Source organism: Pararhizobium sp. P1_E7 (assembly GCF_056405855.1).
In genome coordinates this window covers 1-55236 of sequence record NZ_JBFUBH010000018.1, presented here as the reverse complement: position 1 = coordinate 55236, position 55236 = coordinate 1, and the positions used below count along the sequence as shown (strand labels likewise).

General features: G+C 60.0%; 57 protein-coding genes, 1 tRNA gene and 1 pseudogene (1 of these 59 only partly in view). 34 read left to right on the top strand and 25 right to left on the bottom strand.

Annotated elements, in window-relative coordinates; genetic code table 11:
- A protein-coding gene (locus AC1D17_RS17385) for a zinc metalloprotease (protein ID WP_477566616.1) crosses the window boundary here: on the top strand, positions 1–692 show its 3' portion. Its footprint begins 571 nt before the window's first position; the window shows 692 of its 1263 coding nt (coding positions 572–1263); its start codon lies beyond the left edge, outside the window; its stop codon occupies positions 690–692.
- On the opposite strand, the gene lipB is transcribed toward AC1D17_RS17385, so the two are convergent.
- Positions 665–1423, bottom strand: coding sequence for a lipoyl(octanoyl) transferase LipB (gene lipB, locus AC1D17_RS17380; RefSeq protein WP_477566615.1), 759 nt, complete (start codon positions 1421–1423; stop codon positions 665–667). The two genes, AC1D17_RS17385 and lipB, sit on opposite strands and share 28 nt — an antisense overlap.
- A gap of 194 nt (positions 1424–1617) precedes the next feature.
- Between lipB and AC1D17_RS17375 the strand changes: the two genes are divergently transcribed.
- Positions 1618–1702, top strand: a tRNA-Leu gene (locus AC1D17_RS17375).
- A 64-nt stretch (positions 1703–1766) separates the two neighbouring features.
- Here AC1D17_RS17375 and AC1D17_RS17370 read toward each other — a convergent pair.
- On the bottom strand, positions 1767–2267 hold the full coding sequence (locus tag AC1D17_RS17370) for a peptide deformylase (RefSeq protein WP_477566614.1): 501 nt from the start codon (positions 2265–2267) through the stop codon (positions 1767–1769).
- Positions 2268–2523: 256 nt separating this feature from the next.
- On the opposite strand from AC1D17_RS17370, the gene mgtE reads away from it, so the two are divergent.
- Both mgtE and AC1D17_RS17360 read left to right on the top strand, forming a co-directional pair.
- The gene (mgtE, locus tag AC1D17_RS17365; RefSeq protein WP_477566613.1) at positions 2524–3945 is read left to right on the top strand and encodes a magnesium transporter; all 1422 of its coding nucleotides are present in this window, start codon (positions 2524–2526) and stop codon (positions 3943–3945) included.
- Between the two features lie 166 nt (positions 3946–4111).
- Positions 4112–4498: a MerR family transcriptional regulator gene (locus AC1D17_RS17360; protein ID WP_060638414.1), complete on the top strand. Its 387-nt coding sequence runs from the start codon at positions 4112–4114 to the stop codon at positions 4496–4498.
- A 4-nt stretch (positions 4499–4502) separates the two neighbouring features.
- Here AC1D17_RS17360 and AC1D17_RS17355 read toward each other — a convergent pair whose 3' ends face one another.
- The 3 genes from AC1D17_RS17355 to AC1D17_RS17345 form a co-directional block, all read right to left on the bottom strand.
- A complete protein-coding gene (locus AC1D17_RS17355) occupies positions 4503–4976 on the bottom strand; it encodes a methyltransferase family protein (RefSeq protein ID WP_477566612.1) in 474 nt (157 codons plus the stop codon).
- 3 nt (positions 4977–4979) lie between these two features.
- A complete protein-coding gene (locus tag AC1D17_RS17350) occupies positions 4980–5987 on the bottom strand; it encodes a heparan-alpha-glucosaminide N-acetyltransferase (protein ID WP_477566611.1) in 1008 nt (335 codons plus the stop codon).
- Between the two features lie 83 nt (positions 5988–6070).
- On the bottom strand, positions 6071–6763 hold the full coding sequence (locus tag AC1D17_RS17345; protein ID WP_477566610.1) for a DUF599 domain-containing protein: 693 nt from the start codon (positions 6761–6763) through the stop codon (positions 6071–6073).
- A 257-nt stretch (positions 6764–7020) separates the two neighbouring features.
- Between AC1D17_RS17345 and AC1D17_RS17340 the strand changes: the two genes are divergently transcribed.
- Both AC1D17_RS17340 and AC1D17_RS17335 read left to right on the top strand, forming a co-directional pair.
- The gene (locus AC1D17_RS17340) at positions 7021–8421 is read left to right on the top strand and encodes an L-serine ammonia-lyase (RefSeq protein ID WP_477566609.1); all 1401 of its coding nucleotides are present in this window, start codon (positions 7021–7023) and stop codon (positions 8419–8421) included.
- Positions 8422–8492: 71 nt separating this feature from the next.
- Positions 8493–8930, top strand: a complete 438-nt coding sequence (locus AC1D17_RS17335; protein ID WP_477566608.1) for a DUF1489 family protein — start codon at positions 8493–8495, stop codon at positions 8928–8930.
- A gap of 69 nt (positions 8931–8999) precedes the next feature.
- On the opposite strand, the gene AC1D17_RS17330 is transcribed toward AC1D17_RS17335, so the two are convergent.
- From AC1D17_RS17330 to AC1D17_RS17305, 6 genes are all read right to left on the bottom strand, one after another.
- Positions 9000–9266 (bottom strand): hypothetical protein, encoded by a 267-nt coding sequence (locus tag AC1D17_RS17330; RefSeq protein ID WP_209846037.1) that lies wholly within the window; start codon positions 9264–9266, stop codon positions 9000–9002.
- 78 nt (positions 9267–9344) lie between these two features.
- Positions 9345–10835 (bottom strand): SPOR domain-containing protein, encoded by a 1491-nt coding sequence (locus AC1D17_RS17325; RefSeq protein WP_477566607.1) that lies wholly within the window; start codon positions 10833–10835, stop codon positions 9345–9347.
- Between the two features lie 176 nt (positions 10836–11011).
- A complete protein-coding gene (locus AC1D17_RS17320) occupies positions 11012–11764 on the bottom strand; it encodes a hypothetical protein (RefSeq protein WP_477566606.1) in 753 nt (250 codons plus the stop codon).
- Positions 11765–12168: 404 nt separating this feature from the next.
- On the bottom strand, positions 12169–12777 hold the full coding sequence (locus tag AC1D17_RS17315) for a transglutaminase-like cysteine peptidase (RefSeq protein ID WP_477566605.1): 609 nt from the start codon (positions 12775–12777) through the stop codon (positions 12169–12171).
- Positions 12778–13396: 619 nt separating this feature from the next.
- On the bottom strand, positions 13397–14005 hold the full coding sequence (locus tag AC1D17_RS17310) for a PilZ domain-containing protein (RefSeq protein ID WP_477566604.1): 609 nt from the start codon (positions 14003–14005) through the stop codon (positions 13397–13399).
- Between the two features lie 87 nt (positions 14006–14092).
- On the bottom strand, positions 14093–14731 hold the full coding sequence (locus tag AC1D17_RS17305; protein WP_477566603.1) for a PAS domain-containing protein: 639 nt from the start codon (positions 14729–14731) through the stop codon (positions 14093–14095).
- A 423-nt stretch (positions 14732–15154) separates the two neighbouring features.
- On the opposite strand from AC1D17_RS17305, the gene AC1D17_RS17300 reads away from it, so the two are divergent.
- Together AC1D17_RS17300 and AC1D17_RS17295 are read left to right on the top strand one after the other, a co-directional pair.
- A complete protein-coding gene (locus tag AC1D17_RS17300; RefSeq protein WP_477566602.1) occupies positions 15155–15889 on the top strand; it encodes a rhomboid family intramembrane serine protease in 735 nt (244 codons plus the stop codon).
- 262 nt (positions 15890–16151) lie between these two features.
- Complete coding sequence (locus AC1D17_RS17295) at positions 16152–16580, top strand: CBS domain-containing protein (RefSeq protein ID WP_477566601.1); 429 nt, start codon at positions 16152–16154, stop codon at positions 16578–16580.
- 77 nt (positions 16581–16657) lie between these two features.
- Here AC1D17_RS17295 and AC1D17_RS17290 read toward each other — a convergent pair whose 3' ends face one another.
- The 3 genes from AC1D17_RS17290 to folE all read right to left on the bottom strand — a co-directional run bounded on the left by AC1D17_RS17290 (position 16658) and on the right by folE (position 18935).
- Positions 16658–17629 (bottom strand): patatin-like phospholipase family protein, encoded by a 972-nt coding sequence (locus tag AC1D17_RS17290; protein ID WP_477566600.1) that lies wholly within the window; start codon positions 17627–17629, stop codon positions 16658–16660.
- A gap of 212 nt (positions 17630–17841) precedes the next feature.
- The gene (gene hisI, locus AC1D17_RS17285) at positions 17842–18294 is read right to left on the bottom strand and encodes a phosphoribosyl-AMP cyclohydrolase (RefSeq protein ID WP_477566599.1); all 453 of its coding nucleotides are present in this window, start codon (positions 18292–18294) and stop codon (positions 17842–17844) included.
- Positions 18295–18317: 23 nt separating this feature from the next.
- Entirely contained in the window at positions 18318–18935 is a 618-nt protein-coding gene (gene folE, locus AC1D17_RS17280) for a GTP cyclohydrolase I FolE (protein WP_264219005.1), read from the bottom strand.
- Positions 18936–19275: 340 nt separating this feature from the next.
- Here folE and AC1D17_RS17275 point away from each other — a divergent pair, with 340 nt between their 5' ends.
- The 5 genes from AC1D17_RS17275 (at position 19276) to AC1D17_RS17255 (ending at position 23807) form a co-directional block, all read left to right on the top strand.
- Positions 19276–19725, top strand: coding sequence for an iron-sulfur cluster assembly scaffold protein (locus AC1D17_RS17275; protein WP_477566598.1), 450 nt, complete (start codon positions 19276–19278; stop codon positions 19723–19725).
- Position 19726: 1 nt separating this feature from the next.
- Positions 19727–20101: a membrane protein insertion efficiency factor YidD gene (gene yidD / locus AC1D17_RS17270; protein ID WP_477566597.1), complete on the top strand. Its 375-nt coding sequence runs from the start codon at positions 19727–19729 to the stop codon at positions 20099–20101.
- Entirely contained in the window at positions 20098–20637 is a 540-nt protein-coding gene (locus tag AC1D17_RS17265; protein WP_477566596.1) for a DUF1697 domain-containing protein, read from the top strand. The genes yidD and AC1D17_RS17265 overlap by 4 nt, the downstream gene beginning before the upstream one ends.
- Before the next feature lie 118 nt (positions 20638–20755).
- On the top strand, positions 20756–22744 hold the full coding sequence (gene thrS / locus AC1D17_RS17260) for a threonine--tRNA ligase (RefSeq protein ID WP_477566595.1): 1989 nt from the start codon (positions 20756–20758) through the stop codon (positions 22742–22744).
- 220 nt (positions 22745–22964) lie between these two features.
- Complete coding sequence (locus AC1D17_RS17255; RefSeq protein ID WP_477566594.1) at positions 22965–23807, top strand: lysophospholipid acyltransferase family protein; 843 nt, start codon at positions 22965–22967, stop codon at positions 23805–23807.
- A gap of 7 nt (positions 23808–23814) precedes the next feature.
- Here AC1D17_RS17255 and AC1D17_RS17250 read toward each other — a convergent pair whose 3' ends face one another.
- On the bottom strand, positions 23815–24822 hold the full coding sequence (locus tag AC1D17_RS17250) for a hypothetical protein (RefSeq protein WP_477566593.1): 1008 nt from the start codon (positions 24820–24822) through the stop codon (positions 23815–23817).
- A gap of 228 nt (positions 24823–25050) precedes the next feature.
- Here AC1D17_RS17250 and AC1D17_RS17245 point away from each other — a divergent pair, with 228 nt between their 5' ends.
- The gene (locus tag AC1D17_RS17245; protein WP_477566592.1) at positions 25051–25635 is read left to right on the top strand and encodes a nitroreductase family protein; all 585 of its coding nucleotides are present in this window, start codon (positions 25051–25053) and stop codon (positions 25633–25635) included.
- Positions 25635–26237, top strand: coding sequence for a flavin reductase family protein (locus tag AC1D17_RS17240; RefSeq protein ID WP_477566591.1), 603 nt, complete (start codon positions 25635–25637; stop codon positions 26235–26237). The genes AC1D17_RS17245 and AC1D17_RS17240 overlap by 1 nt, the downstream gene beginning before the upstream one ends.
- Before the next feature lie 10 nt (positions 26238–26247).
- Here AC1D17_RS17240 and AC1D17_RS17235 read toward each other — a convergent pair whose 3' ends face one another.
- On the bottom strand, positions 26248–26958 hold the full coding sequence (locus AC1D17_RS17235) for a hypothetical protein (protein WP_477566590.1): 711 nt from the start codon (positions 26956–26958) through the stop codon (positions 26248–26250).
- A 78-nt stretch (positions 26959–27036) separates the two neighbouring features.
- On the opposite strand from AC1D17_RS17235, the gene AC1D17_RS17230 reads away from it, so the two are divergent.
- Positions 27037–28176 (top strand): DUF2336 domain-containing protein, encoded by a 1140-nt coding sequence (locus tag AC1D17_RS17230; RefSeq protein ID WP_477566589.1) that lies wholly within the window; start codon positions 27037–27039, stop codon positions 28174–28176.
- A 5-nt stretch (positions 28177–28181) separates the two neighbouring features.
- Here AC1D17_RS17230 and AC1D17_RS17225 read toward each other — a convergent pair whose 3' ends face one another.
- Positions 28182–28874: a TetR/AcrR family transcriptional regulator gene (locus tag AC1D17_RS17225; RefSeq protein ID WP_477566588.1), complete on the bottom strand. Its 693-nt coding sequence runs from the start codon at positions 28872–28874 to the stop codon at positions 28182–28184.
- Here AC1D17_RS17225 and AC1D17_RS17220 point away from each other — a divergent pair.
- Positions 28840–29862: an SDR family oxidoreductase gene (locus tag AC1D17_RS17220; RefSeq protein ID WP_477566587.1), complete on the top strand. Its 1023-nt coding sequence runs from the start codon at positions 28840–28842 to the stop codon at positions 29860–29862. The two genes, AC1D17_RS17225 and AC1D17_RS17220, sit on opposite strands and share 35 nt — an antisense overlap.
- A 3-nt stretch (positions 29863–29865) precedes the next feature.
- Here the strand turns inward: AC1D17_RS17220 and AC1D17_RS17215 are convergent, their stop codons facing one another.
- The gene (locus AC1D17_RS17215) at positions 29866–30312 is read right to left on the bottom strand and encodes a hypothetical protein (protein WP_477566586.1); all 447 of its coding nucleotides are present in this window, start codon (positions 30310–30312) and stop codon (positions 29866–29868) included.
- A gap of 220 nt (positions 30313–30532) precedes the next feature.
- On the opposite strand from AC1D17_RS17215, the gene AC1D17_RS17210 reads away from it, so the two are divergent.
- Positions 30533–31021 carry a GNAT family N-acetyltransferase gene (locus AC1D17_RS17210; protein WP_477566585.1) on the top strand — a complete coding sequence of 163 codons (489 nt, stop codon included), beginning with the start codon at positions 30533–30535 and terminating at the stop codon, positions 31019–31021.
- A gap of 99 nt (positions 31022–31120) precedes the next feature.
- On the opposite strand, the gene parE is transcribed toward AC1D17_RS17210, so the two are convergent.
- The gene (parE, locus tag AC1D17_RS17205; RefSeq protein ID WP_477566584.1) at positions 31121–33199 is read right to left on the bottom strand and encodes a DNA topoisomerase IV subunit B; all 2079 of its coding nucleotides are present in this window, start codon (positions 33197–33199) and stop codon (positions 31121–31123) included.
- A 242-nt stretch (positions 33200–33441) separates the two neighbouring features.
- Here parE and AC1D17_RS17200 point away from each other — a divergent pair, with 242 nt between their 5' ends.
- The 6 genes from AC1D17_RS17200 (at position 33442) to AC1D17_RS17175 (ending at position 40255) form a co-directional block, all read left to right on the top strand.
- Complete coding sequence (locus AC1D17_RS17200; RefSeq protein ID WP_477566583.1) at positions 33442–34326, top strand: alpha/beta hydrolase; 885 nt, start codon at positions 33442–33444, stop codon at positions 34324–34326.
- Positions 34327–34452: 126 nt separating this feature from the next.
- Positions 34453–35895, top strand: a complete 1443-nt coding sequence (locus AC1D17_RS17195; protein WP_477566582.1) for a UbiA family prenyltransferase — start codon at positions 34453–34455, stop codon at positions 35893–35895.
- The gene (locus AC1D17_RS17190; RefSeq protein ID WP_477566581.1) at positions 35892–37214 is read left to right on the top strand and encodes an FAD-binding oxidoreductase; all 1323 of its coding nucleotides are present in this window, start codon (positions 35892–35894) and stop codon (positions 37212–37214) included. The genes AC1D17_RS17195 and AC1D17_RS17190 overlap by 4 nt, the downstream gene beginning before the upstream one ends.
- Before the next feature lie 94 nt (positions 37215–37308).
- A complete protein-coding gene (locus AC1D17_RS17185) occupies positions 37309–37764 on the top strand; it encodes an EamA family transporter (RefSeq protein ID WP_477566580.1) in 456 nt (151 codons plus the stop codon).
- Complete coding sequence (locus AC1D17_RS17180) at positions 37761–38771, top strand: NAD-dependent epimerase/dehydratase family protein (protein ID WP_477566579.1); 1011 nt, start codon at positions 37761–37763, stop codon at positions 38769–38771. The genes AC1D17_RS17185 and AC1D17_RS17180 overlap by 4 nt, the downstream gene beginning before the upstream one ends.
- A gap of 17 nt (positions 38772–38788) precedes the next feature.
- On the top strand, positions 38789–40255 hold the full coding sequence (locus tag AC1D17_RS17175; RefSeq protein WP_477566578.1) for an aspartate aminotransferase family protein: 1467 nt from the start codon (positions 38789–38791) through the stop codon (positions 40253–40255).
- A gap of 64 nt (positions 40256–40319) precedes the next feature.
- Here AC1D17_RS17175 and AC1D17_RS17170 read toward each other — a convergent pair whose 3' ends face one another.
- From AC1D17_RS17170 to AC1D17_RS17160, 3 genes are all read right to left on the bottom strand, one after another.
- Complete coding sequence (locus AC1D17_RS17170; RefSeq protein ID WP_477566577.1) at positions 40320–40796, bottom strand: OmpA family protein; 477 nt, start codon at positions 40794–40796, stop codon at positions 40320–40322.
- A gap of 295 nt (positions 40797–41091) precedes the next feature.
- Positions 41092–41688, bottom strand: coding sequence for a YceI family protein (locus tag AC1D17_RS17165; protein ID WP_477566576.1), 597 nt, complete (start codon positions 41686–41688; stop codon positions 41092–41094).
- Positions 41689–41749: 61 nt separating this feature from the next.
- Complete coding sequence (locus tag AC1D17_RS17160; RefSeq protein ID WP_477566575.1) at positions 41750–42313, bottom strand: cytochrome b; 564 nt, start codon at positions 42311–42313, stop codon at positions 41750–41752.
- 180 nt (positions 42314–42493) lie between these two features.
- On the opposite strand from AC1D17_RS17160, the gene tpiA reads away from it, so the two are divergent.
- The 3 genes from tpiA (at position 42494) to AC1D17_RS17145 (ending at position 45754) form a co-directional block, all read left to right on the top strand.
- Complete coding sequence (gene tpiA, locus AC1D17_RS17155) at positions 42494–43264, top strand: triose-phosphate isomerase (protein ID WP_477566574.1); 771 nt, start codon at positions 42494–42496, stop codon at positions 43262–43264.
- 279 nt (positions 43265–43543) lie between these two features.
- Positions 43544–43972 (top strand): preprotein translocase subunit SecG, encoded by a 429-nt coding sequence (gene secG / locus AC1D17_RS17150; RefSeq protein WP_477566573.1) that lies wholly within the window; start codon positions 43544–43546, stop codon positions 43970–43972.
- Positions 43973–44125: 153 nt separating this feature from the next.
- Entirely contained in the window at positions 44126–45754 is a 1629-nt protein-coding gene (locus tag AC1D17_RS17145; RefSeq protein WP_477566572.1) for a CTP synthase, read from the top strand.
- Between the two features lie 103 nt (positions 45755–45857).
- On the opposite strand, the gene AC1D17_RS17140 is transcribed toward AC1D17_RS17145, so the two are convergent.
- A complete protein-coding gene (locus AC1D17_RS17140) occupies positions 45858–47021 on the bottom strand; it encodes a M20 aminoacylase family protein (protein ID WP_477566571.1) in 1164 nt (387 codons plus the stop codon).
- On the bottom strand, positions 47022–48242 hold the full coding sequence (locus AC1D17_RS17135; protein WP_477566570.1) for a diaminopropionate ammonia-lyase: 1221 nt from the start codon (positions 48240–48242) through the stop codon (positions 47022–47024).
- 105 nt (positions 48243–48347) lie between these two features.
- Between AC1D17_RS17135 and AC1D17_RS17130 the strand changes: the two genes are divergently transcribed.
- From AC1D17_RS17130 to AC1D17_RS17120, 3 genes are all read left to right on the top strand, one after another.
- Positions 48348–48833 (top strand): Lrp/AsnC family transcriptional regulator, encoded by a 486-nt coding sequence (locus tag AC1D17_RS17130; RefSeq protein WP_477566569.1) that lies wholly within the window; start codon positions 48348–48350, stop codon positions 48831–48833.
- 207 nt (positions 48834–49040) lie between these two features.
- Positions 49041–50780, top strand: coding sequence for a glycoside hydrolase family protein (locus AC1D17_RS17125; RefSeq protein WP_477566568.1), 1740 nt, complete (start codon positions 49041–49043; stop codon positions 50778–50780).
- 81 nt (positions 50781–50861) lie between these two features.
- Positions 50862–51434, top strand: coding sequence for a transglycosylase SLT domain-containing protein (locus AC1D17_RS17120; RefSeq protein WP_477566567.1), 573 nt, complete (start codon positions 50862–50864; stop codon positions 51432–51434).
- 8 nt (positions 51435–51442) lie between these two features.
- Here AC1D17_RS17120 and AC1D17_RS17115 read toward each other — a convergent pair whose 3' ends face one another.
- Positions 51443–52354 carry a LysR family transcriptional regulator gene (locus AC1D17_RS17115; protein ID WP_477566566.1) on the bottom strand — a complete coding sequence of 304 codons (912 nt, stop codon included), beginning with the start codon at positions 52352–52354 and terminating at the stop codon, positions 51443–51445.
- Between the two features lie 137 nt (positions 52355–52491).
- Here AC1D17_RS17115 and AC1D17_RS17110 point away from each other — a divergent pair, with 137 nt between their 5' ends.
- The 4 genes and pseudogenes from AC1D17_RS17110 to AC1D17_RS17095 form a co-directional block, all read left to right on the top strand.
- On the top strand, positions 52492–53256 hold the full coding sequence (locus AC1D17_RS17110; RefSeq protein WP_477566565.1) for an SDR family oxidoreductase: 765 nt from the start codon (positions 52492–52494) through the stop codon (positions 53254–53256).
- A gap of 33 nt (positions 53257–53289) precedes the next feature.
- Entirely contained in the window at positions 53290–54030 is a 741-nt protein-coding gene (locus AC1D17_RS17105) for an SDR family oxidoreductase (RefSeq protein WP_477566564.1), read from the top strand.
- A 140-nt stretch (positions 54031–54170) separates the two neighbouring features.
- A complete protein-coding gene (locus AC1D17_RS17100; RefSeq protein WP_477566563.1) occupies positions 54171–55064 on the top strand; it encodes a VOC family protein in 894 nt (297 codons plus the stop codon).
- Positions 55064–55236, top strand: a pseudogene (locus tag AC1D17_RS17095) (3-deoxy-8-phosphooctulonate synthase); the annotation flags it as partial. The gene AC1D17_RS17100 and the pseudogene AC1D17_RS17095, both read left to right, overlap by 1 nt.

The window sequence follows — 55236 nt, the reverse complement described above, 5'->3', positions numbered from 1 at the left end:
TCTTGTCGACGCTGCTTCTGTGGCCATTCTTTGGTCTCACCCGCAACGGCCTGCTGCTGTCGTCGCTTTTGACGGTGGTCATCGTGCTGCACGAATTGGGACATATGGCCGCCTACCGCGCCTTCGGTCACAAGACGGTGCGGATGATTTTCGTGCCGCTGCTGGGCGGTGTCGCCATCGGCGGCAGGCCCTACAATTCGCTCTTCGAGGTTGCCACCTGCGCCCTGATGGGTGCTGGCATGTCGGCCTTCCTCATCCCGATCGCCATTGTTCTGCATGAGGTCGCCGGCGATGACGTTTTCGCCTCGGTGTCGGGGACGGCGGTTCTGATTTTCCTGTTGATCCTCGGCGCCTTCAACCTGCTCAACCTCCTGCCGATGAACCGGTTCGATGGCGGCCAGGTCCTGCGCCAGGTTTTCCACTCGCGTGTCAGCCGCATGGCCGGAAGCTTCCTCATTACCCTGATCATTGCCGGCATCGGCTGGCGTATCGGCCTGCCGGCGCCGGCATTGCTGGCGGGGCTCGCCGTGTTTGCCTTGTTGAGCATGATGGGACATGGCGGCGTCAAGCCGCGCCATCGCCTCGATGAGATGACGGGCAGTGAGCGGCTCCTCAGCGGCCTGGGTCTCTACTCCGCTGTCGCGCTGCACGGCTATGCGATCGTCTACGCGACCGACCGGCTGTTTTCCTGACCGGACGGCGGACAGTTGGCCTCATTGACGGTTGGGCCGAAGATATCCTCGAATGCCTGTCGAAGCCTGATATCGACATCGGCCATCATCACCGGCAGGCCGAGATCGACCAGGCTGGTGACGCCATAGCCGCGAATGCCGCAGGGCACGATACCGCCGAAATGATCGAGATCGGGATCGACGTTCAGCGACATGCCGTGAAAGCTCACCCATCTGCGCAGCCGAATGCCGATCGCGGCGATCTTGTCCTCCGCCATCGAACCGTCGGGCAGGGGCGGCCGTTCCGGACGGCGCACCCAGACGCCGACGCGGTCCTCGCGCCGTTCGCCCCTGACATTCATGCTGGCAAGCGTTTCGATCACCAGGCTCTCGAGCGCCGCGACAAAGGCGCGAACATCCTGCTTGCGGCGTTTGAGGTCGAGCATCACATAGACGACCCGCTGGCCTGGGCCATGATAGGTATATTCGCCGCCGCGGCCGGTCTGAAACACCGGAAAGCGGTCGGGCATGACCAGGTCAGCGGCGTCGGCACTGGTTCCGGCGGTATAGAGCGGCGGATGCTCGACGAGCCAGACAAGCTCGTCCGCTTCGCCGGCAGCGATTGCCGCTGCCTCGCGCTCCATTGTCTCGATGGCCTCGGCATATTCGACCGGTGCAGGGGCGATTCTCCATCGCGCCGGTGCAAAACCATCGGCGGCGAAGAAAGTTTTCTCAAGGTTTTCGCGTTGCATGACCCAGGCAATCCCGTTGATTTGTTTTCTAAATGGTATGCAAAGCGCCAAGAGTCCAGCATTCTCAGGGGCGCGCGAACCAGCCTGTTGAAATAGTTGATGCAGCCGTCAATTTTCTGTCATCCTGCCCTTGTGCACCCCAAATGCTTTTGCTACATGCAGCCCCGCCGGAGCAGTTCGGCACCTACCACGATGCGGTCGTGGCGGAATTGGTAGACGCGCAGCGTTGAGGTCGCTGTGGGGCAACCCGTGGAAGTTCGAGTCTTCTCGACCGCACCATTTGGCATCTTGCCAAACAAGAAACCCGCTTACAGCGGGTTTTTTTCTGCCTTCTTTTCAAAGGTTAGCCGTTTTTCCCTTGCTTCGAAAAGCGCTTGATTGCGCGGTCGCGCTTCAGTCGCGATAACCGTTGCAGCCAGAAGATACCGTCGAGCTGATCGATCTCGTGCTGCAGGCAGATGGACAAAAGGCCGTCTGCTTCCTCTTCCGTCACCTTGCCCTCCATCGTCTGGTAGCGGACGCGGATCGACCGGGGCCGGACCACGTCGTCCGTTATCCCCGGCATCGAGACGCTGCCTTCCGCATGCGAGATCGTTTCAGCCGAGGCCCATTCAACCTGGGGATTGACGTAGATTCTTGGGCCCGAAGCCGGGTCGAGTTCGATGACCGTCAGGCGCTGTAAGATGCCGATATGCGGCGCGGTGATGCCGATCCCGGGCGCTGCCCGCATCGTGTCGAGCAAGTCCGCCGCAAGGGCTGCAAGACCGGAGTCGAAGCGCTCGACGGGGAGTGCCGGATTGCTCAATCGCGGATCCGGAAACCGCAGGATTGGTTGTATGGGCAAGGTTCATCTCCGTGTTTTCCTGTTGCCCCAGAGCTAAACAAATCACATGATTTTGCAACAGCTTGGGCAAAAATGCGGCGGGATCTCGCTGTTGGCGCGCCGGGTGGTGGACCTTGCGGGTTTGTTGGGTTAGCAGAGACGGGCGGTTTGCTTTTTCAAGGTCGCCGCGACCACCGGTCTATGGCATTGCCTTCCTGCTTCCGCCCGGTTTCACGCCGGCGTCCTGGATGGCTGCAATTTGATTGAGGGCGGGCACATGAACAGTACCGGCGAGCAGGAAAAAGACCGCCCGGAAGCCGATGTCTATGATGGCTCGGATATCTACGGCGAAGACGGGTCGGTGCGCTCCGACTACCTGATGCATGTCGGCGCAGCCATTGCCGACCGCGATCTCCTCTATCTGCGCCAGCACGTCGCGCGGCTGCACGCATCCGAAATGGGCGACCTTCTGGAGGCGATCCAGCCCGATCAGCGGCGGGCGCTGGTTTCGCTTCTGGGGGACGATTTCGATCTTTCGGCCCTGACCGAGGTGGATGAGGCGATCCGCCTCGATATCGTCGAGCATCTACCGAACGAGCAGATCGCCGCAGCACTCGGCGAAATGGATTCCGATGACGCGGTCTACATTCTGGAGGACCTCGACCAGGAGGATCAGGAAGAGATCCTGTCGAAGCTGCCGTTTACCGAACGGGTGCGGCTGAGGCGCTCGCTGGATTATCCCGAAAGCACGGCCGGGCGCCGTATGCAGACCGAATTCGTGGCGGTGCCGCCATTCTGGACGGTCGGCCAGACCATCGACTACATGCGCGAGGACGAAAACCTTCCCGAGAGCTTTACCCAGATCTTTGTCATCGATCCGACCTTCAAGCTGCTCGGCGCGCTCGATCTCGACCGCGTGCTGCGCACCAAGCGATCGGTCAAGATCGAGACGATCATGCGCGAAACCAACCATCCGGTGCCGGCCGAGATGGACCAGGAAGAAGCAGCCCAGCTGTTCGAGCAGTACGACCTTCTGTCCGCAGCCGTGGTCGATGAGAACAACCGGCTGGTCGGCGTGCTGACCATCGACGATGTCGTCGATGTCATTCAGGAGGAAGCCGAGGAGGACCTGATGCGCCTCGGCGGCGTCGGCGACGAAGAACTGTCCGATTCGATCGGCAGCACGTCGCGGTCGCGCGTGCCGTGGCTGATGGTCAATCTCTTGACGGCATTTCTGGCCGCATCGGTCATCGGGCTGTTTGAGGCGACAATCCAGCAGATCGTCGCCCTTGCCGTGTTGATGCCGATCGTTGCCGGCATGGGTGGCAATGCCGGTTCGCAGACGATGACCGTGACGGTGCGCGCGCTTGCCACGCGCGATCTCGATATTCACAACGCCTGGCGCATCGTTCGCCGCGAGGCCGGTGTCGGCCTCTTCAACGGGATGCTGTTCGGCTTGCTGATCGGCATCGTCGCCGGAGCCTGGTTTCAGGACTACAATATCGGCGGCATCATCGCGGCTGCGATGCTGATCAACATGATTGCCGCCGCCCTTGCCGGTATCATGATCCCGCTGTTGCTTGACCGTTTCGGTGCGGATCCGGCCGTCTCCTCGGCGGTTTTCGTCACGACGGTCACCGATGTCACCGGTTTTTTCGCTTTTCTGGGGCTTGCCACGTGGTGGTTTCGCGTCAGTTGATACCCGTGTGAAAATTTGACTTTTACGTCAAAGTCAATCAAACTGTCTTTTGACATCGTAGCGGCCGCACATCAGGCATGCTGCCCGGTGCAACACTTCAACCGCAGCTGCATTGTCGGGCGCATTTCGCCCGATTCTCCTGGCCGCGGCGTCAGGCGAGGCAGGCGTGAACAAGTACTATACCATTACGGAGCTGACACGGGAATTCGGGGTTTCGACCCGGACGTTGCGGTTCTATGAGGACGAGGGACTGATTCACCCCGAGCGGCGCGGCCGGACCCGTCTGTTCCGTTCTGCCGATCGCCGCCTGATCATGGAAATCCTGCGCGGCCGCCGTATCGGCTTCACCATCGCCGAGATCCGCGAGATCATTCAGGTCTATCGGGATCCACCGGGCGAAGCAGGACAGTTGCGGTTGCTGATGAAGCGCGTCGAAGAAAAACGCGACGAGCTCAACCAGAAGCGCAAGGACATCGAGGAAACGCTGGAGGAACTCGGCAATGTCGAGGAGGCCTGCCTGACCCGTCTGGCTGAAATCGGCGTCGGTACCTGAACGATCAGATCCACCGGCTGGTGGCGCGGCAGTAGCGTTCGAATTCGAAGCCGAAGCGTGACAACAGGTGCCGTTCTTCGTTGCGGATGGCAAAGACGGTCATTACCGCGACGGACGCACTGCCCATGATGAAGAACCAGGGATTGAGGGTGATCAGGCCGAAACCGACCATCATCAGCGTGTAACCGAGATAGATTGGGTTGCGGGTGAAATAGAATGGTCCGCAGGTGACCAGATAGGAGGTGCAACGATGCGGCAGAACCGCCGTGCGCCGTTCGATCAATGTCTTCACTGCCCAGATGTCCAGACAGACTGCAACGACGATCAGCCCCAAGCCTGAAAGCCAGGGTGCCCAGCCATGACCGTGGACGACTGAAATCGGCAGCGTCCGCCCCAAGATCACCGCCGCCGCAAAGGCCGCCGCATAGAGAAACGGGGGCCAGGGGTAGGTCAGCGGTTTGGCACGATAGGCGTCCATATCCTATTCCTTGCGTTGTGACGCAATGGTGCATTGACCGGCGATTCGCGCAATACGCTCATCCGTCTTGACGTCGATTTTACCTTCATTCAGTGGTTCGAAGAGGTTTTCCTCCATCAGCTTGTCCAGGGTGCAGCCGCAGAAGGTGGTGCAGAGCGCTGCGGTTTCCTGCAGGCTGCAGGATGCCACGCAATTGTTTTGATAGGTTTCGACCGGGTCGGGTTTGGCCGCCGGGAAACCAAGCGAATAGGCATAGACCAGCGCAAACAACAGCGGCTGATGCACAAGGTAGATGATCAGGCTGTGACGGCCGGCGGCTGTCAGGATCGTTTTCCACCGCGCGCTGCCATCGGTGCGCAGTTTCTCGAGCCATCCGAAGCTGAGTCCAATGCGCGCGATGGCGATACCGGCAAGTACCGGCGCCAGCCAGGGAAGCAGCGGCACATAATCGTTCGAGCGCGGCAGGGTCTCCGACAGTCCGACCCACCAGAGAAACGGCGTATCGAAAATGGCCGAGCGCAGGTAAAACGGTGCCGCAAAGGCGGCGGCAGCCAGGAGAAGCGTCAGGACGGCGGGCAGGCGCAGGAAGACAAGGCCGATCAGGCTTGCAGCGGCGATCGAATGCAGGATGCCGAAAAAGATGAAACTGTCGGGAAAGGCAAACCAGGTGGCGATGGTGATGACGAGCGCCGCAGCCGCGATCTTGGCAAAGCGAATGGCGAAGGCCCGAGGCTTGAAGACTGGATAGTGGCCGAGCACCAGGCTGACGCCCGCCAGGAACAGGAAACTGCTGGCGATCATCCGCGCATAGAGCTTGAACGCCCCGGTCCCGACTGTGCCGGGGTCGAGATAGCCGAAATATTCAAGGTCCCAGGAAAAATGGTAGGTCGCCATGGCGATCAGGGCAAATCCGCGCAGCGCGTCGATCGCCCAGATGCGGCCGCGCCGTCCTGCGGCGACCGGTGGGGCCGTTCCGTTGCCGGTTTCGGTGACTGCGTCGGTAATGGACATGGTTCTATCGTTTCCAATGGCGGGATCATAGCGCGGCGAGCTTGCGTCAGGCGCAACGCGTCGCAAGGCTGTTGCCAAGATTTTCAGGGGTTCGTGTCGTCAAGAAGGGCTTCGCGCGCTTCCGAATAGAATTGCCGCCGGGTCAAAACGAAAATGACGAAGACCGTCAGTGCGATGAAGACATAGGGGCTGACGAACCAGCCGAGATACCCGATCGACAGGAAGACACTGCGCAGCCCGGCATTGAAATGCTTGGCCGCAAGAATGTTCATCTTGACGGCGCGCCCGGCGGCGCGTTCGGCCCCGGCGCGATCCTGCATCATGTCGGACATCATCGGAATGCCGCCGACGAGAATCGAACAATAGTTGAACAGCCGGTAGGACCAGGCAAATTTGAAAAAGGAATAGGCAAACAGGCAGGCAAGGCCGCCGACCTTCAGTTCGAAGGCCGTGCGCCCGCCATGAAAGACATAGGGCAGGTCACCCATGATTGCTTGGACCTGGTCGGTTGCGCCCAGAAGAGCAAAACAGCCGCCAAGCGCAAAGATCGTGGTTGAGGCAAAAAACGCGGTGCCGGCTTGCAGACCCGCAACGATCTGGGTGTCGATCATCTTCAGGTCGCGATTGAGCGAATTGAGGAGCCAGCGCCGCCGGTTCTCCATCATCAGCCGCGTCAGGCTGATGCGCTTGAGGTGCACCTTGCCGTCCGTGGCCCAGTTGTAGCTGGTCCACAGCAGCGCAAAGATCGCCAGTGCGATATAGTCGGTAAATGTCATGCCCCGTTTTTGGCATGGTTTGCCGAAATTGCAAGGCACCGTGAAACTTTACCCCACCCCTTGAAATCAGCGGCCGCGCATGGCGATTTAAAGGGCAGGAATCGTGCTAGAGCCACTGGGCCGTCAGCCCGTGTCGCTGGCACAGGAGTGGATGTCGGTTGATCGACTGATGGCGAGCGCAGTATGGCCTAGTTTCAATGCAATGATCGTGGCCCGGCAATCGTGTCCGGTCCTGCAGTCCCCGGGGCGGAGTTCGAATGTTTCTTTCGGTTTTTGATGTCTTCAAGATTGGTATCGGCCCATCCAGCTCGCACACGATGGGTCCGATGTCTGCCGCCAACCGCTTTCTCGACCTAATCCTGTCGAGCGACTGGCCGCGCCCGACCAATGCCACCGTCGCCTCGATCAAGTCCAGCCTGCATGGATCGCTGGCCTTTACCGGCATCGGCCATGGCACGGGCAGGGCGGTGATCCTCGGCTTGATGGGCGAGCGCCCCGACCGAATCGATCCCGATCGCATGGATCCGATTATCGAGGAAGTCGAGCGGACCGGCCGCATCACCCCTGCGGGCCATCCCTCCTATGAGTTCCAGCCGAAGACCGACCTGGTGTTCGACAAGAAGGTGCCGCTGCCCGGCCACGCCAATGGCATGTCCTTCTCCGCCTTCGACAAGGACGGAAGACTGCTGTTGAAGCGCGTCTACTATTCCATCGGCGGCGGCTTCGTTGTCACCGATACCGAACTCGAAGCCATGAAGGCGAGCAAGACCAAACCGGGCGGCGTCAAGGTTCCCTATCCTTTTTCGACGGCCAAGCAGATGCTCGAGATGGCGGAGCGCTCCGGCCTGTCGATCGCCCAGATGAAGCGGGCGAACGAGGAATGTTCGATGTCGCGGGAAGAGCTCGACGAGGGTCTCGACCGGATATGGGCGGCGATGAGGAGCTGTATCGATCGCGGCCTGACGGCATCCGGTATCCTGCCTGGCGGCCTGAAGGTTCGCCGCCGTGCCGGCATGATCCATGACAAGCTGCAGGACGAATGGCGCTCCAACAAGGTGAACCCCTTGCTCGCCAACGATTGGCTGAGCGTCTACGCCATGGCCGTCAACGAGGAGAATGCCGCCGGCGGCCGCGTCGTCACCTCGCCGACGAATGGTGCTGCAGGCGTCGTTCCGGCAACGATCCGCTACTACCTGCATTTTCATGACGATGCCGATCATCACGGCATCCGCGATTATCTTCTGACGGCTGCTGCGATCGGCGGCATCATCAAGTTCAATGCCTCGATCTCCGGCGCCGAAGTCGGCTGTCAGGGCGAGGTCGGCTCGGCCTCGGCAATGGCAGCGGCCGGACTTGCCGCTGTCATGGGCGGAACGCCGGAACAGATCGAGAATGCGGCTGAAATCGCGCTGGAGCACCATCTCGGCATGACCTGCGATCCGATCGCCGGCCTCGTCCAGGTGCCGTGCATCGAGCGCAATGCGCTGGGAGCAGTCAAGGCCGTCACCGCCGCCTCCCTGGCAATCAAGGGCGACGGCCAGCATTTCGTGCCGCTCGACGCCTGCATCGAGACGATGCGCCAGACCGGTGTCGACATGCACGACAAATACAAGGAAACCTCGACGGGCGGCCTTGCCGTCAACGTTGTCGAGTGCTGAGCAGTCTCGTGTTGTGGAGCGGTCAAGAACAGGCTTGACCGCGATGGGTGACTGGGTGTTCAACTCCGGCCATGGCGCTGCATCTCATCAAGCTCTGCGTTGGCGCAGAATCGATTGACGACCTTCGTGACTGGGTTTCGCGCAAGGCACTGACGGCTATTGCCGCCGGTCTCGAGCCGCATTCCTACCACACGACGCGCATGGTGCCGAAGCGTGTCGAGGAATTGCTGGACGGTGGATCGCTCTATTGGGTGATCAAGGGGCAGGTTCAGGCCCGCCAGCGGCTGACCGGCATCGAAACCTTCACCGACGCCGAGGGCATCGGCCGCTGCAATCTCATCCTCGGTCCGGAAGTCATCGAAACGGTCTATCAGCCGCGCCGCGCGTTTCAGGGCTGGCGCTATCTTCTGGACAACGAAGCGCCGCGCGATCTCTCGGCCCTTGGCGCCGGCACGGCGGAAATGCCGCTGGAACTGCGCCGCGAACTCGCCGAACTCGGCCTTCTTTAGGAATTGAGCATCCGAATGAAAAAAACCCGGCATTGCCGGGTTTTGATCGTTGTTCAATGATGGTTGCCGTTACCGGATCCGCAGCCTAATCGGATAGCGGCCGGACGGCGAGGTCACATGCACATGGATTTGTGCATCCGGCTGTGTCGAGCGCCATGCCCGCGCGCCATGCGTCAGAAGCAGCGTCACCAGATCCTTGGTCTTCGACCGGGGCCGGCTGCCGAGTTCGGCAATCCGCATGGCGGCTTCATGCAAAGGATGCAGGCCGGAACGCGGTGATTTCCGCTTCTTGTCCGGTGCGGGCGTCATGCCCGGACCATTCTCATTCATTCCCATAACTAACCTCGTTACGCAAAACCAAATCCGAGGAGGATCACCGGCAAACACAGGCCGCTGATCGAAACTTTTGATGTCCTACTGCAGGCTTGCCCAGCAGGCGAAGCCTTTGCGCTTCAGGGTCTTGCAGGCATTTACGGCCTTGTCCTGATTGGAGAAACCACCGAAGCGGGCCCGGTACAGATGACCGTCGCCGCTGGCGAAAGCCACCGTGAAGGGAGTTGCACCGCGCAGGGCCTTGCCGCCCTTGTCCTTGGCGTTTTCAAGCAATGTCATCGCCTGGTCCTTGTCCGGCGTTGCTCCGATCTGGATGACCCAACCGGCCGGTGCGTTGTCGGCGGTCTCAGCCGTTTCAGTTGCCGGCTTGGCAACGGAATTGGTGATCTGATTATCGACATCGGCGGCCGGGGCAGCCTTGGCAAGCCTTTGGCTCTGTGCTTCCAGCGAGTTCGGCATGACGTTCTTGTTCACGAGAGGATTGGTGCTGGCTTTGACCGGTTCGGCGTAGGCGACTTCGATACTCTGCGTGGTTTCGCCGCTGTAGCGGAAATCCGGAACCGGGCCGCTGTTCGGCAAGTTGAAGCTTCCACCRGTCGCGGCGACAGCTGTTTCCGCGGGAGCTGTTTCCGCCGGCTGGGCCTCAGCGCGCGCCTGCATGGTCGGGGCATCCGCGGTTTCGGCAACGAGATTGCCATCGCCACGGCGCGAAGCGGCCGGCATGTACTTGGCAACGAGCGCACGCATCTGCGCGTCGCGGGCTCCGCCGGACTTGCCGCCGAGGACAACGCCGACAATGCTGCGGCCGTCAGCCTGGGCCGATGTCACCAGGTTGAAGCCGGCAGCCCGGGTATAGCCGGTCTTGATGCCGTCCACGCCGCGGACATTGCCAAGCAACCGGTTGTGATTGCCGATCGTCTGCTTGCCGAAGCGGAAGCTGCGGGTGGAGAAATAGGAGTAATACTGCGGAAAATGCTGGCGCAGCGCCATGCCGAGCCGGGCCTGATCGCGTGCCGTTGTCATCTGCGCATCGTTCGGCAGGCCATTGGCGTTGCGATAGGTGGTGCGGGTCATGCCAAGCGCACGCGCCTTGTTGGTCATGATCCGGCCGAAGCGTTCTTCCGAGCCACCGAGCAACTCGCCAAGCGCCGTTGCAGCGTCATTGGCAGAGCGGGTGACCAGAGCAAGGATAGCCTGTTCGACGGTGATCGAATTGCCCGACCGCACGCCGAGTTTCGATGGCGGTTCGGCAGATGCATTCTTGGAAAACGGAACAGGTGTGTTCTTGCTGATCTTGCCTGATTCGAGCGCCTCGAAGGTCAGGTAAAGCGTCATCATCTTGGTCAGTGATGCCGGATAGCGCAGGCTGTCGGCGTCTTCGCTATAGAGCACCTTGCCGGTCTTGGCATCGACAACGATACCCGCATATTGCGCGGCGGAGGCGGCGGAGATTACCGTCAATGATGCGGCCAGTGATACCAGCAGAACCCGGCACGCCTTCTTGAAAAATAGCACAGGGGCGTATGGAGCGGAGCCGTTGACTATGGATTTGGACACTACACTACTCTTCATTCTATTTTCACAGATGTCGTCCGGGCGTGGCCTCCAGAAACGACTGTTCTCGAAACTCTATCGGGATAGCGTTACCAATCGGTTTATGATGAATGATTGGTTTCTATAATCCGTCGTGTTGTTTTGCATTTTCGTACAGGTCGTCTGCTCTCGCGTCACGGTCAGTGGCTCGCAGGTCAGAGCCTCGGAGAATCCAAGGGTACCAGTCTGTCGTTCAGGAAGGCCTCGACGGCGTTGTCGATGGCTTGCCATTGTGGCAGCAATTGGCTGGAAAAGCGGTAAAGCACAACAAGATCGCGGCCCGCATGAATATCGCGCTGGCAGTCGGCGCTAGTGGACGTAGCGGGCGTTGCAGGCATGATGCAACGCACGGCATAGGGTGTATTGCCGTCACGTTCGGCAGTGAAGAAAACTTCCTGTCCGTAGCCGGAATTTTCCTTCATCGTGTGACCTACCAATCCCGCCGGGGCGGGCAGGGGGGCGCCGGAAAAAAGGTGCTGGTAGATCGGCTCGATCCGTCCCGACATGTCGCGTGACATCGTGCTTTGGGAAATATCCAGGAAGATAAGTGATTCCGGATGATTGACGTCGTTGAAGCGCGCCCGTGTCTCGCCGGTGTATCCCTGCAGGCCTGGCCAGGTGAGGTAGAGATCGGCACGTTCGGCAACGCCGGTCATGCGTTGCTGCTCGAAGCGAATGACGTTCGATGGAAGCCGCAGATGGTCCTGTCCGATGATGATGTCGTTGATCTCGGTGCTGGTCGAGTGGCCGGCCAACGCCAGGTTTTCACCATACCGGCGGCCGGCAAGGCTGATCGTTGCTGTCAGCGCCGCAAAGCCGACGATAACTGCGGTCAGGGCGTATAGGAAACGCGGCGAAATCAGCGAAGCGTGTTCTTCATTTCCTGCAGCTGTGGACGTGGTTGTCATCGGCGGCGCGCTGCCTTGTTCTCGTTAACGGGCGGTATAGCTGCAGGCGCCTTCCGTCCCGAAATGAAACAACATGGGCGGCATGGAGCGTGCTGGGTAAAGGCGTGCTTGCAAGCTGCGTCAACATGGTTAATTTTTGGTAAATTCCGCCGCACCCTTCGGTCGCCTGCGAGCTGTGGCGGTGGCGCCTGTGCCACGCCGCGTCGCTATCCGGTGCGCTGCGGGGAGGTGGTGACCGAGGCAGGCTTTCCTGTTGCGCAAAAAAGAAAAAGACCGGTTCCGGGGACAGCGGAACCGGCCAGAAGAGCCTTGATCTGGGACGGGGATTGGGGACTGACCGAAGGCCTTTCATCCGCGGCCCAGGCATCTTGGGCCGGGCCGCGTATGTCTCGTATCTGCAAGTGTTATTGAGTGACGCTGCCGACAGCCACCGTGCGGCCATCCTGCAATTTTACCCAGCGGCCGGAATTCTGTTCCGACTGGCGCTTGAGGTAAGTGTATTCCGTATCCGACCACAGCAGCACCTTGTTGCGCATGTTGTCGAGGACGAAGTCGCCGCGATCCGTCCGCACGGTCAAGACTGCATGACCTTCGCCATTGGGCTGGAGGACGACGGTGATCAACAGGTCGGAAGGCGAAAAGCCGGCCTGCATCAGGCGCTTGCGCTTCAGGAGCACGTAGTCTTCGCAATCTCCCACCTTGTCGGGATAGGCCCAGTGTTCTTCGACGCCGTAGATTTCCATGTCGGTCAGCGGCGCGACCTTCTCGTTGACGTCGTAATTGACTTCCAGAATCGTCTTCCAGCCGTCGCGGGTCAGTTCGACCGGTGCGGTATCGCCTGGATTGGCGCGGCATTCCTGCGGCAGGCTCCGGCAGAATTCATAGTGCCCCACAGGCGGGTTGGTGGCGCCGCCGGTGATCATGTTGGCAGGCAGGGCAAAAGCCGACTGCGCCGCTGCGGCAGAAAGAAACGCGCCGATAAGGACGGCCTTCAGGAATGTTGTCGTTGTCATGCTTGTCTCCCCGTTCTGGAGTGACAATGACACCGAGTTTTTTATCGCGGGCGAAAATTGGAGGTAAAATAAAGTACAAAACCGAGTGAAATAAGTAGAAATCTCAAACTAAACTTGAATAGATATTGATGTTTATTTGATTCAAATGCGTTTAAAATTTGATGTATTCTCACATTGGCACATAAGGCATTAAGCTGTGCGAAACCATCTATCCCGCGGAAATTTTGGTATTTTTGAGTGCAGGGATAGTGCCTGCGCGCTGTCGTTGTGATCGCAAATTGGGATCACCGGGCGCGATGAAAAGAACAATGAATTGCCGATTTAGACTTTGTTCGCCAAGTCGAATGCCTCTCTATGCCGAGAGTGACTGAAAAACCGGCGGAAATTATTTTTTATTCTGGAACGAAAAATTGCGGCGGGGCTGTGTTTTCGTCAAACCTGTGCCGATCCGCGCCGAGATTTGTATCATATTGGGGCGCTTGAGGGCCGCACGGGTGCGGCTCCCCGATCGCAGGGCACGGCGGACGGAACCAGGCCGAATGCCGAGATGTTGCCGTGATCAAATCCGGCCTTGTCGCCATCGGTATAGAGTTGAGGTCGTTGCGATTACGCCGCGCGTCTAAAGAAACTCTCTCAGAGCCTCACGCGATTGAATTCCCAGGAATTCGATCGCCACGCCTTCCTGAAAATGACGCACGATGCGGCCTTTCATGCTGCCGAGCAGAACAGTGGTGCCGAGCGGCAGGCGGGTCTCCATATCGACGGCAGCGCCGGACAGGGAAAGGTCGATGATGCGGCAAACATATTTGCTGCCGTCTTCCAGCGTGATTTCCGTGCGGGTCTTGCGCGGTGCAAGACGATCGTGCCGCCGGTCTTCCGGCAGGCCGAGCTCGTGCTTGTTGGCAATCCAGGTCAGCTGGGCTGCGAGCTTTTCGCGCTTGCGGTCCGTGGCGTTGATCTGGATGACAAAGGCGTTTTCGGAAAGGCGCGAGACAGTGCCTTCCAGGCGACCGACATGATCGATATAGGCGATGATGCGTTCGCCCGTGCGTGGCCGTGCTTCGCAGGTGAACAAGACATCGCCCGGCGACATGTCGATCGCGGTGCATTCGAATTCGTCGTGATTGGCAAGCATCAGGCGTCCCGTCAGGTTCACCGAAACGCGCTGAAAAGCGCCTTCGTTGTGCTCCTTGGGGCCGGTAGTCTGCGCTTGTTGAAACGAATACATGACCACACTTGTGCGATGTCCATCCAGGACACAGCTTTAACCTGATCCGGTTAACAGAAGGTTCGTTATGGGCTTGGGCGCTGCTGGCTAGTCTTGCCGGCCGCCTTCAAACACCCGGAGATGAAGGACGCGGCGGATCGCTCCGGCTATTCCATGATCGGCGGGTGCGGATGCGGGCAGGGGCCTTTCCGGGCGGCTCTTTTCCGGCCAGCTCTGCAGAAACAGGTTGGTCTTTTCGATATCGAGCACGCGCAGACCGCCAAGATCGAGATAGTTGACGGGCGTGGCCTCCAGCCAAGGCGGCCTCGACAGCGGCGCCAACGCGCCGATGATCCGGTCCACACGGCCATCCGGCGACCGCAACGGCAGGAGGATGATTTCCGTTGGTACAGAATCGGCGCTGTTGGCAAGGGAGGATGCCGTGAGAACGACCGGCGCCTTCTGTGTCATTACGTCATCGGCAATGCCTGCAAGGCGGCCGGTTTGCTCGGCAAGCCAGAGTGCATCGAATGTCGAGCCACGCAGTTCGCGCGCAAACAGGGCACAGATGCGCGTACCTGCAAGCCGGAAGCGAATGTCGCCGCGCGGTGTCTTTTCCAGAATGAAGAGATCCGCCAGGATATTGCGAATATGGGCCGGTTCGATCTGGCTGCGGGCCGGCACCTCGCGATGCCCCCGCAACTCGTCCCAATAGGCGTAGATCTCTATAGCGGCCTTGCTGCGCATGCTCTCATTCCGTTCGAAACACATATGTGCCGCTTTGGCACAGGTGGCGGGAAATACGTTCCTGCAGAGATAACAGTGCGATTTCCGTGCCAGCCCGATATTAAGGTTAATGTTTGGTTTAGATTGAAAGCGCCCGGCTCCGATGGCATCAAAGGACATCACTTCACGAAGGGTTGCCTTCGGCACACAGACTTAAGGGCTCGGTCTTTTTTGGGCTCACCGGCCGTTCAGTTCTTGACTGGACGGCCTTTTTTCGCCGCCGGGATAGCGGCTGTCTTTGCAAATCCTTTTGATTTGATCTCCGACGGCAAGCCGTGCGAACAAGTGCCGCGTATCCCGCCGCTTTTGACGTGGCTGTGAATCGTATAGAGCGGGGCATGAGCGCCGTCAGTGGATGTACCGGCAGAAGGAATCGGAAATAGCATGACAGACCAAACTGACGGTGCGACGCCGCCGCAGGGCGCTGAGGCAGACAATGGTGCGCGGGTCAGCGAACCGGCGTTCAATCTGCCGTCGGGCCTTGTCGCGATGCTGGCGCTGCTGGTGGTCATCCATGCCGTGCGCACCTACCTCCTATCGCCGGCCATTGATAACGAGGTGATCGTGAATTTCGCGTTCTGGCCCGCCAGGTATGATCACCCGTTGGCGGATCAGAATCTGGCTTGGCTGTGGAGCCCGCTGACATATTCCTTGCTGCACGGTTCCTGGGAACACCTGATTTTCAACGGCTTCTGGATGGTGGCGTTCGGCGCCCCGGTTATCCGCCGGATCGGCTCGGCGCGTTTTCTGCTTTTCTGGTGCCTATCGGCCGTGGCTGCGGTCGCGTTACATGTGGCCTTCCATTGGGGTGAAACGATCTTTGTGGTTGGCGCCTCGGGCGTCGTCGCCGGCCTGATGGGGGCTGCCGCGCGGTTTGTCTTTTCTCCCAGCGGCCGCATCAGCCGGCAATTTGCCCATCTCAACCGCCGTCTGACGGTCGGCGAGGCGCTGTCGAACCGCTCGGTGGTCGTCTTTAGCGGCATCTGGTTCCTCACCAATTTCCTGATCGGCCTGGGCGTCTTTGCCTTTGGCGGGGCAGGCGGCATTGCCTGGGAAGCGCATATCGGCGGCTTCCTGTTCGGCTTCCTGCTGTTTGGCCTTTTCGATCCCCGTCACTGAGCCTTGAATGCCGGCTGAGCCTTGAAAGCCCGCATGGGCTTTGAAAGATTGCCGAGAACGCTTGATTTTCACAAGGCTGTAGCGCACCATTCTCCTCCGAAGGCAGTGAACCGTGAGGAGTCCGGTTTGCCGCTAATGGGCAGATAATGCGACAGGAATGATGTCTGTCTTGCGAATTGGCCCTAGCCGACGGTGCCTCGAGCGCCTTTTCGGTTCGCCAATATCCCGGTCAGATACACGTCGCTGAAACGGGAGGGTTTGAATGTCTGTTAGGGCAATACTCAATGAAAAAGGCCGTCAGGTTGTGACGGTCGATCCGCAGGCGAAGGTCCGGCAGGCGGCCGGCCTTCTGCACGAAAACCGCATCGGCGCCATTGTCATCGTCAAGCCGGGGGACAAGATCGCGGGGATATTGACGGAGCGCGACGTGGTGGCAGCAATGGCCAAGTTCGGCGCGGATTGCCTGGACAAGCCGGTTTCCGCGGTCATGTGGTCGAAGGTACATACCTGCAACGAGGACATGACCATCAACGACATCATGGAAATTATGAACAATATGCGCTCCCGTCATCTTCCGGTCGAAAAGAACGGGCGTCTGGTCGGGATCGTCTCGATCGGCGATGCGGTGCGCCACCATATCCGGGCGATCGAACACGAGGCCGAGCAGATCAAGGCCTATATCGCCGGCTAAAATCACCCATCTGTCATGAAAACGCCGCGCTGCCTTGAGGGCCGCGCGGCGTGAACGCTTGCATCATCCATCGGTTGTCAGCGCACCATGACATCCTGAAGCCGCTGCAATTCGCTGAGCTTCGACTTGGTTTCGTAGTAACCGCGGTCGATCGCCTCACCGGCGCGATGAAATTCCGACAGGCCGATATCGTTGAGCTTGGGATGCAGCGCCAGATCCGGCGGGTCGCCAGCAAGCCGCGCGCGAGAAATGCGGTCCTGGATGATGTTGAAAGCCTGGACCATCACGCTGGTCATGCCCAGCCGTCCGGCCTGACTTTCGGGTTGCTTCAGCATCTGCGGCGGGTCGGCGGTATGGCTTCCCGCATTGTGCTTGATGACGGCGGACCGGCCATAAAGGTCGTAGTTCAGATTGACCGCGACGACCAGCTGCTGCTCGTGGGCGCGGCAGACCGATACCGGAACCGGATTGACCAGCGCGCCGTCCATCAAGGTACGATTGTTGCATTTGACCGGTTCGAAAATGCCCGGCAACGCATAGGAGGCGCGGATTGCGGTAATCAGCGATCCCTCGCCGATCCAGACTTCGTGGCCCGAATTGACCTCTGTCGCGACGGCGACGAACGGCCGGTCGAGTTTTTCGATCGCCATATCCTGCAGGTGTTCCTGCATGCGCTTGGTCAGGCGCAGGCCGCCGAACAGGCCGCCGCCGCCGATAGCAAAATCGAGCAGACCGGCGATCCGCCGCATGGTCAGCGAGCGGGCAAAAACCTCCAGCTCATCGAGTTTTCCGGCAAGGTAGCAACCGCCGACCAGTGCTCCGATCGAGGTTCCGGCGATCATCCCGACCTCTATGCCTTCCTCGTCCAGCGCCTTGAGCACGCCGATATGGGCCCAACCGCGTGCGGCGCCGCCGCCAAGGGCAAGGGCGATCTTCGATTTCTGTGGCTTGATCTCGAGGGGAGGAGGAACGCTGAGTGCGTGGGAAGGGCCGCCGGGGGCCGATGCATCTGCGGTGATGCCGCTGCGATTGAATGTCCAGTTCAACATCCGGCACCTCCATGCCGCAGAACACGCTGTTACAGGCCGTCACGTCTTACATTACTGCGTTGCAAGCGCATGCCGTAATAACTCAGTCTACATCAGGTCCGTTCCGCGCAGGTGTTCCCGGCGGAACGCATCCTTGTTGTTGAGATTACGCTCCCAGTCTGGTTGCGAAATCGTGAATCCACGAAAGAACTGAGCCAAAAAGCGTCAGATGATTAATTTTTGCCGTAGACCTCGTCCGGATGGAAATGAATTTCGGTATCAATGATGTTAAGTGACGTGACGCCATCCTTTATGCCGACGACACGATAAAAGCATGAGCGCCGACCTGTGTGGCAGGTTGCATCATGGCCGGCGACACGAACTTTCAGCCATAGTGCGTCCTGATCGCAGTCGGTGCGTATTTCTTGAACACTCTGCAGGTTACCGGAGGTCTCGCCCTTTTTCCAGAGGCTCTTGCGCGAACGGCTGTAATAGTGAGCGATGCCGGTCTCTATCGTCAAGGCAAGCGCCTCGGCGTTCATATGCGCGACCATCAAAAGAACACCGTCATTCGCGTCGGTGACGACGGCGGTGATCAGTCCGTTGCTGTCGAAACAGGGCGTGAAGGCGGAACCGGATTCCAGTTCCGTCTTGTCACTGGACGGGCGGTCAAATTCAATTGTCATCGGAAAGCTCCGGTTGACGGAGCTTACTTGAAGCCCCGCAGCATGGTCATGAACCGGGCCTGTTCGGCGGGTTCGGTCTTGAATGCACCGGTAAAGGTGGTGGTCAATGTCGTCGAGCCCTGCTTCTGGACACCACGCATCGCCATGCACATATGTTCGGCTTCGATCATCACGGCGACGCCACGCGGCTGCAACGTGTCATCGATCGCCCTGGCGATCTGCGCCGTCATGGTTTCCTGCGTCTGCAGGCGGCGGCCGTAGATATCGACGACGCGGGCGATCTTCGACAGGCCGAGCACCTTGCCATCCGGCAGATAGGCGATATGCGCCTTGCCGATGATCGGAACCATGTGATGTTCGCAATGCGAGAAGAACGGGATATCCTTGACGAGAACGATGTCGTCGTAGCCGCCGACCTCTTCAAAGGTGCGGCCAAGCACGTCCTCGGCAGCAAGGTCGTAGCCGGAAAACAGTTCCTTGTAGGACTTGGCGACCCGCGCCGGCGTATCGAGAAGCCCCTCACGCGCCGGATCGTCTCCAGCCCAACGCAAGAGAACGCGCACGGCATCCTCGGCTTCCTTCTGGCTCGGCCGGCCGTCAGTGGCGGGCAGGGCAGGAAAATTCTTGACTATGGCGTCCATAATGGCCCCTTGGCGTAACACAAGTTACTTGACGTTTATCTTTTCGGACAACTCGCCACTGGCCATTGACCTGACGCTTTCAGGCCTGGTTTCCGTCGGCGGGCTCCGGGGCTTTCAGATTTGCAGAGGTTAAGGGCTCTGGATCATCCGGCACGGTTTCCCAAACAACAGGCGACTGTTCGCTCTTGCGAACCTGTCGCCCCCACACGACATAGCATATAATATGCCGGGATGCATGTGAAAGGGGCGCAGATGGAGACACTGTGTTTTTTTCTCAGATACGATAGAAAATCATGCGCCGTTTGTCTGGAAACGCGCAAAAACAAGCGGATCGCGCCGAATGATGGACGAAATCTATAACAGCAGGATTCTTGAGTTTGCCGGTAATATCCCGAAAAGCGGCACGCTTGCCGATCCCGACGCGGAGGCCAGCGCCCATTCCAAGCTGTGTGGTTCGAAGGTCCGGATCGGTCTGAAGATGGACGGCGATACCGTCACCGACTTCGCCCATGAAGTGAAAGCCTGCGCTCTGGGGCAGGCCTCGTCCTCGATCATGGCCCGCCATGTCGTCGGTGCCACATCGGCCGAAATCCGTCAGGCGCGTGAGGATATGCTGGAAATGCTGAAGGCGGACGGCGAGGGGCCGGTCGGCCGCTTCGAGGATATGCGCTTCCTGAAACCGGTCAGGGATTACAAGGCCCGCCACGCCTCGACCATGCTGACTTTCGATGCCGTGGTCGATGCGATCGGCCAGATCGAGGCTTCGCGCCTGGTCAAGGTTGCCGGCTGAGATGTGCGGCGAACCGGGATGTCAGGGCCATGAGGCCAACAGCGCAAGACGGCCCTATTCAGGCCGGAACTATGCGGGCCCGTTTCGCAAGACACCGGGGCGGCTTTTCGGCATGGCGTTTATCCGGTTGTATCAATTAACCCTCTCCGGCTTCATCGGCAATTCCTGCCGGCACATCCCCACCTGTTCGGAATACGGCTACGAGGCTATCGCCCGCCACGGCTTCTGGCCGGGCGGATGGATGGTGCTGTTCCGCTTCATGCGCTGCGGCCCCGGCGGCACGAGCGGGCTCGATCCGGTGCCGGAAAAACTTTCGGCCTCGAAGCACTGGTATACGCCGTGGCGCTACTGGCGGCCCGGCAATGTGCAGATATGACAACCTATATCGCTCTTCTCCACAGCATCATTCTCGGCGCTGGGCGCCGTGTGGTGATGTCGGACTTGCGGGCGACGGCGGCACGGATCGGATTTCGATCGCCTCGGACATTGGTCGCGACAGGAAATCTGGTCTTTGAGGCTGACCATGACACGGTTTTTGAGGTAGAAAAGGCGCTTGAACAGGCCTTTGCCGCCGATTTCGGCAAGCATGTCGATATCATCGCGCGAACGGCGAAGGACTGGCTTGCCCTTGCGGACGGAAATCCGTTCTGTGCCGCAAGCAACGCTGAGGCGCAAAATATCGTTGTCCGGGTGATGCGGGGGCCGCTCTCCGCCGAAGTTCCCGCCACGCTCCAGCGCGGTTGTCACGGCGGCGAACAGATACGGCTCGTCAACGGCGATCTCTGGATCCATTTTCCGGGCAGGCCGAGCGAATCCAAGCTGCTCTCGGCATTGACCACCAAACGCCTTGGCCCGGGCACCTTGCGCAACTGGAACACGGTGCGCGGCCTTGCGGATATGATCCAAGCCTGATCAAGCCCGTTCTTTACTCCGTCACAAAAACGCTCTATCACCCGCGCGTCAATTTGCCGGCTGCGCCGGTCATCAACACCACCCGCATTCGTTGGCGGGACTGGACAAGGAAGAAAACATGTCTGACGCTGTTTCCCTTACATTTCCCGATGGTTCCGTCCGCGGCTACGCCGCTGGCACGACGGGCCGCGACGTTGCCGAATCGATTTCCAAATCGCTTGCAAAGAAGGCCATCGCGATCGCGCTGGATGGCGAGCTGCGCGACCTGTCCGATCCGGTCGTTACCGGCAAGCTCGAAATCGTCACCCGCGAAGACGCCCGCGCATTGGAACTGATCCGCCACGACACGGCCCATGTGATGGCTGAAGCCGTGCAGGAATTGTGGCCGGGGACGCAGGTCACCATCGGCCCGGTCATTGAAAACGGCTTCTACTACGACTTTGCCAAGAACGAGCCCTTCACCCCCGACGATCTGCCGAAGATCGAAAAGCGGATGAAGGAGATCATCCAGCGCAACAAGCCCTTTACCAAGGAAGTCTGGCCGCGCGACAAGGCGCGTCAGGTGTTTGCCGACAAGGGCGAGGCCTACAAGGTCGAGCTGGTCGATGCGATTGCCGCCGATCAGGACCTGAAGATCTATTACCAGGGCGACTGGTTTGACCTCTGCCGCGGGCCGCACATGGCCTCCACCGGCCAGATCGGCAATGCCTTCAAGCTGATGCGGGTGGCCGGTGCCTATTGGCGCGGCGATTCAAACAATCCGATGCTGACCCGCATCTACGGTACGGCCTGGCGCACGCAGGAAGAACTCGACCAGTATCTGCATATTCTCGCCGAAGCCGAAAAGCGCGACCATCGCCGCCTTGGCCGCGAGATGGACCTGTTCCATTTCCAGGAAGAAGGCCCAGGCGTTGTGTTCTGGCACGGCAAGGGCTGGCGGATCTTCCAGACGCTGGTCGCCTATATGCGCCGCCGTCTGGCCGGCACCTATCAGGAAGTCAACGCGCCGCAGGTGCTCGACAAGTCGCTGTGGGAAACGTCCGGCCACTGGGGCTGGTACCGCGACAACATGTTCAAGGTGACGGTCGCCGGCGACGAAACCGACGACGAGCGCGTCTTTGCGTTGAAGCCGATGAACTGCCCGGGCCATATCCAGATTTTCAAGCACGGCCTGAAATCCTATCGCGAACTGCCGATCCGGCTTGCCGAGTTCGGCAACGTTCACCGCTACGAGCCGTCCGGCGCGCTTCACGGGCTGATGCGCGTGCGGGGCTTCACGCAGGACGACGCGCATGTGTTCTGTACCGACGAGCAGATGGCCGCCGAGTGCCTGCGCATCAACGACCTGATCCTGTCGGTTTATCAGGATTTCGGCTTCAAGGAAGTCGTCGTCAAGCTCTCGACCCGTCCGGAAAAGCGCGTCGGCGACGATGCGCTCTGGGATCGCGCCGAAAGCGTCATGATGGACGTGCTGAAGACGATCGAGGCGCAGTCGGAAGGCCGCATCAAGACCGGGATCCTGCCGGGCGAGGGCGCTTTCTACGGTCCGAAGTTCGAATATACGCTGAAGGATGCCATCGGCCGTGAATGGCAGTGTGGTACGACGCAGGTCGACTTCAACCTGCCGGAACGCTTCGGTGCCTTCTACATCGACAGCAATTCGGAAAAGACCCAGCCGGTGATGATCCACCGCGCCATCTGCGGCTCGATGGAACGTTTCCTCGGCATCCTGATCGAAAACTTCGCCGGCCATATGCCGCTGTGGATTTCGCCGCTGCAGGTCGTCGTCGCCACCATTACCTCGGAGGCTGACGACTACGGCCGCGAAGTCGCCGAACTGCTGCGCGATGCCGGGCTTGAGGTCGAGACCGACTTCCGCAACGAGAAGATCAACTACAAGGTCCGTGAGCATTCGGTGACCAAGGTGCCGGTGATCATCGTCTGCGGCATGCGCGAAGCCGAAGAGCGGACCGTCAATATCCGCAGGCTTGGCTCGCAGGCCCAGACGCCGATGACGCTCGACGAGGCAATTGCCTCGCTCGTGTCTGAAGCAACGCCGCCGGATGTGAAGCGCAAGGCCGAGCGGCGTAACAACGCGACCGCCTGATTTGTCCGTCAGGTCTGCATGGCTGCGTAAGTTTGTATGAAGCGATAGGAAGGTGTGGCCGGGCCACACCTTCAGTTTGCTGTCAGAAATCTGTAACATTGGCAGACTATCCGGTTCATGCGTGATCGGCAGGAATGAATGACTGCCGCTGCAGCGCAAATCCGATAAAGAGCCTGTGCTGCGTCCCTTCGGGCGCACCTTTTGTGGAACGGGGATCACCGTGCAGTTCAAAGAGCTGTCTTACGCCAACGAAAACGATCGACGGCTGAAACGCTGGTTCATTCGCTCCATGGAAGGGCTTGCCGGGCGCAACCGCTATGCCAGGCTCTATAACAAGTGGCGCCACGAAATCGTCGGCAAGAGCGATCGCATTTTCGGTGAAATGCTCGAATTGATCAACGTGCGCGTCCGTGTTCAAGGCGAATGGCCGCCGCGTCATCTCCCGGATACGCCCGTCGTCATCGTCGCAAACCATCCGTTCGGCATCGGCGACGGCATTGCCGTCCTGTCGCTGGCCGAACAGCTCGGCCGCCCGTTCCGCGTGCTGATCAACAACGAGCTTCTGAAGGTGCCGGAAATGGCGCCCTATTCATTGCCGATCTCGTTTGAGGAAACCAAAGAGGCGCTGGCGATCAATATGCAGACGCGCCATGAGGCGGTGCGCCTGCTGAAGGAGGGCGTGACGCTGATCGTTTTCCCGGCCGGTGGTGTCGCGACGGCGAAGAAAGGGTTTGGCAGAGCCGAAGATCTTCCGTGGAAGATGTTTCCGGCAAAACTCATCCAGGCCGCCAAGGCAAGTGTCATTCCGATCTATTTCGAAGGCCAGAACGGCAGGTTGTTTCACCTGGCGAGCAAGGTGTCGATGACATTGCGCATCTCGCTGTTGATCCGCGAGTTCCGTAAGCTTTCCGGCACAACGATCTCGTCGCGCATCGGTCAGCTGATTGCATGGGAAGAGTTGAGCGCGATTGCGGACCGTAAGGATATCCTGACGCGAATCTATGATGGCGTATTCTGCATGGCGCCGCCGCGCCGCCGGTTCCTCAAAAGGGCCGCATCTTGATCGATCGTCAGTCCTGTGCGTCAGATGCGCCGGATGCGGGCTGCGCGCCCTTGTCGTTAAGCAGGACCTCGACATCGGTATTGACACCGGCCTTGACGGTGAAATCGCGCTGGAAAATTTTCTCGTTGTTGCGGGCGATGGCCGTATAGTCGCCTTCGGCAAGAACCAGCGTCGGGAAGGCGCCAACACTTTCGCTGACGACGTCGCCGGAGGAGGTGAGGATCGACCAGGCCGTATCGGCAATTGCTTCGCCGCCGGGCTCGGAAACGAGCTTCAGCGTCAGTTTGGCGGCGCGGTGCTGGATCGTCGCTTCTGTCAGCTTGCCGGCTTCCACCTGGATATCGGCACGAATCACGGCGTTGACCGAACCGTAGTTGGAAACGACATGATAGGTGCCGGTGTTCAACCGGATCACCGTGCTGGGCTTGACGTCGGCGACCACGAGTGCGCGTTCGCCGTCTTCTTTGGTATCGGCCGAAAAAATCGAGAAGCTGAGTTCTGCGGGCGGAATGCGCACATCGCTGCCGGATACGGCGTTCAACATGACGCCGCCGGCATCGAGCACGAGCACTTGCTTTTCAACGATCCCGGCTTCCGCCACCCGGATCTTGCGCGTCGCTGCGGCGCGGCCGAAGGCGACATTGACGAAATATTCGCCGGGGATGAGCTGGAAAGCCGCCGATCCGCCTTCCGACGTCGCCAATAGAGGCAGCTTACCGTCGGATCCGGGTATAGGGCTGAAGACGCGCCAGGTGAGGCCCTGTTCGACAGGGTTTCCCTTTTCAGTCAGATGCGCTTCCAACTGGATATCTTTTGCTGTCGGGCCGTTCGTGGTTGCATCCGGGGTTACCGGATTGAAGCTGTTGAGCTTCGGCATTTTCTTGGATGGAGCAGATATCGCCGGGAAGCTCTTGAAGGGGTCGGCAACCTCCTGCGCCTGCAGGCCCGAACCGCCCGCAAGGATGACAACAAGCGCTGTAACAACGGCGCGAACATGACCGGTTTTGATGCGCATGAGGTGGTTGACATCCTGTGTGTGTGCCTCCACTTGAAGCGCCGGTATGGCGATTTCGTGGCTGCCTGTATTGGCGACGACGCGCTGCTGCACAATTCCTTGGATCGGTTCCGATCTAAGGAAAAATTATGCAGCAGATTTAAAGTGCTACAGCGACCTTTGCGCGTCGTGAATGACGCGCGGCGCTGTAGGCGAACTGCGGTGGCAAACTAGTGGAAATGGACGGCGATGAAAACTGAAATTAGCCTGCGTGATTATCTGGCGACCCGCCGCTCTATTCCGGCCTTCCAGATGGGCGGACCGGGGCCGGACACGGCTGAAATCGAAGAGATGCTGAAGCTTGCCTCGCGCGTGCCTGATCACGGCAAGCTCGCCCCGTGGCGCTTCATCGTTTATCGCGGCGAGGAGCGGGTGCGCTTGAGCACCGAACTGGCGAAGATGGCGCTCATGGCCAAGCCAGACCTTTCCGAAGAAATGATCAAAGTGGAAAATACCCGTCTGACCCGTGCGCCGGTCGTCGTTGCGGTCGTCAGCAAGGCGGCGCCGCATTTCAAGGTGCCGGAGTGGGAGCAGGTGATGTCGGCCGGTGCCGTCTGCCTCAATCTGCTGATGGCTGCCAACGCCCTTGGTTTCTGCTCGAACTGGCTGACCGAATGGTATGCCTTCGACGAAAAGGCCTATCCGCTGCTCGGCGTTCAGCCCGGCGAGAAGATCGCCGGCTTCATTCATATCGGCACGCCGCAGGTTCCGCCGACGGAACGGCCGCGGCCGGAGCTTGCCGATATCGTCACCTGGGTCGGCGAGGACGCCTGATGTTTTATGCCACGGCAGAAAACGTGCATGGCCTTGCCCATGATCCGTTCAAGGCCATCGTTTCGCCGCGGCCGATCGGCTGGATCGGCTCAAGGTCTTTGGGCGGCAGCCTTAATCTGGCGCCCTATTCCTTCTTCAATGCCATCAGCGACACGCCGAAGCTGGTGATGTTCTCCTCGTCCGGGCGCAAGGATTCGGTTCGCAACATCGAGGAAACCCGTGAGTTCACCGCCAATTTCGTCAGCTTCGATATCCGCGAGGCGATGAACATCACCTCGGCTCCCGTGCCATACGGCGAGAATGAGTTTGCGCTTGCCGGATTGACGGCCATCGAGGGGCAGTTCGTACAGGCGCCCTTCGTTGCCGAAGCTTACGCGGCCCTCGAGTGCAAGGTGACGGAAATATTCCAGCCCAAGGCGCTCGACGGAACGCTCGCGGAAAACTACGTGGTCATCGGCCAGGTTGTCGGTATTCACATTCGCGACGAGGCGATCCGTGACGGACGTTTCGACATGGCCAAGGTTCGGCCGGTCGGCCGCATGGGATACATGGATTATTGCGACTCTGGCGACGTTTTCGAGATGTTCCGGCCGAAACGCTGATGCCCGCGCCTCACGGCACTTGCAGCGCCGCCAGCTGTGCCGTGTTGCGCGCGATCACGCCGGAGAAGCCATCGGCAATGGCGATATTGCGCATGGCCGTCACGTCATCACTGTTGTCCTGCAGCAGTTCGTAGCAGGCGATGCCTGCCTGCCTTGCCGCGAGGACTGCTGATGCGCGCGCAAGGAGAGACGGCGCGCCAGCCCTTGACGCAGCCGTATTGACGGCTTCGCTTGCGGTCGCTTCCATGAAGCTCTGGCAATCGAAAATAATGGCTTTCAGCCGCCGCGAAATGTCCCGCAGGGACGCCAGCGGGACAAAAAAAGCCAAATGCTCGCCGACCTCGGCGAAAACGGCGATCGATCCGTGTTCGATCCCGTATTCGGCTTCAGCGACCCGCAACATGACGTCGAAATGCTGGATATCGGCGGCGCCGCAGCAGCCGGAAAGCACAAACCCGGCGGGGCGCAGCGCGATCAGCCGCGTGATCGCGTCCTGTCCCGTATCATCGTCGGGCATGCCGACCCGGAAAAATGTGGCGCCGGTGGCTGCGCTGCGATGATCAATGACCGCCTGCGCGTCTTCAAACGCTGTCTGCGTTGCCCAATCCTCACGGATGTCGACGATGACGGTGGCGCCATCGAGTGCTGCTAGGTCCGGCATCAGCCCGTCCGGCGGCGTGCAGAGCATCACCGGCGTTATTTCGAAGCGGTTAACGGACATGGTGAACCAATCTTAAACCTTTAATCGCTAACTTACGAAGCACCATGATGTGGCTGGTTGGTGTGTAGTGAGGCGTCGGTGATCATTCAAGCATTTCTTCGTTGGGTCGAAACCGCAAAAACAGGCGATCGGGTTCGGGCAGCGAGCGCATTGGGCCGTGCCTATGTCGCCGCGGAAATGAGTACGCTCGACGCGCATGCTGCCGAAATGGCGATGACCTTTCTTCTCGACGATCCTTCACCAAAAGTCCGGTTGGCGCTCGCCGAAGCCGTCGCCGATTGCGCCCGCATTCCCCGGTCGATCATCCTGTCGCTTGCCGAGGATCAGCCCGAAACCGCCTATGCCGTCATTTCGCGTTCTTCCGTGCTCAACGATATGGACCTTGTCGATCTCGCTGCCAAGGGTACGCCGGAGACCCGTGCGGTCATCGCCGCGCGCCAGGCGATGTCCCGGCCGGTTGCTGCGGCCATCGCCGAAATCGGCGGCGAGGAAGAAGTCCTGATCCTGCTTGAAAATAAGCAGGCGCGGTTTTCCTGCCGGACGTTGAAGCGCCTGAGCGACCGGCTCGGCCATCTCTGGTCGGTCCGCAACACGCTGCTCGACCGTGACGATCTACCGGCCGACGCCCGCCATGCGCTGGTCGAGAAGGTTGGAGCAGCCCTTTCCGGCTTTGGCCTCGTGCAGGCGGCAATCGGCGAGCGCCGCGTCGAGCGGATCACCCGCGAAGCCTGCGACAGGGCCGCCGTCGGCATGGCCGGAGCAGTCCAGGCCGATCAGATTCCTGATCTCGTGGAGCATCTTCGGGTGACGGGACGCCTGACGCCGGCCTTCCTTCTGCATGCATTGTGCTCCGGCAAGATCGATTTTTTCGCCGCCGCAATGGTCAACCTGTCGGCGGTAGCCGACAAGCGGGTGCGCTCGATCCTCTCCGACGGCCGCATCCATGCCATCCGGGCTCTGTTCGAAAATGCGGGTCTAGGCCGCGACGTCAGCGCGCTATTTGCCGACGCAGTGCTGATCTGGCGCAGGGAAAACCGGATTGGTTCACCGGCTGTGACAGCCACGATTTCCGCCGCTTTGTTGTCGAAACTGCGCGGCAGAAGCCGGGCCTTGGAGGTATCAGGCAGCCTTGCCGATATCATCGAGAAGCTGACCATTGCCGAGCAGCGCCAGACCGCCCGCGACTATGCGCTGCTTGCGTCGAGGGAAGCCGCCTGATTTTTTCAGGAGGGCCGCGTTGAAGTGTCGAGCAGGCGCATCAGGGCGGCCAACCGTTGGTCCAGCTTCTCAAGTCCGTTTGGCGCCTTCTTGATTCCATCCAGACAGACATACAGCAGATCGGCTAGCGTTTCTGCCGAAAGGCCGGTTGCGGAGAGCGAAATCTCGTCGTGAGAGATCGCGATCTTCACTGCGCTTTCGATCAGTGCGCGCAGGCGAAGCGAGGTTGCCACATTGATGTCGCCGGCCAGCATCATGTTCGCCTCGAACAGTTCCAGCCCATGCGTGCTTGCCTTAACGGGCGCCATGATCGTCATGGTGAAATCCGTTAGCGCATTTTCCATCCGCTGGACAAAGGGGCGAGCGGACGAAAAAGCGGCCTCTGCCGCCTTCAACGCTTCGCCATGATGCCATCCCATCAACGACCGGAACAGATCGTCCTTGTTTCTGAAATGCAGGTAAAGTGCTGCGCGCGACATCATTGCGGCATCGGCGATGTCCTGCATCGACGCCTTCTTGAAGCCGTAGCGGGTAAAAACCTCCGCGGCTGCCGTCATGATATGCTGCTTCTTTTCGCCCATTCTGTTGAATTGACACTTTGGACTAAAAATGTCAAACTGACAAAATAGACCAAAAATGTCAGAATGACAGAGCAGAGGTATAATGAACAAGGATGCAGACAGGCTGATCGCCGTCACCGGAATAGGCGGCTTTCTCGGCCGCCATATCGCCGCACAATTGCTGCGGGCCGGATATGAGGTTCGCGGAACCTTGCGGTCGCTGAAAAAGGCAAAGTCCATCGAGGCGGCGATACGGTCCGCGGAAGGCGTCAGTGGTGGAAAACTTTCCTTCGTTGTCGCGGACCTTCTGTCGGACGAGGGGTGGGATGCGGCATTTTCCGGCGTGACAGATGTGATCCATGCGGCCTCACCTTTTCCCTCAAGCGTTCCTAAAGATGAAAATGACCTCATTCTGCCGGCGCGCGAGGGTACGCTGCGGGTGCTGCGGGCTGCGAAAGACGCTGGCGTTCGCCGCGTGGTTTTGACATCCTCCATCGCTGCTATCAGCTATGGGCAGGGCAAGGCGCCCTTTTCCGAGATGGATTGGACCGATGTCGATGGGCCGTTTGCCACGCCCTACTACAAATCGAAAACGCTCGCCGAGCGTGCCGCCTGGGCCTTTGCGCGCGAAAACGGCCTTGAACTCTGTGTCATCAATCCCGGAATGATCCTTGGACCTATCCTCGGGACGGAAACCGGCACGTCGGTCGGCCTGGTGCAAAGCCTGATGAAGGGCCGTTATCCGGCCATGCCGGATTTCAGCGTACCGGTCGTCGATGTGCGCGACGCGGCTGAGGCGCATGTTCTCGCCCTGATGATCCCGCAGGCGGCCGGCGAACGCTTCATCATCGCCGGCGAGGCGCTGTCGATCAAGGATATCGCCAAGGTCCTGAGGCGCGATTTCCCGGCCTATGGCAGAAAGCTGCCGAAATTCGTTCTGCCCAATTGGCTGGCGGGAATTGCCTCGCGCTTCGACCCCGGCCTGAAGCTGATTATCCGCGAACTGGGCCGCGATGCGCGCATTTCGAACGAAAAGGCACGGCGTATGCTGGGGTGGAAGTCTCGCTCAGGGGATGACGCAATCCGGGCCAGCGCCGAAAGCCTGATCGCTGCCGGATTGGTGTAGCGGCTACTTGGTAAATTTGCGCGCCACCCAGGAATAGCCGTCTTCAATGTAGTGAACGGGTTTGGTCACGGCGGTGCGCAGCGCCGATGCGTCGGGCAGGACGCCGGTCACCATCGCCAGCGTCCGGCGCGGCAGGCCAGGCTTTTCCTGTTCGGTGACGGGCGGCGCCGGCACGGGATCGGGCGTAACCGCATGTGCCTGATCGAGCGCCGGTTGGCTTTCCGGCAGGGGCGCCGGATCCGTGGCATCGGCGAGCTTGTCGCCTGCTGTCTCGCAGACAGCGACGATCACCGGGTAGTTGGCGTTGGAGAATTTCGGCAATTGCTTCTGCGATTCCGCATCGCATACGGCAATCGTTTGCCAGGTGCCGCTCACCGTCGAGACGTAGTGGCATTGGCTAACGCTGTCGTCGCAGCCGAGAATTGTCATGACGATCAGGGCAGGAACCATTGCGGATGTTTCTCCAATTGGATGAAGATATCGCTCCGGAGGGAACGACAGTGAGTTCGCCGAACTAAGTGGCTGTTTGCTCCGGAAATAAGGCGAGGCCGCAAAGAGTTCGAAACAAATTGTTTCTGCACGCTTCTCAGCGTTACCGCGATCCTGTGGCCTGCAAGATTTGTGGTCTGTCGTTTCAGGAAAACTGCTTCTAGTGTCGGATGCGAACAGCATGAATCGATCTGTGAAGGACTATCGTCAAGTGTCAGTCACCATTGAAAAAGAATCGCCGCGCCAGCCGGATGTCCTGCGTCTGCTGGAGCAATCCGACGCCTACGCGCAGTCGCTCTATCCAGCCGAAAGCAATCACCTTGTCGATGTCTCGACACTGGAAAAACCGTCCGTTTCCTTCTTTGTCGCCCGCCATGAAGGAAAGATCGCCGGCTGCTGCGCCTTGGTGGACGCAGGCGACGGCAGCGCCGAGATCAAGCGTATGTTCGTCGATCCGCAGGCGCGCGGCCTGAAGATCGGCCGGAAATTGCTGGAACGTCTTGAGGGGCACGGCCGTGATGCCGGCTTGTCGGCGATCCGGCTTGAGACCGGCATCTATCAGCCGGAAGCCATCAGCCTCTATAAGACCGCTGGCTATGTGGAGATCGGGCCGTTCGGTTCCTACCAGCCGGACCCGTACAGTCTTTTCATGGAAAAGGTGTTTGGCTGACGAAGAGTCAGCTTACGCTAGGGAAAACCGTTTCCGCTCCGTCAGTTGGAGCGGAAACTTGAATCAATTCAACAGCGTGTTGAATCGGTCTGCGAAGCGCTAGATGTCCAGGTTCTCCGCAAACACCGCGCGCTCCTGGATGAAGCGGAAGCGGGCGTCCGCCTTGGTGCCCATCAGGTTGTCGACGGCTTCGCGCGTGCCTTCAAAATCCACCTCGTCGATAGCGACCTTCAAAAGCGTGCGCTTGGAAGGATCCATCGTCGTTTCCTTGAGCTGTGCCGGCATCATTTCGCCAAGACCCTTGAAGCGGCCGATCTCGATCTTGCCGCGGCCGTTGAATTCCGTCTCGATCAGTTCCACCCGGTGCGCGTCGTCGCGGGCGTAGAGCGTCTTTGCCCCCTGGGTGATGCGGTAGAGCGGCGGCACGGCCAGATAGAGATGGCCGCCCCGGACGAGTTCGGGCATTTCCTGATAGAAGAACGTGATCAGCAGCGAGGCGATGTGAGCGCCATCGACGTCGGCGTCGGTCATGACGATGACGCGCTCGTAGCGCAGGTCTTCCTCGCGGTACTTGCCGCGGGTACCGCAGCCGAGCGCCTGGACGAGGTCGCTGATCTGCTGGTTGGCCCCGAGCTTTTCGCGGCCGGCGCTGGCGACGTTGAGGATCTTGCCGCGCAGCGGCAGGATCGCCTGATTGGAGCGGTTGCGCGCCTGTTTGGCCGAGCCACCGGCCGAATCGCCTTCGACGATGAACAGTTCGGCACCCTCGGCCGAGTTCTGCGAGCAGTCGGCCAGCTTGCCCGGCAGGCGCAGCTTGCGCACCGCCGTCTTGCGGCTGACTTCCTTTTCCTTGCGGCGGCGCACGCGCTCGTCGGCACGCTCGATCACCCATTCGAGCAGCTTGGCCGCTTCCTGAGGATTGTCGGCGAGGAAGTGATCGAAAGGATCGCGCAGCGCATTCTCGACGATGCGCTGTGCTTCGACGGTCGCCAGCTTGTCCTTGGTCTGGCCGACGAATTCCGGCTCGCGGATGAACACCGACAGCATGCCGGCCGCCGAAATCATCACATCTTCGGTGGTGACGATCGCTGCGCGCTTGTTCTGCGTCAGTTCGGCATAGGCTTTCAGGCCCTTGGTCAGCGCGATGCGGAAACCCGCCTCATGCGTGCCGCCTTCCGGTGTCGGAATGGTATTGCAATAGGAATGCACGACGCTGTCGCCGCCGTACCAGGTGACTGCCCATTCGAGCGCGCCATGGCCGCCGGTCTTTTCCGTCTTGCCGGCGAAGATTTCGCGGGTGACGGTGAATTCCTTGCCCATCGTCGCCTGCAGATAGTCCTTCAGGCCGCCGGGGAAATGAAACACGGCCTTGTCGGGCGTCTCGGTGCCTTCGATCAGCGAGGGATCGCAGGACCAGCGGATTTCGACGCCGCCGAACAGATAGGCCTTCGATCGCGCCATGCGAAACAGCCGGGCCGGATCGAATTTCGCGTGTGAGCCGAAAATATCCGGATCGGGATGAAACTTGACCTTGGTGCCACGCCGGTTCTGGATATCGCCCAGTTCCTCCAGCCCCCCTTGCGGAATGCCGCGCGAAAACCGCTGGCGGTAGAGCTTGCGGTTACGGGCAACCTCGACTTCGAGAATATCCGACAGCGCGTTGACGACGGAAACGCCGACGCCGTGCAGACCGCCGGAAGTTTCATAGACTTTGCTGTCGAACTTGCCGCCCGCATGCAGGATGGTCATGATCACTTCGAGGGTCGACTTGCCCGGAAATTTCGGATGGTTCTCGACCGGGATGCCGCGGCCGTTATCGGTAACGGACAGGCAGCCTTCGGCGTCGAGATGGACATCGATGAAATTGGCATGTCCGGCCACCGCTTCGTCCATCGAGTTGTCGATGACTTCGGCAAACAGGTGATGCAGCGCCTTTTCGTCGGTGCCGCCGATATACATGCCCGGACGCCGGCGCACCGGCTCCAGCCCCTCGAGCACTTCGATGGCCGAGGCATTGTAGTCGCCATTGTCTGTTTTCAGGGCTGGCGTCGCGCTGGTGCGCAGCTCCACCACTGGAGCCGCGACGGGTGTGGCAACAACCGGCTTCGGCACGACAGAGTCCGCCGCAGGCTTGGGCACCGTGGGGAATGCTGAAAAGAGATCGTTGCTGTCGGTCATGGTCTGCTTTGAGGTCTTTCCGTGGTGGCGACTTTTCGCACGATCAAAGTTGCGGATGAAACCGCCATGAATGTCTGCGCGAATCACCGGAATTCTGCCAAATTCTTGGCGCGAGAGCGACCGGGCCCGCCATAGGGTTCAGCCGGCACGCGCCAATACGCTGATCGTGCCTTCAATAGCCCCAACTGTTGCGTTGCGGAAGGTCTGATGGCAAGGCTTGGATCAAAAGAGGAACATTCCGGATGCACATGTCCACAGCTCATTTGATCTTTCGCGGCCTTTTGGCCTGTATCGTAACTATTGCGCTTGCTCTGCCTGCACAAGCAACGCCCCTGAAGCCGTTCAAGGACGAGCTGTTTTCCTATGGCACGGTCCTCGAAACTCAGGATGGCGGCGACTACCGCGTCATCGACTACCAGAAAATGCGCGATATCGACGGCCGCGACCAGGTTCCGGAGCGCCGCGCAAAACGCGCCTTTGTGTCGCTTGGCATCAAGAGCGAGCAGGTCAACGAGACGCTGGATCTTGGCGGCCGGCCGCTCGATGTGATGCGGGTCGGCGCCATGACCGGCGCGGCATTCTCGGTGATCTTCGTCCATGGCCGGGGAGGCGACCGGCGCCTCGGTGCGAATGACTGGTCGTTCGGCGGCAATTTCAACCGGCTGAAAAATCTCGCCGTTGGCAATGGCGGTGTCTACTACGCGCCGAGCGTCCGCTCCTTCGATGATGCCGGGGTCGCAGATATCGCCGGACTGATCGCCTATGCTCAAAAGCAGTCACCCGGAAAGCCGGTCGTGCTTGCCTGTGCCTCGATGGGTAGCTTCATATGCTGGGGCATCACACGCGATGCGCAGGCTGTCTCGGCCCTCAAGGGGATGATGATCATGGGAGGCCCGGCGGACCCCACCTTCGCCAAGAGTGCTGCCTACAAAAAGAGGCTGCCGATGTTCTTCAGCCATGGCGGTGCCGACAGTGTTTATGCTGTAGCCGATCAGATTGCGCTCTATCGTTCCTTGAAAGCTGCGAAATATCCCAGCCGAATCGTGCTGTTCCAGACCGGATCGCATGGAACACCTGTTCGGATGACGGACTGGCGCGATGCGCTGAACTGGATCGGGCTTGATTGAAGCTCCCGATATATCGGGGATTCATTAACCAACGCGGCGGTTTGAAACGCCAGGGCGAGCGTTGTTTGCTTTTTCGAAAGCTGATCGTGGGACTGTCCCGGGCATATATTCTCGGGGTTTGATCTTATGGATGCTCGGACAGAAGCGCAGCATATTCCGCTGTGCGTCGATCTCGACGGCACATTGCTTGCCGCCGACACGCTCTGGGAGGGCGTGGCGATCATTCTTCTGCGCAATCCGCTGATGGTGTTTGCAGTCCTTTTCTGGATGTCGAAGGGCAAGGCGCGGCTGAAATACGAGGTTGCCGCGCGCTCGGGACGCCAGGCGGCAGACTGGCCCTATCGCGAGGCGGTGCTCAAGCGTCTGACACGCGAGCGCGAAACAGGCAGGCAGGTCATCCTTGTCACAGGCGCCGCCGAAAGCGTGGCGCTCGGGGTCGCGGCCCATACCGGCGTTTTTTCCTCCGTCCTGCACAGCACCACAGAAATCAACCTCACCAGCCGCCGCAAGCGGGATAAGCTGACCGAACAGTTCGGTGAGGGCGGTTTCGATTATATGGGCAATAGCCGCGATGACGTGCCGGTCTTCGATGCGGCGCGCAAGGCCATTGTCGTGGCACCGGACGCGGCGGCTGAAAAATGGCGCCGCGCGCATGACGCCGAACGGCTCGATACCGGCAGGATCAGCCGCCTTGCGGCGTTGAAATCGATCCGCGTGCACCAATGGGCAAAGAACGTGCTGATCGGCGTGCCGATGGTGCTCAATCACGATATCCTGCACATGGATGCAGTGATCAACGTCCTGCTTGCCTTCTTCGCTTTCAGCTTTCTTGCCTCGGCCGTCTACGTCATCAACGACCTGTCGGACCTCACCAATGACCGCCGCCATCCGACCAAGCGCAACAGGCCCCTGGCAAGCGGCCAGATGTCGGTGCCGATGGGGCTGCTGATCGCGCTTTGCCTGCTCATCGCCTCATTGTCGCTGACGGCCGCGCTGCCTTATGATTTTGCGCTTGTCCTTAGCTTCTATGCGTTGGCCACCACCGCCTATACCTTCGTGCTCAAGCGCAAGCTGTTGGTGGATGTCTTCACGCTGGCCGGGCTTTACACGGTCCGGATCGTCGCCGGTTCGGCAGCGACCGGCACGGAGCTGTCGTTCTGGCTTTTGTCGTTCTCGATCTTCTTTTTCCTCAGCCTGGCACTCGTCAAGCGCTACGTCGAGCTCGACGATTACAACGGGCGTGACGGCAACCAGGTGCCGGGCCGCGGTTACATGGCCGTCGATTTCGAGATGGTCGGACAGGCCGGCGTCTCCTCCGCCTTTGCCTCGGCACTGGTTCTGGCGCTCTATATTCACAGCAAGGAAATGCAGGAGATGTACACGCTGCCCTGGGCATTGTGGCCGCTCTGCCCGCTGGTCCTCTACATGCTGCTCAGAATCTGGATGCTGGCACGCCGCGGCATGCTGCATGAGGATCCGGTGGTGTTCATCATGCGCGATTGGCGCAGTCTCGTCACCATGGCCATCGGTGCGTCGCTTGTGCTTGCCGGCACACTGGGTTCGCCATGACCGCTGGAGAGTTTGACAGCTGGGGCCGGATCGATTGCCGCCCCCGGCAGTCCGTATCGCCCGATGCCTATGAGAACCTGCGCGAGAATGCGGCGGCTGGCGCGTTCCTGCCGTTCGGCAACGGGCGGTCCTATGGCGACAGCTGCCATAACGATCAGGGCAAGCTGATCGACAGCCGCATGCGCACCCGTATTCTCGGCTTTGATCCGGGAACCGGAATTGTCTCCTGCGACGCCGGCGTGACGCTTCGCTCCGTGCTTGAGCAGGCAATCCCGCACCGGTTTTTCCTGCCGGTGACGCCGGGAACCGCTTCGGTCACCATCGCCGGTGCCGTTGCAAACGACGTTCACGGCAAGAACCATCACGCGCGCGGCACTTTCGGCAAGCATGTGCTTAGCCTGACATTGCTGCGTTCCAGCGGTGAGCTTTTGACCTGTTCGGCGACGGAAAACCGCGACTTGTTCTATGCCACTATCGGCGGCATGGGCCTGACAGGGCTGATCCTGTCGGTTGACTTGCAGCTGATGAAGGTACCGTCCGCCCATATCCAGCAGCATGCCATCCGTTTCGACAGCCTGGGCGATTATTTCGGGATGGTCGAAACCGTGGACGGCGAACATGAATATTCCGTCGCATGGATCGATCAGCTGGCGACCGGCAGGCGGGCGGGCAGGGGCGTCCTTTTTGCAGGAGATCACGCCGATGCCTCCTGCGAGTTTCCCGACATACCGCGCGCGAGGAGGTTGTCTGTGCCGTTTGCGCCGCCGTTCAATCTCTTGAACGGGGTGACGCTGAAGGCATTCAACGAACTGTATTTCCGCAAGGAAAAGCCGGGAGAAACGGTCAAGACCGTCAAATGGCCGGGCTATTTCCATCCGCTGGATGCGATCGGCCACTGGAACAGGCTTTATGGACCAAAGGGGCTCTATCAGCACCAGAGCGTCTATCCGTCAGACAATGCGCGGGTGTTGACGGGACGCCTGATGGAGGCGGCCCGCAAGGCGGGGCATGCCTCTTTTCTCACCGTGCTGAAGAAATTCGGCGAGCAGAAATCGGGAGGGCTTTTGTCCTTCCCGAGGCCGGGATTCACCCTGACGCTGGATTTCGCCAATCAGGGTGAACAGACCCTTAAGCTTCTCGACAGGCTCGATGCGATGGTCATCGAGGCCGGTGGCGCCGTCAATCCTTACAAGGACGCCCGGATGAGCCCGCAAACCTTTGAATCCTCGTTCCCACACTGGCGCAAGCTGGAAGAGCTGCGCGATCCGGCGATGGTGTCGAACTTCTGGAACAGGACGGCCTTGGCTTTGCCAAAATGAGAATAGCGGCAATTTGAATTAAATAAACGCGGGAATTTCACGGAATATGCGGCTCTTGCATGTAGGGATCGGGACGGGAACAGGGGACACAGGCATGAAGTATATTGTATTCATTCTCTTCACCGTACTGACCAACGCGGCGGCACAAGTCATGCTCAAGCAGGGTATGATTTCACTTGGACCGTTGAGCTTCACGGCTGATACTTTCATTGCCCGAATTTTCCAGGTGGTTTTCAACCCTTGGGTCTTTGCCGGACTTGCGACCTTCGTCATTTCGATGGTGTCGCATCTCTACGTGCTTTCGAAGGTGGAACTCTCCTTCGCCTATCCATTTCTGAGCCTCGCCTATGTGGCGGTGGCCGTCTTTGCCTATTTCGTCTTCCACGAGGATCTGAATGCCTGGCGCATCGCCGGCATCGGCTTCATCTGCGTCGGAACCATTCTCATCGCCCAATCCGGCCTGTCTGGGGCTGGCATGTCCTCGCACGAGGATCAGCCTTTGCTTGAAGCTACGGGCGCAAAAACAGCAAAAATCGGGAGCGCATCATGAAGCATATCATTTTCGGCGGTGACGGTTTCGTCGGCCGGCACCTGGCCGAACGTCTGGTGCAGGACGGTGAAGAGGTCCTGGTTGCCGATATCGTCAAGTCCGACCTGCCGCACTACGCTCGCGCCCGGTTCGTCCATTGTGATGTCACCGATGCGGACGAGGTGATGAAGGTCGAAATTGGCCCCGACGACATGGTCTACAACATGGCGGCCAAGATGCTGTCGCCATTGCAGGTGCGCTCCAAGCGCTGGCAGTTCTTCTGGCCGGTCAACTATTACGGCGCCGAAAACATCATGAAGGCGACGGCAAAGTCCGGCGCCAACCGGCTCGTGCAGTTCACCACCGACATGATCTACGGCCACACGATCATGTCGCCGCAGACCGAAGCTCATCCGGCCAAGCCGCTCGGCGAATACGGAAAGTCGAAATGGGCAACCGAGCAGCTTGCTGGCGAATGGCGCAGGCAAGGCATGAACATCTCGATTTTTCGCCCGCGCCTGATCATTGGTCCCGGCCGTCTCGGCATTCTGGAAAAGCTGTTCAAGCTGATCGACGCCAACCTGCCGGTGCCGATGATCGGTTCGGGCAAGAACCCCTACCAGTTTATTTCGGTGTTCGACTGCGCAGAAGCCGCACGCCTGGCCTGGAAGGGCGGCGTGCCGAACGAGGCCTACAATCTGGGCTCCGACAATCCGCCTTCGGTGAAGAAACTGCTGGGCGACCTGATCGTCCATGCCGGCTCGAAGTCGCTCCTGTTGCCGACGCCCGCTTTCGCCGTCAAGACAACGCTCGCCGCTTTCGATTTTGTCAATCTGCCGATCATGGACCCGGAACAGTACCTGATCGCCGACGAGATGTGCATCCGCGAAACCGGCAAGCTCAAGAAGGAGCTTGGCTGGAAGGCGCGGTATAACGACGGCGCCATGCTGATCGCAGCCTATGACGAATATCGCGCCAAGAAGGCCGGCAAGACCTTCGCACAAGCATCTGCCGTACCGGCCGAATGAACCAGGGGATCACGACAATGCTCGACAAAACGCAACGCGTCGCCATTGACGCGGCCGGCCCTGATGCCCCTGTTCTTGCTGGCGGTATCCGCAAGCCGGACCTCATCACCGTTGAACAGGCAAAGGCCATGAGCCTTGCCGACATGACGGCGTTCTTCAAGGACCACCTGAACCCCGGGCAACTTCATTTCATGAAGCTGCTCGGCTTCAACAAGGTGAAGGTCGAAAGTGCCGAAGGCATGTACTATACCGACCAGAATGGCCGCAAGATTCTCGATTTCTTCGGCGGTTTCGGTTCGCTCGCCTTTGGCCACAACCATCCCCGCATCCTGTCGGCGCGTAAGAAATTCCAGGACGAGAACCGTCACGAGATTGCAATCGCGTTCCTGTCGCAATATGCGGCAGCACTCGCCAGGAACCTTGCGACGATCGCGCCTGGTGATCTCGACATGGTCTTCCTCGGTTCCTCCGGTTCGGAAGCCATGGAGGCCGCCCTCAAGGTCGCCGAACGTGCCGCTGGTCCGAAGCGTCCGCGCATTGTCTATGCCGAAAATTCCTTCCACGGAAAGACCAAGGGCGTTCTGTCGATTACCGACGGTCCGCTCTATCGCGGCGAGTTCAAGCTGCTCGATAACAACGTCAAGGTACCGTTCGGCGATATCGATGCCATCCGCAACGCTTTTGAGCGCGATCCGTCGATCGGCGTGCTGGTTCTGGAAACCATCCAGGGCGGCGGCGGCATCGTCCAGGCTTCACCGGAATTCTGGCGCGAGGTGCGCGCGCTCTGCGACAAGCATGGGGTCATCTGGGTCGCCGACGAGGTCCAGTGCGGCATGGGCCGTTCGGGCCGCTTCTTCGCCTTCGAACATGCAGGCGTGGTTCCGGACGTGACGGCGCTCGCCAAATCGCTTGGCGGCGGCAAGTCGGCCATGGCCGCGATGATCGCCAGGCGCGACGTCTACATGAAGGCTTATGGTACCAAGGCGACGGCGATGATCCACGCCCACGCCACATTTGGCGGCATCGGCGAGGCCTGCATCACCGCGATCGAGGGTCTCAACATCATGTATGACGAGGACCTGATCGAGAACGCCGCCGTGCAGGGAGACTATCTGCTCGAACGGCTGAATGTGCTCAAGGCCAAATATCCGAAGATCATCAAGGATGTTCGTGGCCAGGGCCTTATGGTTGGTCTCGAATTCCAGGATTTCAGCCAGACCCTGCCGATGGTCCTGCGTCCGGTCGTGTCGGTTCTCGACGACAAGCTGAAGGGATCGCTGTCTGGCTTCATCGGCGCGCTTCTCTTGCGTGACTACGATACGCTGGTTGCCTTCACGGAATACAATCGCAACGTCATCCGGCTCGAGCCGCCGCTGATCTGCGAACGCCAGCATGTCGACCAGTTCGCCGATGCGCTCGATGACCTGCTGGGCCGCGGCATCATCCGCATCGTCAAGGATTTCGTCGGCAGTCAGATCGGCTGATCGTCTCCAGACACTCGAAAGGGCAGGGTGCCGCACGCGCCGTGCCCTGCAGCAGCCCGTGGCGCTATTGTTTGAGTGTCGAAATCTCGACCCTGCGATTGCGGCCATCCTCTGGATCGGCCGGAAACAGCAGGGCGGTTTCGCCGAACGCGCGCAAAACCAGCCGCCGCGGTTCTATTCTGTAGTGCGTGAGCAGATATCGTATCGTTGCGGCGGCGCGCGCCCGGCTGAGATCGAGATTTTCATCGTCGGTGCCGGCCGCATCCGTATGGCCGCCGATCAGGAACCGGTAGGACGCAAGGTCGCTGGATTGAAGCGCTACGCCAACGCTGTCGAGAAGACGCTGCGCCTGCGGGGTCAGTTCGGCGGAGCCGAAGTGAAAATTGACCGCGAGGTTGACGGTCGCTGCAACCTTGTCGCCATAGCTGTTGATCAGCGCCAGATCCTTGGCGCCGGTAATCTTCAATCCGCGGGTTTTCTCCTTTTGCACCAGCACGGGGTCGAGCGAGCGGACCAGCAAGTCCGGTGTGGCCGTGGTCAATATTTCCTGTGCGCTCGCCGCTACCGGAAGCAGGCCGAGACTTAAAACCAGAGATTTGAGAAAAGCATACCGCATCTATCCGCCCCGGATCCCCAGGCCATGAAACAAGTTGAAGCATCATTGCCCTCAACCGGGTTGCTGGCATGTTCCCGCAGGAACAGTGGTGGATTTGGAGGAATGCGGCTCAACCGGAGTGGCTAAGGCATGTCGCGCAATAGCGTGCAGCGGTATTGCGCGACATGCATAAAATCAAAGACCTAAAGCGCCAGAAGCATCTGAAAGATCGCAACACGCTTTAGTGTTTTTGTCCGTTCACGAACATGTCGAATTGCACGATGTTGGAATAGATCGGTATTCCGACTGACATGTCGTAGCGCGTGCGGTAGACGCCGCCCTGGATGTGAAAGCTGATGACACTCCGGTTCCATTTCGTCAGTTTCGCGTCGAAATGTTCGGTTCTGGTCGTGCCTTTTGCCGTCAGTTTGCCCTCAATTCGGGCCGTGTCGTCGCCCGTCTGGGTGATCTTCGTTGAGCGGAAGACGATTTTCGGGTGGTTCGCGCTATCGAAGACGGCGCTGGAGCGCAGGAAGTTTTCGATACGGGGTTCGCCGGTCTGGACGGCCTCCGGGTACAACGCGAATTCGACGACAGACCGGCGGATGTCATTGCCATCCAGTTGGAACGTGCCAGAGAATTTTGCGAATTTTCCGGAAATACCGCCACCACCACCGACTTGGCCGACCGAAAAATTGATCTGTGAGGATGCGTTGATGTCGTAGCGGCCGGCGGCCTCGTCGAGGCTCGGTGCCCTGGCTTCGGACGGGGATGCATGCAAGGCGTAACCCGCAAGCGTCATCAATGCGGCTGTGATCGTTAGTAAACGTGCGGACATGTCTGGGTCCTTCCCGGTGCTTGGTTCGCCTCGTAGGACGCTCAATGCTGCAGGAATATTCCTAGCCGTCACGCCGGCCGCGCAGCATGCGCACAAGCACAGCGTCACGGCGGATGAAGTGGTGGTGGAAGGCTGCGCCCGCATGCAGCAGCGCCAGCGCGCCGAGGCTGTAGGCGAACACCGCATGGGCTGTTGTCCACGTGGTTTCCGCGGCCACGGATTTCTCCAGCGGCAGATGCGGGATGACGACGAGATCGAAAAAGAAACTCGGAATGTTCAGCGTCGAAGTCGAGGCGAGCGCCCATCCCGTGACCGGCACCGCAAGCGTCAGGCAGGCAAGCAGGATGTGGACGAGGGAGCTCGCCTGTTTTTCAAGTGTCGAGAGGCCGGCAACCGGTGCCGGATGTCTGCCTGCCAGCCACCAGAGGATCCGGATCGCCGAAAGGGCAAGCACGGTGAAGCCGAAGGACTTGTGCCACTGGAAGAGATTGAACTGCAGCACCGGGTCTATGTCCGGCCGGGTCATGATATAGCCGAGCACCAAGAGTCCTGCGATCAGAACGGCAATGGTCCAGTGAAGGAAGATGGTAACCCACCCGAATGCGTCAGCCCCGTTGCGCAACATCACTATTCTCCGATTGCCAAAACTCGTATCGAATCATCGCTCTTTCGCAGGATGCGAACAAGCCTTTCGGCCATCACGGTTACGATACCGGGCCTGGTCGCGCGGCCGTCCCGCTTTTCTTTGCCCGGCTTATTTGCTAGGGCCTTTGCCGGGAAAAGGACATACCCTTGAGGAGACGACATGACGCCCGACGTAAAACCGCTTGTTGCCGGAAACTGGAAGATGAATGGTTTGCGGGCTTCGCTCGATCAAATCAAGGCGATGGCGGAAGGCGTCAAGGGTAGTCTTTCGCAAAAGGTCGAAACGCTGATCTGCCCACCGGCGACGCTGCTCTATGTGGCAACGGCGCTCTGCGATGACAGCCCGCTTCTGATCGGCGCGCAAGATTGCCACGAAAAAGTCTCCGGCGCCCATACGGGCGACATCTCCGCCGAGATGGTCGCCGACTGCTTCGGGACCCACGTGATCGTTGGCCACTCCGAGCGCCGTACCGACCACAAGGAAACCGACGCCCTCGTGCGCGCCAAGACCGAGGCTGCCTATGCAGCCGACCTGATCGCCATCATCTGCGTCGGCGAGACCGGCGACGAGCGCAAGGCCGGCCAGACGCTGGATGTGTTGAAGCGCCAGCTCGCCGGCTCTGTTCCCGACAGCGCCACCGCTGAAAACACCGTCATCGCCTACGAGCCTGTCTGGGCAATCGGCACCGGCCTGACGCCGACGGCAGCAGACGTCGAGGAAGCCCATGCCTTCCAGCGTTCGCAACTGGTTGCACGCTTTGGCCCGGCCGGCGCCAGGATGCGCATTCTCTATGGCGGATCGGTCAAGCCGGGCAATGCCAAGGAATTGATGGGCGTTGCCAATGTCGATGGCGCGCTGATTGGTGGAGCAAGCTTGAAAGCCGACGATTTTCTCGCCATCTACCGGGCGTATGAAGAATTGACGGCCTAAGCCTGCCGCTCGGCGGCTGCTGTATAATTATGCAGCATCTTCAAAGTGCTGCAGCGCCTTTCGCGTGTCATATTCGACGCGCGGCGCTGTAGGGGCTTTTAATGCGCGGTGGCTTGGTATATGCAGCCGCAACAATAATCTTTGCCGCGTGGAGCGGACGCTGAAACTTGCGTTGCAATTTCGTCGCGTCTCCCATGTCGGACGATCACTCGATCGCGTGTCTGTCTTTGGCTTTCTGAGAAGCCGGGCAAGCCGTGATCTAAGGCAGGACTGGACAAAATGCAGACCGTATTGCTTGTCATCTATCTCATGGTTGTGCTGGCGCTGATCGGCGTCGTGCTCATTCAGCGTTCCGAAGGCGGCGGCCTGGGCATCGGCGGCGGTTCGGGCTTCATGTCCGCCCGCGGCACGGCCAATGCGCTGACCCGCACCACCGCGATCCTCGCAGCCCTGTTCTTCGTCCTGGCGCTCGGCATGGGCATTCTGGCCCGCTACCAGCCGAATGCGACCGACGTTCTCGACCGTATCCCCGGCACGACGAACAACGGCAAGGGCGTGCTTGATTCGCTCGGCGGCGGCGCCACCCCGCCTGCTGGCGAGACGCCCGCACAGTCCGGTGCCAACACCCAGACCCCGGCTACGCAGACCCCCGCAACGACCGAAACAAAGCCGGCGACGTCCGGTTCGGACGTTCCAAGCGGCCAGTAAGGCCGGCAGCAGATATAATCGCCGGCGGAAGCCAGTCTTCCGCCGGTTTTCTTTTGTTTGAATTCTGCCACCTGACACTTTTGAACGGAAAAATTCTGAAAGATGAATTTTTCGGTGGCGGAATCATTTTTGAAACGGTATCCGGTGAAGCCCATGGCGCGATATGTATTCATCACTGGCGGCGTGGTATCTTCCCTTGGAAAAGGGATCGCCGCAGCTGCTCTCGGAGCGTTGCTGCAGGCCCGGGGATACCGGGTGCGGCTTCGCAAACTTGACCCCTATCTGAACGTCGATCCGGGCACCATGAGCCCGACGCAGCACGGCGAAGTGTTCGTGACGGATGATGGCGCGGAGACGGACCTCGACCTCGGTCACTACGAGCGCTTTACCGGCCGCTCGGCGACCAAGACCGACAACATCACCACCGGCCGCATCTACAAGAACATCATCGACAAGGAACGCCGCGGCGATTATCTCGGCGCCACCGTCCAGGTCATCCCGCACGTCACCAACGAGATCAAGAATTTCGTCACCGAAGGCAATGACGATTTCGACTTCGTCATCTGCGAGATCGGCGGCACGGTCGGCGATATCGAGGCGATGCCGTTCATGGAGGCGATCCGCCAGCTCAAGAACGATCTGCCCCGCGGCACCGCAATCTATCTTCACCTGACGCTGATGCCGTATATCGCGGCGGCCGGCGAGTTGAAGACCAAGCCGACCCAGCATTCCGTCAAGGAACTGCAGGCGCTCGGTATCCATCCCGATATCCTGCTCGTGCGCGCCGACCGCGAAATCCCGGAAGCCGAACGCCGCAAGCTGTCGCTGTTCTGCAACGTCCGCCCGTCGGCCGTCATCCAGGCGCTCGATGTCGCCTCGATCTACGACGTGCCGATCGCCTATCACAAGGAAGGCCTCGACAACGAGGTTCTGGCCGCGTTCGGCATTGAGCCGGCGCCGGCACCGCGTATCGAAAACTGGCTTGATGTCGCCAACCGCATCAGCACGCCGGAGGGCGAGGTGACCATCGCCATCGTCGGCAAGTATACGGGCCTCAAGGATGCCTACAAATCGCTGATCGAGGCGCTCTATCACGGCGGCATCGCCAACCGCATCAAGGTCAAGCTTGAGTGGATCGAATCCGAGGTCTTCGAAAAGGAAGACCCGTCGCCCTACCTCGAAAAGGTCAACGGCATTCTCGTCCCCGGCGGGTTTGGCGAGCGCGGTTCCGAAGGCAAGATTCAAGCCGTTCGTTTTGCCCGCGAACGCAAGGTGCCGTATTTCGGCATCTGCTTCGGCATGCAGATGGCGGTCGTCGAAGCGGCCCGCAATCTCGCCGGCATCGAAAAGGCCTCGTCGACCGAATTCGGCAAGACGGAAGAGCCTGTCGTTGGCCTGATGACCGAATGGGTGAAGGGCAATGCGCTGGAGAAGCGCGCGGCGTCCGGCGATCTCGGCGGCACCATGCGCCTGGGCGCCTACAAGGCCAGCCTGAAGAAGGGCACCAAGATTGCCGATATCTACGGTTCGACCGAGATTTCCGAGCGTCACCGTCATCGCTACGAAGTGAATGTCGATTACAAGGATCGCCTGGAAGCTTGCGGCCTGGAATTCTCCGGCATGTCGCCGGACGGCGTCCTGCCGGAAACGGTCGAATACCCGGATCATCCGTGGTTTATCGGTGTCCAATATCACCCGGAACTGAAGAGCCGTCCGCTCGACCCGCATCCGCTGTTTGCAAGCTTCATCGAGGCCGCCGTCGAGCAGAGCCGGCTGGTCTGACGATCGCTAAGGGCCGGTCATAACGCCGGCCGCTGATCGCATATGTACCCCGTTCAACGCTGAACCCGCTTACAACAGGCCGTTGTGAGCGGGTTTTTCATCGTCATGCAGACAGCGGCAGGCGTTGCCGCACGATGGCGGCATGAACCCTTGCGCCATGCAGAAGGCCATGATCGTTGAAATCGAATTGGGGGTTGTGCAGCGGTGCGGAGTCCCGGCCGTTGCCGACGAAGGCGAAGACGCCCGGCACGTGTTGCAGAAAGCGAGCGAAGTCCTCGGACCCGGTCATCGGTTCGTCCGCAACGCGGACTTCCCCGGCGTCGAGGACAGTCCGCGCCGCGGCAAATGCTTCTTCTACAAGGATCGCGTCGTTGAGAAGGGGGATGAATTCGCGCGTATAGGTCACTTCCGCCGTGACATTGTACGCCAGTGCTATTCCCTCGGCGATGGTTCTCATCTGCTTTTCAATCGTCGAGCTGATCTTCGGATGAAAGCTGCGCGCATCGCCGAGGATTCGCGCCAAGCCGGGCAGGGCGTTGCGGGTTCCGTCAGTGATCAGTTCGGTAACGGATACGACACCGACATCGGTGGGGCTCAGCCGTCTGGAGACGATGGTCTGCAGACTGGTCACGAGTGCGCATGCGGCAACGAGCACTTCGTTTCCCCAATGAGGGCGCGCTGCATGACCGCCCACACCTTTCAGGACAATCTCGAAATTGTCCTCGGCCGACATGATGGCTCCGGCACGGGTCTCAAAGTGGCCGACCGGCAGGCCCGGCAAGTTGTGCAGGCCGTAGATTTCCTCGAACGGAAAACGCTGCAGCAATCCATCGTCCAGCATGGCGAGAGCACCTTTGCCCCATTCCTCTGCGGGCTGGAAAATGAAGTGTACCGTTCCGTCGAAGCCGCCTTCCTCCGCCAAAAATCTGGCCGCGCCGAGAAGCATGGCCGTGTGCCCGTCGTGGCCGCAGGCATGCATGACGCCGGGATTTTGAGAACGGTGGGCGTGATCGCCCTGCTCATTGATCCTCAACGCATCCATGTCGGCGCGTAGCGCAATCGCCCGATTGCCTGTTCCGCGCTTCAGCGTGCCGACGACACCTGTGCCGCCGACACCTTCCGCCACGCCGTCGAGATTGAATTCCCGAAGCTTGGCGGCAACGAAGGACGAGGTTCTTTTTTCTTCGAAACCGAATTCCGGATGGGCGTGCAGGTCGTGCCGCCAGGCTGTCATATCGCGGTGCAGGTCTTGCAGATCAATTGTCATCTACTTCTCCTCTGCGGCGCAGTGGGAAACAATTCCTGCCAGGACTTCCTGGGGCGTTGCGCCGACGAGTTCCCCATATTTCTCCGGATCGGTGGCACCCTCGGTGTTGATCAGGAAAACACGGGATCCTTCATCCAAACCGAGCGCCGCCTTGATCGCAGGATCGGAGGTGGCCTTGATCAGCGCCGCAAGACCAACGCAACCGCTCTCTCCCGCCACGATGGCAGGATCGCCCTTCAAGGGGGTCGCAAGGGCCTTCATCGCTGACACCGCATCCGCGTCATCCACTGTCATGAACCCGTCGGCAACGCGCGACAAGATGCGCCAGGCGACGAGCGACGGTTCATAGCATTCCAGCATGGCCATGACGGTCGGTTCACCATGCGCAATCCTGACGGCATGGCCGGCCTTGGCGCTTTCGAAAAGACATGCCGCACGGGCGGGATCGACCACGATGAATTTCGGCCGGTTGCCGCCAAATTCGGCCGCCATGAACCCCGCGACGGCCGCCGCTATGCCGCCGACACCGGACTGGACAAAAATGTGGGTCGGCCGCTCCGGCATTTGGCGCAGCGCTTCGCGAACCAAGGCGGTATAGCCCTGCATCACAAGACCTGGAATTCGCTCATAGCCCGGCCAGGAGGTGTCGGATACGATCGTCCAGCCCCGCTCGCCGGCGACGCGCGCGGCTTCACGCACCGAATCGTCGTAGGTGCCATCAACCCGGATCATTTCCGCACCGAACCGGGCGATGGCGGCGACCCGCTCGTCGCTGACGCCGGCATGCACGAAGATTGCGGCTTTCGCGCCAACGAGTTGTGCCCCTTGCGCGACGGAACGGCCGTGATTGCCATCGGTGGCGCAGGCAACCGTCATCGCCCGGGCGACCCGCCTGACCTCCGGGGCGTGCAGCTCCTGCACGTCGACAGCCCGGCCGAGCGCTTTTTCCGCGGCTTCGAGCACAAGCCGGATAACGGCATAGGAGCCGCCCAATGCCTTGAAACTGCAAAGCCCGAGGCGATGGCCCTCATCCTTGATGTGGATGGACGCGACGCCAAGGCGCGATGCCAAGGTGGACAGCGATACCAGGGGAGTAGGCGCATGGTTGTCACGGAAAGTCAGGAAGTGTTCGACTTCAACGGCTGCCTCGACGCCAAGTGTCGCTGCGTCGATGTCCAGCATCGGGGTGCCATATTCGGGTGTGTTGTTGTGCAGGAACATGTCGGCCTCATTTGACTATCTGCGCACAATGATATTGCAACGATGACGAAAATTGCGCTGAATATTGAATAGCTATTTGCAAGTTTGTTTCGTGGAGGCAGTGTTTTGGCGAAGTTGACCACCTTTCAGCGGCTGGATGCCTACGACCGGAAAATTCTCGAAATCCTCCAGCGGGACAACACCACCCCGCAAAGGCAGATCGGAGAGGCCGTTAATCTCTCGGCGCCTGCTGTCCAGCGGCGGATCAAACGCATGGAGGAGAACGGCGTCATCAAGGCCAATGTCGCCGTCGTCGAACCCGCGTCGGTCGGCCAGTCGATTACCATTTTCGTCGAAGTGGAGGTGATCAGTGAAACGGCTGACAGGATCGAAGAAGCCAAGCGGGCCTTCGCCGGCGCGCCCGAAATCCAGCAATGCTACTATGTGACCGGCGAGGCGGATTTCGTTCTCGTGATCGTCGTCCCCTCGATGGCGGACTATGAAGCGCTAACGCGACGCCTGTTTTTCGGCAACAACAACGTAAAGCGCTTCCGGACATTCGTCGCGATGGATCGGGTGAAGGTGGGATTGAGCGTCTCTGTTGGCGAGTGAGCGGACACATATTGAAGGTTCGTTTCCGGCATGAAGCGTGAGCGTATCCGCAAAGGAGCCGGCGTGTGGTGCACGTTTCGTCCGTCTTCGGTGTCAGGTCGTCTCCTTTACATCCCGTCTTCCGGCACTAGGTCGCTGGAGTGGCTTTCGGCACGGACTGGTTTTTCCTCCGGAATGGCCGCTGCGCACTGCGGGAAGGAACGGAGAATGGCGAACGATATCTTGCCGGAGACACTGCGGGTGCTGCAGGCTCAAGTGCCGGTAAGCGCAACGCTGCATGTCTGGCTGAAGGCGACGGCGCCGGAAAGACCGGGGGCGGTGGCCTTCGTGCTTGGCGGCGACAAGATCGGCGAAGTCTCGGTCAGCAATTCGCAGGAATATGTGTTCCGCACATTCGTCGCCACCAGCGGCGGCAATCTTTCCTGCGTCTACGACACGGCGACCACAGCGGTTTCCGTCGCCTATTTCTTCAACGCGGCTGAGGTGATGGAAAAGGGCATTACCGTCATGCATACCAGCGCCGCCAATGCTCCGGCGCCCGTGCCGAATGGCTATCATTTCCGCCCACCGTTCGGCTGGATGAACGATCCCAACGGCTTTGGCCGTTTCGCAGGCCGTCCGCATCTGTTCTACCAGCATTATTCCCACGGTCTTCGCTGGAACACGATGCATTGGGGGCATGCGGTGTCCGAAGATTACATCCACTGGCATCACATGCCGATCTTCCTGTTTCCCTCCGAAGATCTGACGGCCCGGCCGGACCGGCGGGGCGGAGCCTTTTCCGGCTCTGCCATCCCCATCGACAATGAGGGCGGCATCCGCGTCTTCTTCACCGAGCAGATCATCGACCGCACGCCCGAAACCCAGGTCCAACTGACCGCAACCTCGCACAACATCATCACGGCGAGCCAGGCCCAGGTCATTCTTCCGGGTCGCCCGGCGGGTCTTGGCCTGACGCTTGATTTTCGCGATCCTTATGTCGTCAAAGGGCCGGATGGGCTGTGGAAAATGGTGCTTGGCAGCCTCAGCCATCAAGGTGGCGTCATCCTTCTTTATGAGACCGACGATCCCACTGCCGCCAGTGGCTGGCGCTTCACCGGTACGCTGCTTTTGGAGGAGCGGTTCGGCACGGCAGTGATCGAGTGTCCCTGCCTGCTGCCGCTGGATGGCCCGGCGGACGAACCTGAGACGCATTGGGCCCTGATCTACGGCCTGATGAACAGCACGCATGCCGATACCGGGCGCAAGAACCTGACGCTCATTGCGGTCGGGCACTTTGACGGTGTCCGTTTTTTGACGGATTTCGAGCAGGAACTCGATTTTGGTACCGACAATTATGCCTTTCAGGCTTTTGTCGATGGCGGAACACCCATCGGCATCGGCTGGCTCGCCAATTGGGCCGATGTCTCCCACACGATCGATTTTCCGACCGCGATGACGCTGCCGAGGATGCTTCTTCTTCAGGATGGTGCAGTCCTGACGCCGCCGGTTCCGGCGGTCGACAACCTGCGCAATGGAATGATCGACGAAGCAAGGCTTGTTGTTGGCGAAATGGTCAGTTTGCAAACCGGGGCGGTCGAGATCGTGCTGGACCTGTCCTGGCCCGGCGCGCCGTTCGTGCTTCACTTCGATCACCCTGACGTCGATCTGGCGCTGCAACTCGATCAGGAGGGATTGTCCATCCTCTATGCGGTGGCGGGCGTTGAAACCGTGCCGCGCTATATCGCCCGCGGGGCTCGCCCCTCCAGCCTCAGGGTTTTTCTCGATGCGGGGTCCATCGAGGTGTTCGCCGATCATGGCCGCTGGGCGGGGACGAAACGCATCGAAGGGTTCGAGCCGGTCCGTTCGGCGCGTCTTGAGGCGGAGCCAGGTTACGTAACGTCAGGCCGCATCTTTGCGCTGAAATTGTCGATTTCTGCCGCCGGATCTCAGCCGAAACCGGGTTAGGCGGCGGCTGCGATTTGTCTAAAAACGTCTCTTTAACGTTTACCGGTTAGTAATCTCTCTGAAAGTGAGAGATCTCAAGCGATGCGTATTGCGTTTATCGTCGCCCTTCTGCTTCTGGCCGGCTGTGCGAGTGCACCAAGAGACACACGGAATGCCTGCGCGATTTTCGAACAGCGTGACGGATGGTTCAACAACTGGCAACGCGCCGCAAACCACGCGGAGCGCGAATATGGCGTTCCCGTGCCGATCCTGATGGCAACGATCTACACCGAATCCGGCTTCCGGCCGAATGCCCGGCCGCCCCGCACCAAACTGTTCGGCTTCATCCCGTGGAAACGGCAATCGACCGCCTATGGCTTCTCGCAGGCGCTGAACGGTACCTGGTCGGAATACAAGCGCTCAACCGGCCACTTGATGGCGCGGCGGACAAAATTCTCCGACGCGATCCATTTCGTTGCCTGGTACCACAATAAAAACAGTAAGAAGAACGGCATCGCCCGCAACGACGCCTACAGTCTCTATCTGGCTTATTATCTGGGGGATGCCGGCTACAGGAAGGGTGCGTGGCGGGGCAACACGCAATTGCAGAAAGCCGCCCAGCGTTCGGCAAACATCGCCAATACCTACGCCAGGCAGTTGCGCTCCTGCGACTGAGGCCGTCCTTAATTTGAAAATGCCGGGTCCCAATAGGGCGGCGCACCGAATGCGGCCCGCAGATGATCGGCCAGCGCCCTCAGCTTGACGGACGGCCGCCGTCCGTCCGGATGGGCGATGTGGATATATTCGAGCTCCGGCTGAACGCCGATGTCGATCATCTCGAGTTCGCCGGCCGCCACCGCTGCGCCAACGATGAACATGGGAATGAGCGCGATACCGAGGCCGGCGATAGCGGCGTCACGCAGCATGTCGCCGTTGTTGAGGCCAAGGCCCATCCTGCCACGCACGATGACGGTGCCGCCGATACTTGGAAAACGCCAGTCGGCAACGCCGCGGTTGGTATAGAAGATGCCGCGGTGCTGTTCGAGTTCCTCGATGGATGCCGGCTTGCCGTTATCCCTGAGATAGGCGGGCGAAGCGACAAGCACACGCCGGCTCGGCGCCAGTCGCCAGGCCATCAGCCGTGAATCGGCGATCGGGCCGTTGCGCACCACGGCGTCGTAACCGTCGGCCGCGGCATCGACGCGCCGGTCGTCGAGATCGAGCGTCAGTTGCAGGTTCGGATGTTCGGCCAGGAACGGATAGAGCGCCGGCCCCAGATGCATGCGGCCGAATGTGACCGGCGCGGAGATGCGCAATGGCCCGGAGATCGTGCCGCGCCGCTCGGCCATGTCGGCGGCTGCTTCCTCGACCTCCTGCACGATGCGATTGGCGCGCTCCAGAAATGCTATGCCGTCCTCGGTCAGGGTAAGCTTGCGGGTGGTGCGATGCAGCAGTCCGGCGCCAAGGCTGCGCTCCAGTTCTGCAAGCCTTTCGCTGACCACCGACTTCGACAGTCGAAGCCGCCGCGCCGCCTCGCTGATCGAGCCGCTTTCGGCCACCGCGACAAAACTGGCAATGCCGTCAAGCTTCATCATTGTTCGGTTTTCCCGGATGCGAGTTCCATGATTTACAGACTAAACAGAACGATCAAAGAAAGCCATATTGCCCTCAAGCAAACGGCATGAAGAGGCGGCCAATACGGCACCTCAACCGCTCTGCCAAAGAGGAAATCATGGAACGCCTGTCCAACAAAGTCGCAATCGTCACCGGTGCCAGCGCCGGCATTGGCCGCGCCACCGCAAAGCTGTTCGCAGCCGAAGGCGCAAGGGTCGTCGTCGGCGCCCGCCGCCAGAGCGAGCTCGATGAACTGGTCGCCGAAATCAAGGCCGATGGCGGCGATGCCGTCGCCCTTGCCGGTGATGTCCGCTCGGAAGATTACGCCAAGGCGCTTGTCGCGCTGGCCGTCGAAAAATACGGCCGCCTCGATGTCGCCTTCAACAACGCCGGAACACTCGGCGAGGCGGGCCCCTCGACCGGTGTCTCCGAACAGGGTTGGAACGATGCGATCGCCATCAACCTCACCGGTTCGTTTCTCGGCGCCAAGCACCAGATCGCCGAAATGGCCAAGCATGGTGCGGGCTCGGTTATCTTTACCTCGACTTTCGTCGGCTACAGCTTTGCGTTCCCCGGGGTCGCCGCCTATGCCGCCTCGAAGGCGGGCCTGATCGGTCTGACCCAGGCGCTTGCCGCCGAATACGGCCCGCAGGGCGTGCGCGTCAATGCTATCCTGCCCGGTGCCGTCGATACATCGATGTACCGCGAAATGAACAACACGCCGGAATCGCAGTCCTTCATCACCAACCTGCATGCCCTGAAGCGTGTCGCAACATCCCAGGAGCTTGCACGGTCGGTTCTTTACCTTGCATCCGACGATTCCGCTTTCGTCACCGGCACCGCGTCCCTCGTCGATGGCGGCGCCTCGATCACCCGCACTTGAACCCTCTACAGAACACAAACAAGGAATTTCACCATGTCACGCTTGCAAAACAAGACAGCCCTGATCACCGGCGGCACCAGCGGCATCGGTCTTGAAACGGCCCGCCAGTTCATCGCCGAAGGCGCCCGCGTTGCGGTCACCGGCACCAACCCGGCAACCATCGAAACCGCCCGCGCCGAACTCGGCGACAAGGCTCTTGTCATCCAGGCCAATGCCGGCGATGCCGCCGGACAGAAGGTGGTCGCGGACGCTATCCGGAACGCCTTCGGCCATCTCGACATCCTGTTCGTCAACGCCGGTGCCGCCGATTTCCGCCCGATCGAACAGTTCGACGAGGAGGCTTTCGACCGCTCGGTCGCCATCAATGTCAAAGGCCCATTCTTCCTGATTCAGGCGCTTCTGCCGATCTTGGCCAATCCCGCCTCGATCGTGCTCAACACCTCGATCAACGCTCATATCGGCATGCCGAACACCAGTGTCTACGCGCTGACCAAGGCTGCCTTGCTGTCCTTCGCCAAGACGTTGTCCGGAGAATTGATCGGCCGCGGCATTCGCGTCAATGCCGTCAGCCCCGGTCCGGTCGCAACCCCGCTCTACGGCAAGCTCGGGATGTCTGCCGCAGACACCGACGCCATGGCGGCGGCCAAGATTCCCGCCGGCCGATTTGGCAATCCAAGTGAAATTGCCAAGGCCGTGGTTTTCCTCGCCTCCGACGAATCGACGTACACAGTCGGCAGCGAGCTTGTTATCGACGGCGGCATGAGCAATCTCTGATCGATGATGCGCATGGCCCGGTGTTTCGACATCGGGCCATGCGTTTTGCAATCGGCATAAAGTTGCCGGTTCAACATTTCCTTGAAATCCACGGTCAAAACGGGCAAAGCACCTGCCAACGACCAGTTTCAGGGAAATTCATGAGCGCTGCCTCCCGTACCCCCCGTCTGCTCGACCATCTGGTCCTGCCGGTCGGCGATCTCGCAACTGCCCGCAATCGGCTGCAACAGCTCGGCTTTACCGTCGCTGCGGATGCGCTTCATCCCTTCGGAACCGAAAACGCCTGCGTGTTCTTTTCCGACAAGACCTATCTTGAGCCTTTAGGCGTCGCCCAGCGCGAGGAATGCGAAGCAGCCGCACTCGGCGGCAATATCTTCGTCGCCCGCGATCAGGCCTACCGGTTTCGCCGTGGCCAGGATGGCTTTTCGGCCGTCGTGTTGAGCACCGATGACGCAACTGCCGACCATGCGCGTTTTCGCGAAAAGGGCATTTCGGCAGGCGATATGCTGGAATTCTCGCGGCCGATGAAACTGCCGGATGGGTCTGAGGCTTCCGGCAGCTTTCGCCTGGCATTCGCTGCCGATCTGCGCGCACCGGATTTCCTCTTTTTCAGCTGTCAGCGCATCATGCCGCTGCCGTCGGACCGCTCGGTGCTGGAGACCCACGCCAATGGTGCAACGGGTTTGGCCGAGGTGGTTCTGTCGGAGCCGAACCCGACCGATTTCCAGTATATCCTGCAGGAAGTGGTCGATGAGCGCGAAGTGTCGGCGCATTCCTTCGGCATGGATATTGAAACGCGCAATGGCGTGAAAATTTCCGTCCTCAACCAGGCCGGCATGTCCGGGTTTTTCGACAGGAAGACGCCGGGTCATTCGCGCGGCCTGCGCGGCCGGGCCGTCGTCTTCAAGGTTGCCGATCTGGCCGCGACCGAGCATCTTCTTACTGCCAACGCAGTGTCCTTCATCAGAAAAGACAGTCGCCTGATCGTTCCGGAAGCCCCGGGGCAGGGCGTCATCTTCGCATTCGGAGAATAATCATGCAGACCAATGCAAACGTGGTGGCCGGCAGCGGCGCCAATCAGGTGGTGTTTTCCAATAGCCAGAAGCTGTCTTTGATCGCCGGTCCCTGCCAGATGGAGAGCCGTGACCACGCCTTCATGATCGCCGGCAAGATGGTTGAACTCTGCAAGTCGCTCGACCTTGGCTA

What these genes read in the sequence shown, in the direction of transcription:
- AC1D17_RS17100 (WP_477566563.1), top strand. Translation starts at nt 54,171, where the DNA reads ATGAGCGCTGCCTCCCGTACCCCCCGTCTGCTCGACCATCTGGTCCTG.
- AC1D17_RS17185 (WP_477566580.1), top strand. Translation starts at nt 37,309, where the DNA reads ATGAAGTATATTGTATTCATTCTCTTCACCGTACTGACCAACGCGGCG.
- thrS (WP_477566595.1), top strand. Translation starts at nt 20,756, where the DNA reads ATGTCTGACGCTGTTTCCCTTACATTTCCCGATGGTTCCGTCCGCGGC.
- AC1D17_RS17355 (WP_477566612.1), bottom strand. Translation starts at nt 4,976, where the DNA reads ATGGACGCCTATCGTGCCAAACCGCTGACCTACCCCTGGCCCCCGTTT.
- AC1D17_RS17160 (WP_477566575.1), bottom strand. Translation starts at nt 42,313, where the DNA reads ATGTTGCGCAACGGGGCTGACGCATTCGGGTGGGTTACCATCTTCCTT.
- AC1D17_RS17315 (WP_477566605.1), bottom strand. Translation starts at nt 12,777, where the DNA reads ATGACAACGACAACATTCCTGAAGGCCGTCCTTATCGGCGCGTTTCTT.
- AC1D17_RS17310 (WP_477566604.1), bottom strand. Translation starts at nt 14,005, where the DNA reads ATGTATTCGTTTCAACAAGCGCAGACTACCGGCCCCAAGGAGCACAAC.
- AC1D17_RS17215 (WP_477566586.1), bottom strand. Translation starts at nt 30,312, where the DNA reads ATGGTTCCTGCCCTGATCGTCATGACAATTCTCGGCTGCGACGACAGC.
- AC1D17_RS17235 (WP_477566590.1), bottom strand. Translation starts at nt 26,958, where the DNA reads ATGTCCGTTAACCGCTTCGAAATAACGCCGGTGATGCTCTGCACGCCG.
- AC1D17_RS17175 (WP_477566578.1), top strand. Translation starts at nt 38,789, where the DNA reads ATGCTCGACAAAACGCAACGCGTCGCCATTGACGCGGCCGGCCCTGAT.
- parE (WP_477566584.1), bottom strand. Translation starts at nt 33,199, where the DNA reads ATGACCGACAGCAACGATCTCTTTTCAGCATTCCCCACGGTGCCCAAG.
- yidD (WP_477566597.1), top strand. Translation starts at nt 19,727, where the DNA reads ATGTGCGGCGAACCGGGATGTCAGGGCCATGAGGCCAACAGCGCAAGA.
- AC1D17_RS17200 (WP_477566583.1), top strand. Translation starts at nt 33,442, where the DNA reads ATGCACATGTCCACAGCTCATTTGATCTTTCGCGGCCTTTTGGCCTGT.
- AC1D17_RS17245 (WP_477566592.1), top strand. Translation starts at nt 25,051, where the DNA reads ATGAAAACTGAAATTAGCCTGCGTGATTATCTGGCGACCCGCCGCTCT.
- AC1D17_RS17145 (WP_477566572.1), top strand. Translation starts at nt 44,126, where the DNA reads ATGGCGCGATATGTATTCATCACTGGCGGCGTGGTATCTTCCCTTGGA.
- AC1D17_RS17135 (WP_477566570.1), bottom strand. Translation starts at nt 48,242, where the DNA reads ATGTTCCTGCACAACAACACACCCGAATATGGCACCCCGATGCTGGAC.
- hisI (WP_477566599.1), bottom strand. Translation starts at nt 18,294, where the DNA reads ATGACAATTGAATTTGACCGCCCGTCCAGTGACAAGACGGAACTGGAA.
- AC1D17_RS17195 (WP_477566582.1), top strand. Translation starts at nt 34,453, where the DNA reads ATGGATGCTCGGACAGAAGCGCAGCATATTCCGCTGTGCGTCGATCTC.
- lipB (WP_477566615.1), bottom strand. Translation starts at nt 1,423, where the DNA reads ATGCAACGCGAAAACCTTGAGAAAACTTTCTTCGCCGCCGATGGTTTT.
- secG (WP_477566573.1), top strand. Translation starts at nt 43,544, where the DNA reads ATGCAGACCGTATTGCTTGTCATCTATCTCATGGTTGTGCTGGCGCTG.
- AC1D17_RS17180 (WP_477566579.1), top strand. Translation starts at nt 37,761, where the DNA reads ATGAAGCATATCATTTTCGGCGGTGACGGTTTCGTCGGCCGGCACCTG.
- AC1D17_RS17165 (WP_477566576.1), bottom strand. Translation starts at nt 41,688, where the DNA reads ATGTCCGCACGTTTACTAACGATCACAGCCGCATTGATGACGCTTGCG.
- mgtE (WP_477566613.1), top strand. Translation starts at nt 2,524, where the DNA reads ATGAACAGTACCGGCGAGCAGGAAAAAGACCGCCCGGAAGCCGATGTC.
- AC1D17_RS17120 (WP_477566567.1), top strand. Translation starts at nt 50,862, where the DNA reads ATGCGTATTGCGTTTATCGTCGCCCTTCTGCTTCTGGCCGGCTGTGCG.
- AC1D17_RS17345 (WP_477566610.1), bottom strand. Translation starts at nt 6,763, where the DNA reads ATGACATTTACCGACTATATCGCACTGGCGATCTTTGCGCTGCTGTGG.
- tpiA (WP_477566574.1), top strand. Translation starts at nt 42,494, where the DNA reads ATGACGCCCGACGTAAAACCGCTTGTTGCCGGAAACTGGAAGATGAAT.
- AC1D17_RS17210 (WP_477566585.1), top strand. Translation starts at nt 30,533, where the DNA reads ATGAATCGATCTGTGAAGGACTATCGTCAAGTGTCAGTCACCATTGAA.
- AC1D17_RS17320 (WP_477566606.1), bottom strand. Translation starts at nt 11,764, where the DNA reads ATGACAACCACGTCCACAGCTGCAGGAAATGAAGAACACGCTTCGCTG.
- AC1D17_RS17335 (WP_477566608.1), top strand. Translation starts at nt 8,493, where the DNA reads ATGGCGCTGCATCTCATCAAGCTCTGCGTTGGCGCAGAATCGATTGAC.
- AC1D17_RS17350 (WP_477566611.1), bottom strand. Translation starts at nt 5,987, where the DNA reads ATGTCCATTACCGACGCAGTCACCGAAACCGGCAACGGAACGGCCCCA.
- folE (WP_264219005.1), bottom strand. Translation starts at nt 18,935, where the DNA reads ATGGACGCCATAGTCAAGAATTTTCCTGCCCTGCCCGCCACTGACGGC.
- AC1D17_RS17125 (WP_477566568.1), top strand. Translation starts at nt 49,041, where the DNA reads ATGGCGAACGATATCTTGCCGGAGACACTGCGGGTGCTGCAGGCTCAA.
- AC1D17_RS17115 (WP_477566566.1), bottom strand. Translation starts at nt 52,354, where the DNA reads ATGATGAAGCTTGACGGCATTGCCAGTTTTGTCGCGGTGGCCGAAAGC.
- AC1D17_RS17305 (WP_477566603.1), bottom strand. Translation starts at nt 14,731, where the DNA reads ATGCGCAGCAAGGCCGCTATAGAGATCTACGCCTATTGGGACGAGTTG.
- AC1D17_RS17190 (WP_477566581.1), top strand. Translation starts at nt 35,892, where the DNA reads ATGACCGCTGGAGAGTTTGACAGCTGGGGCCGGATCGATTGCCGCCCC.
- AC1D17_RS17110 (WP_477566565.1), top strand. Translation starts at nt 52,492, where the DNA reads ATGGAACGCCTGTCCAACAAAGTCGCAATCGTCACCGGTGCCAGCGCC.
- AC1D17_RS17220 (WP_477566587.1), top strand. Translation starts at nt 28,840, where the DNA reads ATGAACAAGGATGCAGACAGGCTGATCGCCGTCACCGGAATAGGCGGC.
- AC1D17_RS17300 (WP_477566602.1), top strand. Translation starts at nt 15,155, where the DNA reads ATGACAGACCAAACTGACGGTGCGACGCCGCCGCAGGGCGCTGAGGCA.
- AC1D17_RS17295 (WP_477566601.1), top strand. Translation starts at nt 16,152, where the DNA reads ATGTCTGTTAGGGCAATACTCAATGAAAAAGGCCGTCAGGTTGTGACG.
- AC1D17_RS17330 (WP_209846037.1), bottom strand. Translation starts at nt 9,266, where the DNA reads ATGGGAATGAATGAGAATGGTCCGGGCATGACGCCCGCACCGGACAAG.
- AC1D17_RS17240 (WP_477566591.1), top strand. Translation starts at nt 25,635, where the DNA reads ATGTTTTATGCCACGGCAGAAAACGTGCATGGCCTTGCCCATGATCCG.
- AC1D17_RS17140 (WP_477566571.1), bottom strand. Translation starts at nt 47,021, where the DNA reads ATGACAATTGATCTGCAAGACCTGCACCGCGATATGACAGCCTGGCGG.
- AC1D17_RS17275 (WP_477566598.1), top strand. Translation starts at nt 19,276, where the DNA reads ATGATGGACGAAATCTATAACAGCAGGATTCTTGAGTTTGCCGGTAAT.
- AC1D17_RS17290 (WP_477566600.1), bottom strand. Translation starts at nt 17,629, where the DNA reads ATGTTGAACTGGACATTCAATCGCAGCGGCATCACCGCAGATGCATCG.
- AC1D17_RS17250 (WP_477566593.1), bottom strand. Translation starts at nt 24,822, where the DNA reads ATGCGCATCAAAACCGGTCATGTTCGCGCCGTTGTTACAGCGCTTGTT.
- AC1D17_RS17340 (WP_477566609.1), top strand. Translation starts at nt 7,021, where the DNA reads ATGTTTCTTTCGGTTTTTGATGTCTTCAAGATTGGTATCGGCCCATCC.
- AC1D17_RS17265 (WP_477566596.1), top strand. Translation starts at nt 20,098, where the DNA reads ATGACAACCTATATCGCTCTTCTCCACAGCATCATTCTCGGCGCTGGG.
- AC1D17_RS17105 (WP_477566564.1), top strand. Translation starts at nt 53,290, where the DNA reads ATGTCACGCTTGCAAAACAAGACAGCCCTGATCACCGGCGGCACCAGC.